The following is a 51,753-nucleotide window of genomic DNA, read 5'->3' as shown; positions in this document are numbered from 1 at the left end:
AAAAGCCACCATCTCTTTCGATTGCAACAATGCAACTTGTTCTATAGGAAACAGTACCTTCACTGGATTTGTTCGGCTTGGCGAAGACTGCGAGGTAGTTATCGCGGACAAGGTAACTACTGCCGGACATTGCTACATTTCTACTGCGGAGGGTTCCAAGGTGCACATCGGGGAAGACTCAATGATTGCCAAGGGTGTGGAGCTTAGATCTGATGATGCCCATGCTTTTTTTGATGTGAATACAGACAATAGACTGAACCCATGCCAAAACATAACAATCGGTGAGCACGTATGGATAGGTGCCTTCTCATCACTTCTTGGCGGGGCTGATGTTGGACAAGGAAGTATTATTGGATATCGTAGTTTATTAAAAAACAAGATATCCAATAACGTCCTCGCGGTTGGGCATCCAGCAAGAGTAATAAAAAAGGATATTGCATGGGAGAGGCCCCATCTTACTCAGAGCCCCCCATTTTATAAGCCGGAGGTCTTAAAAAAATCTAAATACTGGAATAGGACTAAGTCTGGAGTTGTAGCCTCACGAGAATCTTTAGAGCCTGTCGAGTTCATTGGATTTCTTAGTAGACTGAAAGCCTCTCTCACCATCATGATTTCAGGTAGGACAAAATTTAAATAGCACGCCCTTTTAGGGCGTTTTTTATTTCGCCACCCATCCTGCCGATGAAGTTCCGCTCTCCTTGACATACAAAGTAGTTAATGCGCCACCATCCTGCCGGGTGTATATAGAGCCTACAGGAGCCCCAACTGCATTTGCGCTTGATGATGGAAGTCCGGTATCGCCGAATATAATAACCGAGCTATTTCCTGTGCCTTGGTTGTTATGGGTAGCTGCGGTACCGAATGACTGGTTGCCAGAGAATAGTATGTTAACGCAGGTGCTGGTTGCGGCAATTCCCACCCCAGGCTTGTTAGCTGCCCCGCCATCTCTGACCTGATTATTGCTTACATTGACATTTGCTGCTGCTGCGTCGACGCGTATTCCGTTGTGCGTGGTATCTGCACTAGATGCGCCAATTATTATATTATTCGATACATTTACATTTTTGCATGCGGCATTTACATGCACCCCGTTCAAAGAAATATTCCTTAATAGATTACCAGCAATAATGATGTCATATGTAAGTCCGGTGCTAATGAATAATGTAGCATCTGTTTCTGCTATCCAGATTCCGCTACTAGTACCATCATTGTACTGATTGTTAGATACTACGGTCTTGTTAACGAATCGACCGGCAAAAAATCCGTTACCTCCCGATGCTACATTACCAGTTACGGTAAGGCCGGAGCACCAGCGTGCATCTATTGCAGCAGAAAGATCTTCTGTCATTACCATTGTGTTGTTTGACACAACAATATCTTCGTGAAAAGCATCTGATGCGTCCGTATAAGGGTATGTAGGGGCAGCTAAAAGAACTGGGCTCCTTACTCCGTCAAAATTATTTCCTATAATCCGACCCCTTCTTGACCCCTGAGGTTTAACTGAGTTTGGAAATGGAGTCACATGAATGCCACGCGCAGTTCCACCTATAAATGTACAACCAGAAATAAGATAATCATTCCAGTTAAAAACCCTGACACCTGCAAAAAGCATGTTTTCAAATCTTGAATTGATGATCTTAATATTCTTATCTTGATTTCCATATGCATTTGCGTGGTTACCAACTCCAGCCCCCCAGGAACCAAAACCGGATACTGGGTTGCTAGGGTTGGGTCCAAAGTAACAGTTGTCTACTGTTACATTTATGTTTGGCAGGTAACTACCCGTTGAGTCGAATCCTGGGTCTAATTGTATTGCTTCTGAATATGTGCGATCCACAAGAGGCTTGAATCCTAAAAACTTACAATCCCGCACAACCACATCACGGCAATCCGCAAGGTCAATAGCGTGGAAGTCAACCACATCTAAGAACGTTGTCCTTTGGAACGTAATTCCTCGAGCGCTCGTTACCGCAAAAATGTCGAATGATTCGGTAGGATAGGTTTGACCTCCTCCATCAATCGTGCCGCCAAATACGCCAATGTTGTTAGCAGACGATGGATTAACTCTGAAAAACACTCCGCCGCTGTAGTTTTTCTTTAGGACAACTCCCTCTCCTAAATTAATTTTCACATTAGAAAGTAGAGTTAACTCTGAACTAAATAGATAGGTTCCAGATACGGTTACGTTTAGCGAACCACCTCCTTTAGATGAAAGGTGGTTAATTAGTGATTGCATCGCTAGCTGTGTATCTGTGCCGTCTGGGTCGCCACCCTTTATATGAGCTAGGTTAACTTCAAGAGAATTAAAAGCATGCTGGGTCATTTCTTTGGCATGTTCTATAGGCTGCTTGACAGCTACTAGTGCATCACCTTGCCCATCAGAATAGCTAGAAAGTCTTTGTTGGAACTGATCCGGGTCGTATTTAAGAATGTTTGGAAAATAGAATTGCTGAACCCCGATGAAATCATAAATAGCCATGCTGTGACCTTCAATGGTCACAAATTTTGATACCTGCCCTAGATAAACAGGATACCCCCCCGCGTTAATCAATATAGGCTGATTAACTGGTACGTGAGATCCATCCTCATTCTCTAAATAAACCTGAATCCTGTTTGTAGGTATTGTTGGGTCTGTGTCAATCTTACCAATATAAATCTTCCCGTTCGCGGCAGCTTTGAATGACCGAGCCAGCGTGAACAACTGAGATGGCATGGAAACAACAACGTTCGGAATAATGTCGGCCATTCTTAAACTCCAGGTATGGGTTAACCCCACAAGGCATGGCTTGTGGTGCTATTATTTAGGCAATAAAAAATACCCGCAGAGGCGGGTTGTTAATTAACGAGGTGGCTTATGTTTTTTCTGCAATGCTTGGCAATAGCTTTTGTTATCTGGATGTTCGCCGATTCTTTTTACGATGCATGGCGTCAGGGTAAGAATAAACGTTAATCTTTTGCACCCTGAGCTGTTGCCGTGAGCGCTCTGTTTACAACCTCAAGGTTTTTCTCAAATGCAGATGAACCTTTAGGCGTGTTGGCTAGTCGCAGCATCGCCGTTCTTACTGGCTGGCTTTCGTATGCCCTCGCCAATCCGCCGTATCCAGCAAAAGCCGTGGTTGCTACGCCGCCAGTACCGAGAATGTCAGCCGCAGCCGCTGTTGGAGCACCAAACTGAAGGAGTTCTTGCCCGGTTGGTGTTACTGCTCCAGCTCTCGCAGCACGGCGTGTTGAATCAAGGTAGTTTGTCAGACCCTTCAGGTATTGCTGGTCGGCACCCTTAAACAAAATCCCCGTCTGTGATCCGAGTCGATTAACCTCATTGAGGAATTTATCCGGGCTACCACCTGACTTTTCGTAAGCCTTCCCGATCACCGCCGTTCTCGCAGCTGAACGACCCTTACTATCAAGGGAAGCGTAGAGTTGGCGAACCTCACTTGGCTTTTTGCTGAACAGCAGGTTATTAACCACCTCTGGCGTTAAATCACCCTTCTGCAATACGTTCTTCAGTCTGGTGTTGTTAACCATCTGAGCTTCGTTTGCATATGCAGCGTTGGCTTGTCGATATCTGTTCGCTGTGGCTGCGCCGAGATTTGTTGAAACGGCATTGTCTAAATCACCTGTCAGCGCGGAATACACCCTATTCACTGATGCTTCAGACCTTGTAGGCCACACCACTCGCTCTCCCTTAACGTCTTGCCTAAACTGCGTACGCAGACTGCGAAGCTGATTAAAGTCTGCTGCTCCCGCCAATTCATCTCGGTAGGCCTGCAACTTAGAAATGGTTTGCGTGTCGGCTACCTTTCCTAGCTTGGAAAGGTTAGCAATCTCAGTATCCAGCGTAGTTAAAGCCGTTGTTGGCGTTACAGCGCCGACGGAAGACATTTGATTCTGGATATCTGAGAGCCTATTCCCTGCAGCCTGTTTGACCTTATTGGTCTGACGGCGGAGGCTTTGCACGATCTCATCTGGCTGAACATCACCAAACTTCTCGGCATAATCCTGAACCAGTTGGCTTCGAGCATTCTGCTGAGCACGGCGAGGGGCACCGGTTCCGGTGATTGGTATCTTTTCACCAAGAGCCTGCGCAGAGCGGCCAGCAAATGTGCCAGGTGGAACTACGTCAGAAGTCATTAGCGGCAAGTCGTTGGCTTCTGCGAATTCTGTTGCCGCTTTGGCTTCTGGGGACAGAGTGCCTTTCGCCGCACGATATCCGGCGCCCACCGCATTAGTTAATCCACGAGTCACACCACTCAACGCTGCAGATGTCGCTAAATCGGTAGCCAACTTCTCAGGGTCATTACTGTTGCTGTTTTCGGCCAGAACGCCGACCGCATTCTCTGCCGCAAGATTGGCTAATCTAGCCCCACCGGATGCCGCCCTTCCTGCTGGGTTGATTAAGTAAGGCAGCGCATTGGCAGCCACCCGACCAGCAGTGGTCTGTGGCTGCATTTGCTCAGGAAGTTGGAATCGAGATGCCGGGGTATACGTACCATCCCCCATGCCTAGCTTATTACCAAGCCACGCACCGGCGCTAACGACGGCATCCCCTACTTCAGGAATGATATTCGCGGTGTTTACTGCGGCCTGAGCAATTGATTTCCCAGCCTCAGTTACTCCTTGAGCCATCTGACCTATAACCCCTTCATCATTGACCAGAGATTTATCTGCCCCATCAAACTGGTCGAAAAAGTTAGAGTCTTGCTGTGGCTGCGTTACGGCCTGACCTTCGTCAAACTGGTCAAAGAAATTAGCCATTAGTTACCCCTCAAGGCAAGTAGCCATATTTAGACCTGAACTGCTCAGCAAGAGCTGGATTTCCCTGCAGCGCCTGAACAGCTGCTGCCGGAGCCCGTTGTTGTGCTGGCTGAGACTGCTGAGAAACCTGCGGCCGCGGTGGGTCTTGATAGTTATACTGTTTCTTGACTGTATTGAGTTTGCTATCAAGGGTGTCTTTAATTTTGGCTGCCGATGATCTAAATGCGGCCTCGCTCATTTTCGGGCTCAATGCCCCTACCGCATCAGATAGTTTCTTACCCTCTGCATCTGACAGGGCACCCATTCCTTTTAATGAAGCAACCATTGGCAGGAAGGTTTGAGCTTTAAAGGTGTCGAGTTGAGCCTCAAAGTTTGCCGCATCACTTCCTGGTATCGTGGGGATAGCTGACCGAATACCAACTGCTTTCGTTAATCCTGGGCTTTTAGTGATTGTGTCTAGAGAATCCAGCGCAGTAGTGAAAGTATCGACAGCTCCCTGAGCCGTGGCTTGTTTATCTGCTTTCGCTTGTGTTGCTGTGGCTCTAGCCGCTTCTTGCCTGAGGCGTAAATCCTGAAGTTTTACCTCATTTGTCTCGCGCGAAATCTGACGATCCAAGTTTTTATCGAGCAACTCAGAGCGTTTAATCTCCCGGTCGAGAGCTGAGTTCTGCGCGCTTATATTCTGCCCTCTCAGGGTGATATCTTGCCCTCTGGCCGTCAGACCTTCATTGGCCTGATTGCTTCGCACAGTTTCTGCTAATTTGTTCTGGTCGTTACGAACATCGAACTGCTTATCTACCGGCAGCGTGGATAGCATCGAGGCATTAAGTAGTCCGCCGAATTGCTGGGGATCACTCTGGAACATTTGCATTGCTTGCTCTGGCTGAACCCCAATACTGCTAAGTGCCGGAGCCCCGCTCTGGATGGCTGCTTGCACTTGCTGCGGATCACCACTTGAATATGCAACCTGAATGCGTCCAAGAGCTTTATTCACAAAGGCTGCATGAGTTGCGTCTTGAATCCCGATCTCCTGCTGAATATTCTGGGCGAACTCAGGAAACTGTTTGCGAAGAGCGGGCAACTGGTCTGGCGTTGCGGTACTGATGGCATCGTAGAATTGCGACTTTCGCTGATTCTCAATCTGCGCCTGCTGATTCTGCATTTGCTGACTGGCTACCTGTTGCTGACCTAGTCGGTTCTGAGTCTCCATTAGAGCCTCACGGCGGAAATCAGGAACCATGCTTTCGTAATAGTTAATAGGAGCGCCAAGCCCCTGCAATCCACCTTGCTGAGCCATTAGAATGAACCTCCGCCCATCATGCCGCCGAACATGCTAGTGAATGAGTTAGCATCTTGTGCCGCACCATTCGCCATGCTGCTGTTTGCACTCGCCGCCACCTGATATGGTAGAGCAGCCTTGCCAGCCATAATCTGACCCTTCTGCTGGTACATGCCCGCCATAGTGTTGCCTTGGTTCAACGCCCAGTTGCCCAAGGCATTAGCAGATTCGGCACCCATACCTGATAAGCCCATCAACTGTGAGTACATGTTCTGCTGTTGATTAGTCATGTCAGTCAGGTAGTTCTGCCCAAGGGTTGGGGCAATCGTCGCCAGTCCATTGCTGGTTGCAGTTGAGCCAAGACCGCCAGTGGCCTCTGCACCCGCCAATTGCTGATATCGCGCCTGATTTGCTTGCTGCTGATATTCCTGAGAGTTGAAATAGTTAGTCAGTAGCTGATTTCGGTCGATTGGCTGTCCTGCAATACCTTGAAGTCCTGCAAGGCCGGACTGTCCCGCATCCTGATAGGGAGAAAGCCAACTGGTGGCACTCTCATACCCTTGCCGCTGCTGGTTCATCGCCTTATCTTGGTAATTCTGCTGTTGCTTAGCCGCCTTGCGAGCGCCGATGCCGCCGATGATGCTACTTACCGCTGCACCAGAACCACTAATTGCTCCGCCCATGAAATTCTCCTGGCTCTCGCCACATAATAAAAAAGGAGCCGTAGCTCCCGTCTTTAGTCATCAGTTTTTGCGTGGTTCTGTTACGAAACCCCATCCTGTGCGCAAAGTTGCACACTGCAGGCCGGTCAGGAAGGATGACGAGACGAAGCTTTAGGTGACCTATCTCACCCAGCAGTTCCGATCCTGCTTCCCTGCAATGCTTTCTGTGTTCTTTGTCCATGGCAATGTGGACATCAACGAATCCATCCTGTTGAACCAAAGCAAATACGCCCGAGTCATTCCATTTTACGTACTCAGCTCCGGGGTCTTCCCATGATTCCACGCCCCACAGGCGCATTAATTCCTGCCCGGTGAGAGCATCAATTTGTGTGAGCATGGGAATCCTTAGTTCATGAGGCCGTGAGTTCTCAGTAAGTCTTCGAGAGCTTTGTTTCTTTGCCTTACCTGTACAAGTCCGGCTGCAATCGCTTGAATCTCGGCTTGTGTATAGGCTGCGCTAACCGTATATGCTTGGTTGGCATTGAATGCTCCGAGCAATGCAGTGCCGGTCGCAGCAGTCCAGCCAGTTTGACGAGTGCCCACCACCTGCAGTCCGGCAACCTTGTAGGAGACACTGACGTTAGAAGAGCCAGTTACCTGCAACTTGTCTGTTGTTGGTGTGCCAACTGAGCCGATAAGGAGTGAACCACCGGCAGCCTGCACATTTTGGTCTGTGCTTACTGCACTGGATATTGAGTTGGTTTGAAGAGTGTCGATATCACCTTCAGCTGCTGTAAGGCGTACACCTTGAGCGGCCACATCGGTCTGAAGCGTGTCAACTTCCCCCTCTAATGTGGTGATTCTGCTCTCGTGATCAACCAGTTCAGCTTCTGCAGCGGTGATTCGCTCTTCGTGATCAACCAGTGTCGCCTCCGCCGCTGTAATACGCTCCTCGTGGTTGATGAGCGTTGCTTCGGCGGTGTCGAGTCTATCTTCGTGATCGGCCAGAACCACGTCCTGCTCTTCGTTCTTCACCTGGGCATCGTATGCGCCGCTGCCGGCTTCATTGGCCTTGTTAGTAACCGCACCAAAGTCAGTGCCTTGCTGGATGACGTACAACTGATAAGGCTGTGAGAATCCTGCGGGGAGTAACGTGGCGTCAATTCGCGTCGCCTGAACAACTACTGGTTCATTGAGGTCAGGATTAGCCATTATTCGACCCTCACTGAACAGTCAGACAGTGTCACCGGCGAGCTGGTGATGATGCGCACCTTGAATCCAATGTTCTTCCTAATGCGACCTATGCGCCGCCACAGCACGCGCTTGTCGTAAGCGAATGGAGCATTGGCACTAATCATCTGCTCCCTTCCGTAGTTGATGCCGTCAGCAGTAGCGGAGATGAACAGTCGTTCTGCAAACTGCGACACTCCGGTTGAGGCTTCAAGTTCGAAGTCAAACACCCTTCCGTTATTGGCCTTGAACATTGGCGTGTAGAGTAGGTGCTCTTGCTGAGCATCGTATTGAGAAGAGATATCGAACTTCAGATAGCCGGTTACTGGCTGGCCTTTGTCGGCCAAGGTTATCTGATTTCCCTCATACATGAAGTCGATGCCTCGATAGACATCATCACCCAGGCCGGTTTTAAGGATCGCCCATTGGGCGCCGTTCTGTGCCGCCGCTGCGTCATAGCAAAGCACGTGATTTGGCAGGTGGATGATGAGCAACTCGTGAGAGTCGAACCGGGTGCTTTCCATTACCGCCGTCGCCAACTCGGATGAAGAGTAGCCGCGCAGAATCTTCTCTATCGTAGCAGTCGCAATGCCTGATACTTGGCCTTGGCTGATTACGTAGATTGATGGCGCGCCGGTAGCCTGGTGAGAAATGAAAGCGAACGTATCAGCGAAGGCTGTTTTGCAGTATGTCCCGGCAATCCCTTTGCTGACCATCAGAGAGGGTTGAGCAACGTACAATGCAGCACCAACAGACGTCGCGCCGGTGAGGGAGAAATACTCAATCGTCGAGGTTCCGAAGCACACCACGAAGTCACGCCATACATCCACGGCCTGAATTCCGTCTGGCTGAGACTCTGCGCGATAGAATGGGCTGTACTGATCTGGGTGTGACTCGTCTGACAGGTCAGTAATGCCGAACGTATCTGTGCCATCTTTTACCCAAACATAACGCCCGCGCGCCCGACAGATGTCGCGAACCACGCCGATATCATACTGCGCATAATCGACCGCAACCTCTGGCACAACCTGCACTGCTTTAAACAGGCTGATGTCTACCTTGTCGGCATCCGTCGCGCCGGTTGGCAGGTTTGGGTTGAAGGTGTATTCGATGGTTATCTTGCTGCCTTTTGCCTTGCTGCCCTTCACTATTAGCGCGGTAATGTATGGCGTATCGGTAGCTGGCTTGGCCTGTGACAGCTGAAGCCCCCACTGAACCTCTGCAATGATGAATGGTGAGCCCAGAACGCCGCTGGCTGTCTTTGGCGTGATAGTCAGCGTGATACTGCCGTCCAAATCCGCTGCGACAAACGAGATGAAGTCAGTGTTGCCAGTAGCGTGCGACCACTCTTTTACGGTGCGCGTGTAGCCTTCCTGAGTGATGATCTGCTCAGGCCAGTTAGCCAGCGTTTTCACTGTGCCGTCATACCGATAAAGCGTCATTGCACCGGATGCTGCCACGGCTTGGCTTGTGTAGCTGCATGCCATGCTCACCCTGCCGCTTCCTGACACGTCACCCACCTGAGAGTTAGCCTTGTAGAGCTTGCCTCCCAGAACGCGATACACAGCGTTTTGCGCTGTGTTGAAATCAGCGCCGCGTGATACTCCGGCAACGTCATATTGTTTCTGGATGCCAGGGTAAGAGCGAAGATAACCAGATGCGTTGAGCACTTCTTTCGGCGTTGCCAGCATATTCACCGGCAGCAGGTCTACATAGTCGGCGTTGCGGAAGTCTTTGCCGAGGCCTTTACTCAGCGGGAGTTGTGTCGTCGGCATTGTCTTCATCCCTACGATGGAAGTAGTTAAAGCAGTTCAGCGTAAGAAGTCGGTTGCCAGAGCCAATTGGCATGCGGTCTGGGTAACCGGCCTTGCACTTGGCCTTTTTCGCTTTAGAAGCAGCACTGGATTTGACGAGCATCTCTTTGCCGTATCTGGCTGTCATCACTACTTTTGAAGAGGCTTCAACTGCGTAATCTGGAGCAATGCGAGTGGCAAGATTGTGGAATACCGCGCTGATGTATCCAGTTTTCAGGCCGTGATCATCACCGGGGTCAGCAGCAACATCATCAGCTGAGAATAGATACCCGACATCAATACCTTTCCCATCCTCGTACCATTCAGCCATCATCATTTCGAGGTCGTTTACTGCATCTTCGGTTGATTGCGGCTCTACATCAGTCAGCGTTGCGTTGGATGCAATACCGAGTTTTCGTAAGGCCGCATTAACCAAATCACCCTTCGTTGTTAGATTCATTGGTTTCTGCCTTTTTCGGCTTCGGACCCGGTTTCTTTTTCTGCTCTGGCTCTGGCTCTGGCTCTGGCTCTGGCTCTGGCTCTGGCAGAGATTCCAACAAATCATCGGGATGTGCAAACCACCCAGCATCGAGATATTCCTGCAACTCATCTTCCTGGATAATTTCCCAGTCGTATGCAATGCCCTTCCAAACTTTGTTGGAACCGTGCTTATAAATCATCTGTGTCATGTTCTTCTCCAAAAAAAGAAAGGGGCTTTCGCCCCTATTGATTACTGATGATTAAGCCTGGTCAGCAAGACCTACGCCGATTGACTCAGGGCGCGTTGCGTTGACCCCGTACCAAACCGCGATACGGCACAGGCCAGACAGCGTGCTGATGTCACCCTGTGTGGCGAAGATACCGTTCAGGCCAACTTCGGGGATGGAGAACGCCTTGGTCTTCATGCCTGAGAACAACTCGTGGTTAGCCGGGATAGGCTGGCTCACGATACGGATTGCGTCATCAGCCCAGAACACGTTGGTACGCGCCGTGACTTTGTTTAGCAGATTTACCGCCATGGTATTTGCCAGCGAGGTGTTGACGTTGGCGTACGCACGCTGCTCAGGAGAGAGCGCGGTGTCATCCAGTGCGATTGGCTTAGGAGTGATTTCGACATGAGTGCCATCAATGACACGAACAACAGAGAATGTCGCATCATTGGTCAGCACGTTCTTAGCCATCTGAGACAAGAACTTAACGCCGGTGAAGCTGATTTTATCTCCACGCTTCAGACCGGTAGTAGCTGACAGAGTTACTGTCGCCAGGCGGTTGTCGACGTTGCGTTTGTTACCATCAGCATCCAAATCCCACGCTACAGGCTGGAATTTCTGAGCACCGTTTACTGTCAGTCCGGTAGCGGTGGAGGCTGGCAGCACTGGAAGCTTTGGAGAGCGCAGAACATCATCAAAGCCTGCAACTTGGCGTTGAATTGTGCCGTTTTTGTACGCGTCTTCAGGGATGCGACCGAACATGTCTCGGTTGATCAGGTCATGGCCGGCAGCCTTGTAGTCCTTCGGGTTGAAGAAGTAAGACAGACCGGAGTCACGGTTCAGTTCGCGGGAGAACATGATTTCTTCAGCGTCTGCTACGAAGTCCCATCCGGAACCTGCAGTAGTACCGATAGGGTCATTACTGGTGACAACCAGTGAACCCATCTCGGCAGCCAGATTGGCGACTTTAACTTCACAGTTGCTTGCCAGTTTTTTGGCAGCTGCGTTGATTCGACGGCGGTATGATGTTTCATCACGCAGGTCATCGGCGCGCAGTTGGAAGAAGTCGTTGTCTGGTTCGCCGAGGCTAACCGGTACGTTCAATTCCAGCAGGCCGGTTGACTTGCCAGTCAAATCCCAACCTTCCTGAGTTGGTGATTCCTGCTCTACAGGCATCCAGATGGTGTTGCTGGAGCGCTGCATTTGTGATGGCGGTGGAGTGTACTTACTGGCCTTTTGAGCCATAGGGGTGAGACTGGTAATGGTTTCGATAACTTCATCGATAGCCAGAGTTACCATTTGACCTTCGTTAAGAGCCATTAGCGGATTCCTTTAAGCTGATTTTTAATCTTGCGGTAAAGCTCGACGTCACCCTTGCTTGATGCTTCGTCCATTTTTTTCTGGAGAGATGCGATATTTGCTGCCGTGACAGAACCTTGAATAGGCTCGTCTACGGCGGGTGCGCCGGAGAGTTGTTTACCGCGGGGTTTGAGAGTTAAACGTTCTGATAACCGAGTTAGTTCAATCAGCGCTTGCTGCCCGTTCATTGCCAGAATCTGGCGTGTTTTCTCTGGGTTGGAGCCCAGGTGATAAGCGAGCGCTGCAGATTTTTCAGGGAATAGCATCATGATGTCGGCGGCCACCTGCGGTGGAACCAGATTCATGAACGCGTCTTCTTTTGCCTGATAGTCAGGGATATTGAGCTTCTCTGCTGCGTCGTAGTGTTTACGGGCTGCCTCGGCGTACTGCGTTGATTGCTGGGTGTACTCCTGAATCTTGCGACCCTGCTCGGCTACGCCATTACTACGAGCGTCCATCGCCTTCAGTTGCCAATCGCTGTTAGCGGCATTGAATGCGGCAAGTGCTTTTGATTGGTCATAGTCGTACTTAGCCAGGGCGTCATCTGACATGAAGTCATTCACATCAGGTTGCTTTGGTAAGTCAGGAGTAACCCGAAGGTTCTCCGGCAATTCACCACGTTTTACCGCCTCCATCTGCTGCTCAAGCTCGCGTTGACGCTTGCGTTCCAGACGTTGTGCTGCGAATTTCTTGTTCGTTGCCGGGTCTTGTCGTTCTTTGCTCTCATCGTCACTCAGGACAATATCGAAGCCATCATCTTGACCTGCGTTGTCGTTGGCATTACCGACATCTGAGCCATCTGCGGATGCCGCCGCATGATCGCCGGACAGGAGTTGTTCTTCAGTAGCCTGAATTTCGTTGGTGTCTGACATGTTTATCTCTCTCTTATTGAGGAATCTCGGCTACTCCGCCGGAGGGTTGATTGGCTTGCTGCATGAGCTTGGTTAAGTCCATGCGTGTTGAATGGAATTGTTCTTGCCCCTTAAGGACAAGCTCAGCGTCAGCTCGGGCTGCGTCGCCCTGCTTATTCTGGAATTCTCCGAGCAATTTAAGCGCGGACATTACATCTTGTTTCTTGGTGCTATCTGCTGATGCGAGGATCTCCACCACTTTGGCGGCTGCAACCTGCGCATCGGTCTGAGCTTTGAATGCGTCCACCTGGATTCTGGTTTGTTCATTCTGAGCTTTCTGGATTTCTGCCTGACCTTGCATCAGGACGCCCTGTGCCTGAACCATTTCCGGGCTCGGCTCTTGTCCTTGTTGCTGCGCTTCCTGAACCATCTGAATCTCTTCAGGAGTTTCAGGTTTCTTGAGCCCCATCGTGACCAGTTGCTTATTGGCATACTCGCGCATGAGCTCAACACCCTTGCCGTCAAGCAGAGTGAAGTACTGAAGCATGAGCATCTGGAACTCTGGGGTACCTTGAGGAACCTTACTGAGCAATTCGAGAATCTCTGCTCGGTTCTGGCTCTTCATTGACTGGAAGGATGGACCTACATCTGTGTACGTCTCATAGCGACCACGCACATCGTTCAGCACGACTGCCTCACCCGTCTGGTAGTCGATGACCTGAGACATGAGCTCAACGTCTTTATCGGTACCGTCTGGAAGGGTGATCATGACCTTGCGTGGAACGTCGTAGATATCGTTCACCATTGAGGCGTAAATCTCACCGTCACGACGCATTGCTGTAGCCAGGTTGTCCTGAAACACATATGTCGATAGGTCGGCGCGCATGTTCAACTGGTTAACAGTGTCGAATGCAACCTGACCATTGGCGGCATCCGAATCAACGCCGAGTTGCGATACTTCTTTCACAGCGTTTGTCGCTGCTTCCAGCATGTAGGCGTTGGCTTGTGGTACCTCCGGGTTGTCCATGTACGTCATGGGACCGATAGGCAGGTCATTGCCGTTCTCATCCTTCATGTTCTGAAGGTAATACGGGTAATCATCATCGCCGCCGTACATGAACTCATAGCCTGCGATTTGCTCAGGGAAGTAAACGGGTTTCTTCTTCGGAGTGCGGGCTACGATGTCGGCGTTGAAGCTCATGATCATGTTGCGCAGACGCTGACCGTCTTTAGTCAGGCGCACAACGCCCTCATAGACTTCTTTGTCACCTGCAAATCCCCACTCGCCATATGCTGGAACGATGGGTAGATGCTCACCGGCGATGAGTTCACGAGACTTCAGGATTGATGAGAAGGTGAGGATCGTCTTGTATACACGGCAGCGCTTAACTTTGCGCTCGCCGACCTTCACCATCCCAGACTCTGCCAACTCATCAATCACATCAGCAATATCACGCTTGAAGTAACTAACTGGCTCGCCGCCGAGTTGGTCTTGGTAGATGAATACTGTTTCTTTCTTCTCCTCTACCTCGTAATACTCACCGACATAAACGACATCGTTGCTTATCCATGGGAATAACCAGCTGGTGCCAGGCGTTTGGAAGCTGGGCAACTCGTCAGCATCTAATCCGTACTGCTCGGCAAAGTCTTTCCACCCAGACAGGCTGAGCGGCTGAATGACAGTGACATGCTTAGCGTCACTCTTATCCATCTGCTTACTGTTGCTGTCCCAGATTACGTGAGAGGAAGCCTCATGTATTGGAACGCGACGAATCACCTGGTTGTTGCTGGTCGGGTCTTGGTCTTCATGCTCAGTGACAAGGCGCCACGCACCGTAGCCAGCTTCTATCTGCTCACGCACTGCGATGTTCACAGCAATCTTGGCAGAGTTGTGACGCATGTCAGTGCGGTACATGCCCATCAGCGTATCTGCTGCATCTGGTTCTGCGCCGTCTTTAGGCCGGTAGAGAACATCAATCGGGTTCTGTCGCATCTCTGCAACGAGCTTACGAACAACTGGGCGAACCACATCGAACTGGCCGCGATACTGAAGGGTTGTGTATTGGTTTAACCAGTCATCCCACTGCGATATCCGACTAAAGAACAGGTCGTTGGTCGCTTCGGTTCTGGCTTCATCGCTCGACATCCAATCCCGATCAAAGATGGTCAGGATTGCCTGTAGCTTGTCATTGTCGTCAGCCATTATCTACCTCGTGGAATTGGCTTGATTGGAGCCGGCATTTTCTTCTCTTTGATGTTTCCAATGTCGCCATAACGTTTGGCAAAGCGGCGCATCATGTAGGCATAGCGTGTTGCATCGAGCAGGTCATCGCGGGTTTTAACAATGCGACCGCGATCATCTCGGTGGTAGAAATTGAATTCTTCGAACCAGTCACGCAGCCCACTGAAGACCTTGAATCGTCCGGTACTCATCAGGTCATGCAACTCAAACAGGCCGGGCTCAACTGAACGTGAGCCATCAGGCCACTGAGCTGCATCTGGTAGCATCTGGAACCCTGCTGCGTGGTAATACTCCCTCTGCTGCAGGCCGCTTCCCTTCTCTGTCTGAAGCCCATCCTGAGGCCATGCGGTTGGCACCTTGTTCGCCCATGACTTAGTGGCACCCCACGCTTCCGCTGGTGATGTCTTGCTGGCCTTCCATGCCTTGGTTACGTAGAAGGTTTCGCTGTCTAAGTCGATTGCTAATTGAACTCGGCTCTGTGGGTGATCCCACCCAAAGTCCATGCCGTCGATGACCATGTAATGCTTCGGTATCGGGAAGGGGTCACAGGTGATCACATCTTCGCTGAAATCGAATATGCGGCCTTGTCCCAGCATTGGAATACCCTTTGTTCGCATGTCGCGCTGATGCGCTGGATAGGATTCGAGAAGGTTCTTCTTGGTTTCTTCAGTGAGGTGAGGTGCATCATCCCAACCTACGTTCATGCAGAACTGAGATGCTGCCGGATCATCAAGAAGCTTTATGACTAACTCAGTGCGTCCGTTCTCCGGCGTGAAGGTAAGAATCCCTCTGCCGCCATTTCTCCGGTCACCTGTTGCGGTACGTGTTAGAACCTGCGGATAAATCGTCTGGTCTTCTGGCTCTTCATCGATATGAAACCAGTCGATATCATCACCCATCAGTGCGTGTTGCCCCTGAGTGTATGACCAGAACTGAACCTTGCTTAGCTCACCGCTGCTGTGCTTCACGTAGGCTGAACGAATGGCGTTTGGCGTGCCAGTCATTGGCTCGGTGGACACGATGCGTTCTGCAGGTATCAAGCCACCAACAAACTCACCGTTAACCTTCTTTCCTATGATGGCGGCCTGAAGTAGGTCACGACACTTCTCACCGGAGTAACCAAGACACCACATCAGCGGGGCATGGTCGAAGCGATGACCTTTCCAGTCTTCTGGATACTCGCCTAGCAGGTGAATGGCGTCGATGTAAGTTGCCGTGTCAGTCTTGCCTACTCGGTTGGCAGCGATTAATGCGCACTGTGAGTATTCGGCGGTGGCAGCGATGAATTTCTTCTGCCAGGCATAACGTGTGTCGTAATAGGTTCGGTAGCGGTAAACAGTCTTGCGGCGCTTCTTCTCTTCAAGCAACCTCAGCAACTCAATCTTCTGCTCCCGACTGAGATTCTGCATGGGTTAGCTCCATAATCTTTCGCTGCAATTCGTCATCGGTCATGTCGGTAATCGTGATGCGCTGGTCATGCTGAACGCGATCACCATAACGACGTGTTGCAACCTTCGATGCGTACCATTTCCGTGCATCTACCTGCAGTCGAGCCTTTGCAACTGCTGATGCTTCTTCAGTCGCAGAGTCGGCATACATGATGATGTCTTCAGCCATAACTTCGGCTTGAATCTCCCGCGCGCGCACGTATTGTTCGTGGAACTCTTCGTGTCTATGAAGCCATGCAAGCACTGTTGCAATGTGGGGAACATCATCACGTTTACATATCGCCCTGAGACTTTCGCCTTCCATAAGCAAGTTGCAAATTCTCTCTGCTAGCTCAGGCGTGTAATCAGAGGGGCGACCGCCTTTGTTTTTAGCTGCCATCTCTCTTTCCTCGTTTAACTCATTATCCAGCCCACTCAGTGAATAGGCTGTGTAATTGGTTATGGTCTCGGGTGCAGAGATCGGTGAATCACCTCTACCGTTTTACCTTCAAGGGTAGTGATGAAAGCATCTGCGCTTGGAGGAATTTCCCATGCGAATCTTTCATCTTCCCCAGTTACGATGGCAATCGCCGAGCCTGAGCAGGTCATGGCTGTTTGGTCATAGCGTTGAATCTTGAATTTGCAGCCAATCGAATTTACTTCAGTGAAGTTCCCATCGACTATTTTTAATGCGTACATGCTTAGTTCCTTATGCTTAGTGGTTAGTTAAATCTATGCCGTGATACCAGCTGCTTTAACTGCTGCCAGTAATGCGTTGTATTTAGCCGCCAGTGTGGCGAAGTCATTCTTAATCGCAGTTACTGTGGCATCCACTGATGCTTTGGTTGGCAAAGTTGCCGTGTCTGCACTCGTTGCTGCGGCCACTACAGCCGGGATAGCTGCTACCGTGTTGCCGCCTGATGTGCCGCCAGAGGAATCAGTCAGAGCAACGATTGCTGTCTGCAGCAGAACGCCACCGCGCTCAGTTGCGGTTGGAACTTTGTTACCAGCCATTGCAGTGGTTGCTGATGTGCCGATGATTGGTGCAAATGTGGAAGGCTTGCCTGTTACTGAGGTCCATGCAATCGGTGTGCTCGTCGCTGTGTATTGAGCTTCGAATGCGGTCTTGCTCATGTAGAGCAACTCACCGTATTGGCTTTGGAAGATGTAACCACCGACAACAGGCTTAAATGTGGACATGAACAGGGCGGACAGGTATTGAGTTTGATATGGACCATCAAACGTTGCTTCTGCCGAACCATCTACAGCCTGGTTAAGGGTTTTGATTGGCAGGCCAAGCACGAATACGCCGCTCGCATCTGAATACGTCGGCCATGGTTGATTAATCATTGGTGTCTCCTTCGAGTAATGAATAGTCGAGAGACTGATTAGCCTCACGTGGATAGTTTTTAACGCATCGCTTCAATAGCCCTGATAGCACCGAGCTGATAGTTGCAGGTGCCTATGGTGTCGAGCATGGTGAAGTTGAGCTGAACGCTGTCGCCGAATGTCATCTGTTTGCTGATGTATGGGACAGGAACGTCACTTGTCAGATTTGCTGGAATCGCTGTAGTCGGCGTCTTTACCGATTCGTATTCGATTTGCTTGTTCGAGCAACCGGCTAATAACAGAGTCAGGGACAAGCTCAACGCTGCACTTATTGTTCTTGAGCGCATCCTTCACCTCTTCTTGGAGCTTGTTGTTTTTCATCTCAGCTGCTGCGCGGCGGCGGGCTTCGGTTGATGCAATCGCGTTAGCCTGCCCAATCTTCTCTGTGAGATTGCCGAGCGTGTTAGCCAGGTCGTCGTTCTTGCTGTTTACTCGTCGGTATTCCGCGCGAAGTTCGTTGTTATCCGAAGTGAGTTTTTTGTTCTCACTATTCAGACTCCAGAGGAAAGTAACGATGATTGCAGCGAAGATGATGGGGATGAGGTTTTTGATTAACGTTAGGTTCATGTCAGGCCGCCTTCGACAATGTGCCGCCTTGCTTTTGGTATTGAGCAATCAGCTCGACTGCTTTGTGTTCACGCTGGCCGTACCCCGCACCCGGCAGTGACGCCCAGATGTTTCTGCACTTAGCGATTGCCGAGGCTATGTTCCCTAATTCGATATCTGGCAGCGCTTTTCTTTCTCGGATCAACTGGATTGCCCACATGTCTTGAGATGCAGGACCGAAATCCTTGAGTCCTAGTTGCGCCTTGTAGTGTGCCCAGTCTTTCAACATAAACTGGTAACGACCCGAGGCATTGGAAGTCAGGCCTTTTGAGTTAATCACTTTTGATTTCCGCCCATTGTTGAACGGATGATCTGAGTAATCTGTGAAAACTTCCGGTTTCTTGTCTATCCCGGTCACGATCACGTCATAACCATTGTTCTTTGTCGCCGGACTGGTACTCGTACCCTCTGACCATGCAAGCATGTCCAGAAAGGCTTTCAGGTTTTTACTGATTGGCATTTTCTTCTCCGGCCTTGTTCAGGAATCTCTTTTCAAGTGCCTTGATGAGGGATGAGCCTGACCAACCAGCCATGCCACAAACGCCGCCAGTTATTTCCTGCGGCCATCCGTAGTGAATGGCGATCATAATCATGATGAGTCCGGCAAAGATTGAGACGATGATTTGCAGGCAGAAGGTTCGCCAGCTGAACATCTCCCCGCTGAGCACTTTGAATGAGTAACTAGCTATTCCACCCATAAGCGTCATGCCGAAAGCGATCAGGATTGACCAGATGTTCGGGTCGCTTTTGTAGGGCATTTTCATGTTCTCCACCTCCAACATTGCGTTGGCTGTGTGTAGTCGCAGGATTTGAGGCCAAAATAAAAGGCCAGAAACGCAAAAAGCCCCAACCGGTGAGGGTCAGGGCTTTGAAATTGGGCAGGCTGCTCACCTAAGACATACAAGTGGCACCTTACCTACAAATGATGGCTCATTGGATCAATGAAGTCAACACGTTCTATGCAACTTTCTTCAACTTAGCTACTGATTTGCGGGAGATGAAAGCATTGTATAGTGGTTGGTAGATCATCCAGAGTGATGCAGTGAGAATTTCATCCACTTCCCGTCTGCATGTGACCAGTGAAGGCTTCTTAATTTTATCACCACCCCGCCCGGACATTTTGCGGGGAATTGCAGACTTGTGATAGTACGATGCAATTGCTCGCTTAGATGAGTTGTGAGAGTAATAGCTGAGAAGAATACCCATCGCCTTTATGTCAATGCGGAGGACGGAATCTACGACCTGAGAAATCAACATTCCGTCATCATCATTGCACATCGGGCGATCTGGATAAGACTGAGGTTCCACGGTTGCCATGTACTGAGCTATCACGCTGCTCATGCGCTTTTCCAGTCTCCCTGAATAAACCCATGAGCCCCATAATTCCAACCAGGCATTGAGCCAGTCGTGCTGCTCTTTGGTTAAGCCCATCTCTCTGACGTTCATACCTTCACCTTATTGGTATCTGACCTGTTGATGATTTCGCGGCACTGCTCACGAATACGATTTAGCTTTTTCTCGATCAGCTTTTCTTCTTCTGCTAGCCGGTCGAGTTCGAATCTTTCGTATTGGGTCATGCTGCCTCCCATGACTTAAGGCCTGTGGCGGACGCGAGCCAGCCTGACCACTTATTTTTCGCATCGATGTCTTCGTATTCGACTACCCCATCCTTACCTCTCCATCCGTACAGGAACCCCCAACCAAGGCATGTATCTTCAACTACCCATTTTTCGAATTTCTTCTGCTCTTGAAGTACCTTTTCAAGATTTGTCATGCTGATTGCCTCCGTCCTGTACCGAAGCAGTCAGTGCATTGCCTGCGCTCGGCTACGCATGTGTTAGATGTGCTGCTGTACATCGGATAGAACGCTACAGTGCCGATGCCGTGACAGGCTGGACACTTTTTGGTATCGAACATCTCGCGGGCTAAGTGCTGATAGCCGCCATGAATAACGTCCTCTAAGGTGATCATGCTGCCTCCGATAGTTTCTTGAGTGCTTTACGCTTAACTTTGTACTCATCCCTGATTCGCTCGAAATCTTCACGCCGGTACCGCTGGGGTTCGTGTGCGCCCATAAGCAACTGATAGGCATGCTCGCCAATCTTTGCTCTGATTGCTGGGGTGTAGTTTTCGATGTTTCCGGACAGGTGGTTGTTGCAAGGTGCGCACTGGCGATGGCAGTTATCTTCGTTGAACCTCAACTCTGGGTTAGCGCCTACGGTTCGGTAATGCCCGGCATGGTACTGCCCATCATGGAAGCGGCCGCAGCTGATGCATGGGAGGTCTGCGTCTCGTTCTCTGATGAAGGCGTTGAATTCTGTCTGGGCTTGTTTTGCGAAGTAACTGAGGGGTTTTACTGCGAGCTTTCTAATCTTGAGGCTTCGTCTCTCCTGCTGGGTTGTTTCCTTTCGCTGTCGTTCCTGTTGCTGTATGCGCTTCTGTCGGGCTTCGTTTGCTAACTTGGTGATTAGCTCTTCCTTGTGTTCTTCACTGCACCACCAGTCATACAGAGTAGCTGGTTTGAACTTATCACCGCAGACCTTGCATTTACGGCTTTTTGGTGGCTTCATCCACTCCCCCTTTGATTTGCACAATGGTCAGCAGGTGTCCGAACACCGCTCCGGTGTCGATGTAGTTCTGATTCCACGCCTTGGCTGGTGTTCTGGTCGGTGTATGACCGAAGAAGAACTGGTCAGCCCCTGAAATGTCCCCGCCGTTGCCGTCAACAATGTCGTTGAATCGGTCGCGGTTCCACACAAGGCCTTGCGGGTCTACCAGTTTGCCGAACTCGTACTCATTCGCCGGATAATCAGCATGGGCAATAACCGTTTTCTTTCCGTCGATATCGACTTCAATGACGAGAGGAAGCGTTGAGGCAAACCGAATCAGGCCACGCGCAAGGATTTGCTGGTCTGGGTCTAGCTGCCAATACCAGTTACCGCCATTGTGGAACCACAGACCGCCATCGCTGGCACCGGTCATAGTTTCGATAGCCATCTGCTCATGATTGCCCTTCACAGCCTTAAACCATGGCTCACGCATTAATTCCAGGCACTCAATATTCTGGACGCCGCGGTCAATCAGGTCGCCTACTGAAATCAGCAGGTCTTTATATTGGTCGAAGCCTACTTCAATCAGTTGCGTCATTAGGCGGTTGTAGCAGCCGTGCAAGTCGCCCACCACGAAGATATTGCGATACTTTCTGCCATCTATCCGCTCATAAAATCCGTTACGCTCACTCATCACTCTCACCCCTCAGATGCTCAGAAACCTCGACGCCGCCCATTTCGAAGAAGCTTTCGCAATCCCCGCATACATGCGTCTCGCACTCTGCCAATGCCATGCCGCAAGCAGCGCAACATGAAGCCGGTGAATCGCTTCCAGTAGTCATAGTTTTTAACTCCATCCAGAACGTAGCTGTAATCAAGCTCGCAGTGGTCACATGAAAGGCCGTAGTAAGTTTGATCAGCGTGGGTCAGGGGTGCGTGGCAGCGGCAACAGCGTGGTTGGTTATCAGGCGACTGTGTTGTCATTTCTTCCGCCTTCAATCCGGTCGTAGTACTCGATAATTTGCAGAGCAACAGCTGCTATCTGAACCGCCTCTCCTCGTGCTGTACCGGCATGACTTCCTCCGAAATCATCGTGAAGAATTGCCTGCGCCAACTCGCCAACTTCTTCAGTAAGAATGGTCTGCCAAACGTATGGATGTTGGTCGCGGTCAAGCCCCCACTTCGAATCCTGCTTATCCATCTCGGAGATTACTGATGCGAGCGCCGACCGCGTTTCGTGAATGGATCTGATAACTGATAATTTGGTCATGATTTATCTCCACATAGGGTTCTGCCACGTCCGACTGGATCGTGGTTCTACTCTGTATTCGGGTAACAAAGCAGAGACATACCAGCCTGTGTAATCGGCAGATAATTGCTTTGAGGTCTGGATGTTTCGGAGGGTGTATTGCTTGATGAGGTCGTTGGCTTGCTGGGTGGACATGAGTTCATGCTGGAACCAAGATTTAGCCATCGCATTTCTCCGCGTCTTTCATCATGAGATAGACAATCATTGCGGCGCGTAGTGGTGATTCATTCACATGCTGCAAAAACTCATGATTACCTGAACGCTCTGCAATCCATAGTCCGGTAGGGAAAACCTCAGCCTCACTTTCGTCAATAAATTCATAGTCCGGTTCGATGGTGATTAGATTTCCATAAATAATCGGCCATGCGTCAGCGGGGTAGTTGCAGGGGTTGAAACGCTTTTCCTCTTCAGAATCCCAAACATAATCTTGGAAGTAGAGATAACGCCCGGCAAGGCTCTCGGCTACCTGCTGGTTAATCAGATGGTCACTCATCGCTGAATAATCTTTCATGCCACTCTCCTTTGCTTTTTGGCCGTCTTGACCATCAGGCAGCCATTAACAATGATGTGACCGGTCGCGTTATTGTCTCTGGCATACTTCATGACAGTGGAGCGGTTAACATCGAGCTGGCGAGCTACCTCTGCCTGATTTCCGCGACTAGCCACCAGTAGTTCTGGAATTGTCTGTGTGGTTATCATGCTGCCCTCTTCATCTCGCCGAATTCGCTGATGAGTGCTGCTGAAATCCGCTTGGCGATATCATCAAACCCTGTTGCGTCCTGTGGTTCCTTGGTGATGCCGCTTTCAATCAGCAAATCGAAGGTTCTCTCGAACATTGGCTTGGTGATGCTGTCAGGGAGTCTGAAATTAAACGCCTGCCCCGCGGTTCTTTTTTCAGAAACCAATTCACCAATAGCTATGAGCCTTATAATTCGATTCATTGACTGCGTGCTGCTCAGGCCGGTTTTAATCGCCCTTTCTCGGAATGCGGTGCAAATCCATGTGGCATATTGGTGAGACCAGTCATCAGTTGAGCCGAGGCCAATTTGATTGCCAAAGTAGTGATAGGTCGCCGTGTGGGGAAGGCGTTCAGCGGTAGTGATAAATATTTTATTCAGTAATTCTTGGTCGGTGATTTTCATTACGCCACCTGCTTAAGTTTGTTTGATTCACCCCAGCGATTTGCCCACTCGATTGCGAGCCTGGATTCTTCGCTGAACCTGACACCCTGCTCCGCCCCGAATGCGTTAATCAGCTCTATCAGGTTGCTGAGTTCGCCGACTGTCATCTTGCTGGTTGACTGCCCGAGAACGACAAAGCCATCACCGGCCAGATTTGGCACCACATCCTGCTTAGTTAGCGCGGCGGTGAAAATATGCTTCCACTGCTCTGTGGTGAGCTTGCGACCGTGCCAGTTAACCTGTTCGCTGATATCAGACAAAGTTGCCCACAAACGTGCATTTTGCTCCAGTGAGCGGGTGCGCTCTTGGATAGTCACGATGAATGGTTTGTCAGGATTAAGCGGAGTGTTGCGGAGGTGGTTTATTGCGTTACTGAGGATTTGTTCGTTGCGTAATTGGTAGATTTGTTTGGTCATGATTTCCACCTGTGCTCTGCTGTTTCAGGGATTGGAAAATGTCCAACTGGTGAGGCTTCGCACCTGAGACACCAACGGCACCAGTACTCTTGTCCGGGGCGAAATTTTTCTGCCTCTTTCCGCTCTCCGCACCGGTAGCATGATTCCATTTTCTGCATCACTCACTCTCCGGTTTATTTATCGTGCCCGTTGCGACAGTGACTACACCAGCAGCCGAACGAAGCGCTGAACAATGCAGGCTTCCCGCATTTTGGGCATTTGGCTGTAATGCTCATAGTTCACTCTCCGGTTTAGGGGCGGCGATTTTCCCGCTGCAATATGGGCAGAATTTGATTTGGTTATCCTCAAGTCCTCCATCGGTGAATTGCCATTCGTTACCGCAGCTGGTGGAGTAGACCGCATCTTCATCTGGATTCCACTGGCAACCATCCTGCTCTGTATGGGCTGGCTGTGGGGTGGTGTAGAGAAGTGCGCCTGCTGGAAGTCCAACATTAATCATGCGAATTGCTGGTCCGAGCGCTGCACAGATTCCAATGTTGGCTGGCTGATAAACTTGAGCCACCGGCTTGGCCTGCTTTGCTGCTAGGGCTATGCGGGCGAGTGCTGCTGATTCCTGCGCCGTGGCACCATTTTTTATGCTGGATGTAGTGCTTAAATATTTAAGCCTTTCTTCGCTGAACTGCTCTAAATCGTTATTCATGGCTTAACCTCTTCCAGAACAGTGAATTCTTTAAGGTCTTTAAAGTGGTAGTAAGTGAGGTCACCGTGTAAAAGGAAAGCACCTGAGCCGTTTTCATCCATCACGACCGAGTTTGCAAGCACGCTATCAATTTCTTCTGACGTGCCGTCTTTGTAGATAAATTTCACTTTCATTCCGTCTTCCCCTTAATTCTGATTCTGTTGGAGGTGATGGCCTCGATACATTCATCCAGAGCATCGTCGTACCCCTCTGCTTCTGGCGTAGTGCCATTGCAATGCTCAGGAAACTCAATTTCGATTGCCTCGCGGGATGCTTTCCAAATGATGAATGCTGTAGCTGGGGTGACCTTTAACTTCCCCGATAGGAATTCTTGGTTTTCATCCCACCACTTCTCAAATGCTGCCTTAGTGTCCATCACTCACCTCCCCGCCATGACTTGTTGTCAGTCGGTTTCTTTGTGTTTTCCGCGTAACGCTTTGCAGCGTCGGCCTGATCGATATTGACGAAGTGACCATTCTTCCAGCCCATGTAAAACGTCTTTGGCTTGCCTGACCGGTATTTACCCACGATGATTTCAGCGATGCCTTTCATGTCGCTTCGCTCGTCGTAAGCTTCATCTCGGTAAGGGAAGATAATCACGTCTGCGTCCTGCTCAATGGAGCTGGAGTCCTTCAGGTCGCCCAATCCCGGGCGCTTATCAAGACGTGACTCAACGCCGCGGTTAAGCTGAGATAGAAGGATTACGGGAACCTTATTGCGAAGGCAGAACTGTTTGAGCTTGCTGGTGATGTCACCGATGGCGATGTCGTTACGCTCTGCCTTCGATTTCTTCATCAGGCCGAGGTAGTCAATCGTCAGGAAGCTAAGGCCGCCGTCCATGTTCATGCGTTCTGCGTGGGCGATGATTTCGTCAACCGTGAATGACCCGTCGATAACGTAGTTGTTCTCGTCCATCAGGGTGCCGGTAGCCGCTGTCAGTCTGGTGTATTGCTCATCCAGCATGTTCAGTGGGTTACGCAGAGATCCAACCGACAGGCCAGCGCGGTCAGCAACGTGGCGTTCGACCACCTGCATATCAGACATTTCCATCGACACCAACAGTCCTTTCCCCTTCTGTCGGCCAATTGAGTTACCGATGTTGATTGCCAACTCTGTCTTACCCATGCCCGGTCGACCGGCTACGATGATCAGGTCTGTTCGGTCGAATCCGCCATACTCATCATCCATCGCATCAATGCCAGTTTTCAGGTACATGCCAGACTCAGCGCCTTTCATGCGTTTCTCCAGCACTTCCATGTAGTCGTCCAGCATGTCACCAATTCGCCGCGGCAAACGGTCGTTGGTTTCAAACTGAAGCTTGGAAAGCATCCCAGATACTTCTGCCAGACGTTCACCCAAATCATGCGTTGATGCGCCCCGGAGTAGCTCAGCTGCTTTGAGCAGTTCAGCCTCACCCTGTCGCAGCATCCAGCACTGACGAACACGCTTAGCCCATGCCTTGATGTTTGCAGCGGAACGGCAACGGGTAGCCACTTCAAGAACGAAGTCTTTCGTCTCGGCAGGAACGCTGCTTTGCACGGTGAACATGTCTGTCGGCTCGGCTTTGCTCAGCAGAGCGACGATGACGGTGTACATGCGGCGCAGGTGGAAGTTTTCAAAGGCTTCAGCAGGAAGTTTCCCGGCGATGTCTCGGCAGTCGATGTGGTCGCCTTTCACGATCATCGAACCTACGAGTAACTCCTCGAATTCATAACTTTCCATGTCAACCCTCCGAATTCAGGATTTCATCAATCTTGTCTTGGCGAAGCGCGGTAGCAATACCGAATACTTTTCCATCAGGATTGTTGCCCATAGCCCACGCAGTTGGCTGATAACCAAATTCGATGTATCCGTTGAACAGAGTATCCATGTCGGTTGGCTTTCTGCCGTTTTGAGTGCAATTTCTCAAATGGGCTTCGTAGAGATATTTAAGGGATTTCTCGGTAGTGGCAGAGACGCCGTTAATCTTCGGCAGGCCGTGCTTCTCGGCTTTGCAGTTCCATGTGGTTTTGAACCGCTCCCTGTCGAACTCAAGGGAGGATTTTTTCTTCGACTTGGAATGGGTTTTCTTCTCAGCCACTTCATCACTCCCCTCTGGGGATTTAGGGGTAGTTTCTTTTTTCTTTTGATAAGTTTCTTTTGTGTTTAGCTGAGTTGGCGAATGGTCATTAGCTACTTCGGCTAATGTTTTATTAGCTGACTTGGCTAATGTTTCGCTGACTTGGCTAATGTTGAAATTCCAGTCAGAAACTACCTTGTTAATTCCAATCTGACTGCCAGAAGTAATGATGACGTTCATCGCAATCATCTCATTCTTAGCGGTACACACGTGCGTGTGGTGAATGCCGGTCATCCCTGCTATCTGAGTGTTTGTGATCCGGTCTGTCTTCTTGCCGAACCCGTATGTTTTGCGCATAACGGCTAACGCAACCTTGAGCTGTCGAGCCGTTAAATCAGCGCTCATAACCGCTTCTAAGAGTTCGTTAGCTATGCGTGTGTAACCATCATCGGTATCCGCCACGCGCCGCTCCATGACATCTGTAGATGTCGGTACTAGCTGTAAATGTCTAGCTGCGTTGCCCATTCTTCACCCCTGCTTTAGCCAGTCTGAAACAACCAATAAACCGTTCAGCGAACGGCTTGTTTGTGGCGGCTGCCATCACGATTGGATCGGGTGAGTCTGGATAACGCCGCTCCTCTTCTTGCTTGAGTTTTCTGCTCTTTTGCATATAATGACTCCTGTGAATATGAACAGTTATTTGCAACTACGCCTCGAAGTGTTCCAAGCACCCCGGGGCGTTTTCTTTTGTGAGTAATCGCGCTACTGACTTAGCCAGCTTCGACAATTCCTCGTCCTCTACTCCCCATTCCAGAACTGCCAGGAGCATTCCCATCTTGGGGATCATCGTTTCTTTCCATCTGGTGATTTGTGACTCGTTAACGCCTACAGCTTTTGCTACTGCTCGCTGACCACGAATAGCTATGCCATTCATAATCTTGCTTGTGATTTCATTCGCTTTATTGCGAGTGCTTGCAATGTCCATGCGTGATACTTCCGTTGTTGGTTGTGTGTTTACGTGTGCATACCGTGGGGTATGCCACAGTTATTAATTACGATTAGTTCCCCAGAACGTAGGGGATTAGTAATTGGGCGCTTTTCAGCGCAGAGGTGTTAAGGAGCGGGTGTTTCTATGCTGCTTTTGGTGGGAAAACGTCGTCTAAAATTACTTTCGCACCAAAGGCATTTAAGGCATTAACAAGTTGGCGGCACATGTTTAGGTCTGGGTGTCGTCGACCGGCTTCGTAATGGCCGATTGCTCCCTGTGTGCAGCCAACCTTTTCTGCCAGAACTGTTTGAGAGACTTCTAGCTTCTCTCTGATCTCGCGTAGGTTGCTCATATGTCACTCCGTATTGTTTACAACACTGATAATACATAATGTACTGAACCCTTGCAAGCTATCAGTACAGAATGTCAGTTGTCGATATAATACGTATCGTAATAATGAGAATATGAAAAAGACATGGCAGGAATTGGCTAAGGCCAAAATGACACAACTGAACATTTCACAAGAAAGACTCGGTGAAATGGTCGGAAAAACGCAGGGTGCTATTGGGCATTGGCTCAATGGCAGGAGAGAACCTAGCGTTGAAGATATAGCAGCAATTATGAAAGCGCTTCATATGGACGCGATGACCCTGACATCCGACGGTCAAGCCTTCATCCCTTCACCTGGTGATGAAATGGAATACGCTGGTAAAATTAGGCACGGGTTAGTACCAGTTCGCGGAGAAGCGATATTAGGGATAGATGGAATGGTAGACATGGTCGAGGATCACTCGGGCTGGTTAAAGATTTATAGTGATGACCCTGACGCATATGGGCTAAAAGTTAAGGGAGATAGCATGTGGCCGCGGATTAAGTCCGGAGAATACGTCCTGATAGAACCTAACTCGCCAGTAGCAGCTGGTGACGAGGTTTTTGTAAGGACGCACGAAGGCCATAACATGATCAAGATGATAGGCTTCAAGCGTGATGGAGTTTATCAGTTTGTCAGCATTAATCAGGATCACCGCCCATTCACAATAGAAGCCACGGATGTAGACCACGTTCGTTTCGTAGCGGGGATACTGAAAGCATCGCGCTATATCGATAATGATGATATCGAAGATTTAAGACACTAATCATACCGAAGAAAGCTACAGCCCAGAGAAATCTGGGCTTTTTTTTTGCCCAAAATTCATCAACTTCAATTCATTCTGTATTGCCACCATAAATAATAAGTACAAATTGTATTGACGATGATTAATACATATTGTACTGTTATTCCATCGAAACGAAACGACCCGCTTCGAATGCTCTTTAAGAAGACTGCGCTGAAAAGCGCGCCAAACTCGGAACAGTGAGTTTTGGGATGGTGAATGGCTGGAGCTAAGGACAGGTAATGCTGCCGGACTGAGAAGGCCATCGAGAGCGCTGCAATTGAAATAGGTGCAGCCACCATCACCAAAACTTTCTAACAGGAGGAATGCACATGGCTCATCAAGGTTATGACAATGCTCGCCAACGTCGTGATGACAAACGCAAAGCACTCACAGCAGCATACAACGCAGCTCACGGCATTACCGGCGATGAGCCTAAGCCATGCAAGCCTGTGTTATCTCTCAAGGCTAAGAAGCCTGTAGGACGCGTAAACAAGGCTATCAACCCTATCGATTTGACAGAGTTAGTAGAACGCCGGGAAAAAGTAGAAACAATCGCCCAGCAGCTGATGAAGTTGAAGTATCCGAAACGTGGAACGGTTGTTGAGTTCGAAGAAGGTTCCGCATGTATTCCTGATGTTGCAATCTTCGCCGCCGGTCATCGCAGCGATAAATACGAGCATCCATATCACGTTATTAAGGGGTGAGAGATGAAAGCAGAACAAGCAAAAGCGCGGAAGATTGGCTATATGCGTAGCGCGCGTCTTTGCAAAAAGATGAATTGCTCACTTCGTCGTAAAGACGTTTTACGGGCAATGCATTATCGCAATTTGGAGCGCGAGTTAAGCGCATCACCGCTGGCCTCCTGTCAGCAACAGTAACTGCACTATGAGGTGAGAGATGGAAGTCGAATTTGAAATTTCAGCGGTTCATTCAGCAATCAGAAATTCTTTTGTTGGTTGCTCTGACTACAACCAAAGGGATGTGGTTGGCATGTGCATTGTCGAGTTTCTGACAGCGCTCAACTTCACGGACGAAGAGATTGTAGCTGCCCTGCTTGCTGCCGATGGTAGTGATGCAGAGACGGACGATTACATTGACGAGATGGTGTCACGCATCAGCTAACCCCCACTCAGCATCACATAACTAACTGAGACTACCGATATGAGCGATACATACCAAGCAACATATGACGCAGTGAGAAGCAGAATTGGCGGCGGAAATCTTTCCTAGGCGCTGGAATCAGCCATTAGAAACGAAAATTTAGGCGGATACGCTCAGAACGCATTTGATGGGATCGCCCAAACATTTGCTGATTACAACATGCCGTCAGTGATGTTTAAGCCGCAACTGACTCGAGATGGAGATGCTTGGCTTGCCATTTATGGCGACCTTCCTACGGGAGTGGTTGGAAGTGGCAATTCACCTGCCGAAGCGATGGCCGCTTTTGATAAGGCGTGGTTTGAAAAAGTAGAAACAAACCCTTCATAACACCCTACCGGAGTCATCCCCATGAAGCTGTTCAACACTTTAACCGGTGAGCACCTTGACGTTTCGAGGGTGGCTAACGGTTACGAATACGTAATTAAAAATGAAGCAGAACGTTCATCTGTTCGAATGAACCATGAGCAGTATGAGAAGTTCTTGCGTAAGGCTGAAATTAAGGTTGAGGAGGAAGTATGAGTGATAAAAAACTTAAAGAATTCGAAGAGGCGGCCAAGCCACTAATCAAGTGGCTTGCAGAAAATGAGCACCCTCACCACACGGCAATAGTAAGCAGCACACATGCCGAACTATTGGAATCCAAAATGGGATTCCCTACCGAAGAATTCATTAAGGACTAACAGATGAATAGTGACTATCTGCTGACTGTATATCCCACCACGGAGGCCAACTGGCCTAACGAGAACGTGCGTACTGAAGGTTTGCTTCTGCGTGACTATTTCGCTGCAAAGGCTCCGCCTGTTCCTGAAGATTTTTCATGGGCGCCAAAGGAGACGGATAGCTATCAAAGACTCGTTCGTTGGAGTTATTTCTACGCCGACGCCATGCTTGCGGCCCGCAACAAGTAGCCCCTTCCTGCTGCGCATTCACTGAGTGCGCATCGTGATAAGCGCCCCTTATCAACCTTCATGCTGTGTAGCTATTCGACCTCTAATTCAGAGTCCATTTTTTTTAGGATTAACTATGTCAAAAACACAACTCAAACTTCTCGAAATCATTAAGTCACTCGGCGAGGTCACTAAAGATGAGGTGCTGGCTCGCGGTATCCCCCTCAGCGCTCTTGATGCCTTAGTTGCAAAGGGGTTCGTTTATAAGCCAGAAAGGTTAAGTGAATCATTTAAGCCAACATCAGCCGCCTAACCGCGGCTTTTTTAATGGATGCAAAAGCCAGTTCAAGAGCTGGCTTCTTCATCTAAACATCAATTACAGGAGTTGCCATGAGTGAGTCTACTGAACTGGTTATCGTCGAGCCTAAGAATGCGCTCACGGTATTTACTGCACCCGATGAGATAGAAGCCATCCTGCTGAAGGTTGAGCAAGAGGTCGGTTCGTTTGTGCCTGATGTATCGACTAAGAAAGGTCGCGACGCTATCGGCTCTCTGGGCTTGAAGATCGCCAAAACCAAAACATATCTCGACGGCCTCGGTAAAGACCTTGTCGACGAGTACAAAGAAATCCCCAAGAAAATTGATGCCAACCGAAAAACGGTTCGCGACCGGCTGGATGCTCTCAAAGCCAAAACGCTAAAACCTCGCGAAGAGTGGGAGGCGGAACAGGAAAGCATTCGCCTGGCTAAGTTGGCAGAAGCAGATCACGAAATCGCCCTGCTCATGAACGAGAAGTTCGACCGTGACGCAGCCGACGCCAAAGCAGAAGCAGAGCGCATCCAGAAAGAACACGAAGAACACATTGCCAAGGAAGCGGCAGAGAAAGTTCGACTCGATGCAGAAGCAACTGCGCAGCGTGAACGTGAAGCGGCATTGCAGCGTGAGGCCGATCTGAAAGCTCAGGCGGCGCTGGCTGAAGCCAACCGCATTGCAGCAGAGAAGAAAGCAGAGCAAGACCGAATTGATGCAGCAAACAAAGCTGAGTCCGACCGGTTAGCAGCGGCACAGCAAGCAGAGCGCGAGAAGCAGGAAGCTATCGCAGCTGAACAACTCAAAGCCAAGCAGGAAGCCGACCGAATCCAGCGCGAAGCCAAACAGAAAGAAGATGCTCGTCTGGCAGAAGAGAAGCGTATCGCTGACGAAGCTGCTGCACGAGCTGCTGACGTAGCCCATCGCAAAACCATTGGCACTGACATCGTTAATGACCTACTCGCTAACGCCAAAATTGACAGAGTTCAGGCCATTCAAATCCTTACAGCCCTGAAAGACGGCAACATCCGCCACACCAAAATTCATTACTAATTAAACCGGAGTATCCCATGCATACCTTTTATGTCATCGGGTGGCCTTGCGTGGGCTGCTCTGAATCACTGCTCGACCGTATCTGCCGCAATGCCAAGAACGCCGCAAAGCGCTTAATCGAAATCCTAAATCAGCCGGGGCACCCATGAAATTTCAAATCATAGGCACCCTGCTGCACATCCTTATTGACGGCAGCGAACAGTCATTCCCGAATAACCCGCTCGGCTACAAGTTGATGGCTCGGGCGTTCTGTAAGAGTAAGGGGCTCGTATGAATATCACTTTTGAATGCGCCGACGTGAAGGTTTCAGGAGGCACTATGGGGCGTGGCGTGAAGCTTGAGGTTGAAGGCGCTGAATTGCACTACGCGCTCCCTGACAAAGTGATGCTCGCCCTCATGGATGAGGCAAACATTCGCGAGTTCATGGAGTCGCGCGGGTATCTGGTGTTGATGAAGCAGGAGGACGCAGCATGACTCAGGAAGAGAGATTTAACGCAGCACTTGATAGCGCATCAGTCTGGGAGCGACTGATTACTGACGAGCGATTCACGGATGAACTGGCACAGATTGAGGCTAATGCAGATCACCGCACCACCCTGCAAATGAACAGGATTCAGGAGGCACAGAATGACGGCTGTTTATAAAGCAATCGCTGGAGTGGCAAAGGACTTGTCGGAAGTGGGCATATCAAAGGACAGCCGGAACCAGCAGCAGGGATTCCAGTTCCGCGGCATTGATGCGGTCTACAACGCCCTCTCCCCAGCACTGGTGAAGAATGGGTTGGTGATACTGCCGCGCATCACGGAACGGACAGTGTCAGAGCGCATCGCGCAAAAAGGTGGAGTTCTGTTCTATGTCGTCGTGAAGGCTGAGTTTGATTTCGTCGCTACTGAGGATGGAAGTTTGCACACGGTGATCACCTTTGGCGAGGCCATGGATAGCGGAGACAAGGCCACTAACAAAGCCATGTCCATCGCCTACAAGTACGCGGCATTTCAGGCCTTCTGCATCCCAACGGAAGAGACGGCTCAGGATGCTGACGCTGAAGTTCACCACCCGGCACCACAGGCTAGCAAGCCTCAAATGACGCCGCAGGATGCTCTAAATAAATTCACCGACGCAGCAAACGGAATGCCGCTGGAAGAGCTTGAGAAAGCTTACGCATGGACATCAACAAAGCTTGCAAGCAATAAGGCCTTGCTCGCCAAAGCCACCGATATCTACCAAATCCGAAAAACTGAACTGGAGTTACCCGCTTAATGCACAGCATAACCGTAAGACTAAATAAGGCTGCAAGAGAGTTTTCAGCCGGTGACAGCATAGGATTTCAAATACGCGCCGGAGTTCAGCATTACGACCGTCAGTCGAAGCAGAAGGAATGGACTAACTACAGTGCGGTGATATTCGCCAAGGCAGGCGCTCAGGCTGACTTCTACCGCAGCGTTCTGGTTGAAGGTGGAGTCGTTGAGGTGTCAGGTGAAAACATCAAGGTAGATGTGTACGAAGGGCAAAACGGACAGTCCATCACCCTGGAACTTCTCAATGCACGGATCGGATTTGCGCAATCAGGACAGCAGCAGGGAAAGCCGCAGCAGCAAAACTCAGGAAAGCCTTCGAATCAGCAAAGCAATCAGCAGGAATGGGATGAAACCCCGCCTTTCTGATGTGACCGCATAACCACCTCACTCCGCAGGTAAATCACATGATGCAAGACACCCTCAAGGTCAGTGATGACCTGACGGATTCCGCACGCCAGTACCGAGCCAATATCTTGGACGTAGTCAGCGCAATGGAATGCGCACTAGCTGGCAAGCCACATCCGAGAATAAATACTCTTACGCCCGAGCAGCGGCATCTGAAGATGATCGGCGCCCACACATCGACCAAGCCACCAACTCGCGAGCAGTGGGAAATGGCGAGAGAAATGCGCAAACAAGACACCACTTTCAACGGTAGCTTTGGCGATTACCGCGGCTATGGTCAGGGTCGCAACATGGGCGACTAGCCCTATTTCAAGGAACAGATTATGTCTATCAAGACTTATGAGATTCATAACAGCTATTTGCAGGATGCGCCGGACGGCACCGGAATCACCAGGATGGTGAGCGAGGCGGATTATCTATCCCAGCTTCAACAAACAGATGCCCTGCAAACCTCTCTGAACAACATCATCAACGCTTTCGGCATCTCTGGTGAAGGCGCACACAGCAAGCTGGTCATTGAGTATGTGCATGGGCTGGTGGCTGAGAGCGGAGCGATGAAGGATATCAACGCTTGGTGCCGAACTGATGCATTCCAGAATATGTATCGCGAATTCAAAATTGCTGAGGCGGCAGGATGCGATGTCATTGATTGTATGCACGATGCAATGCTGACAGCCATTATGCACGCACCCGCCACTCCCAAAACCGATGCATTCACCGCAGAACTCCGCGCGCAGGGCGTAGGGGAATTTGCGGCTGATATGTGGAAGCGAGGCAATGAACTGGTAGCCGAAGGTGGGCAGAAACGCCTGGTTGTTCAGGTGCGACTCGCTGCAAAACTGGCTGACACCTACGCCGCCAATCTGCGCACTGGGAGGAAGGGGTGAAAGCAACCATAGACATCAACCGAACCGGCGTTGAAGAGAATGAGCGCATAGAAATACGCCTTACTTTCGCTACTGGGAAATCTATTACCGCCGAGATGACAGTTGAGCAGTTCGCGCTCGCAATAACTGGGATGTCGAACAACCCATGCGAGATTCGCACCAGAAACACTGAAATAGTTTTGCTGAATCGGAAATTGAAGGAGCAACCTCATGACTGATGATTTCGAACGCAAACCAGATGGTGGCCTTACTGCATGGATTGAGACATTCGAAGCTATGTCAGAAGGAAATCCAGACGACACCGAACTGCTTATGCTGCTTATCGAACTCCGAGCTCGAAGAAATAAGGAGCAACCTCATGACTGATACAACCATGACCCATGAAATGAAACGCCGCATGGCTAAAGAAATGACCACCATCCTCATAAACCTAAATGCACCGACTGAGATTCTGTTTGCCATCGGATCCTTTGGCGATACACAGGATGATGAAGATGTAATCCAGGCTCTTGAGCAATACAACGAAAAAGGAACTTACGTGCATGAGCTTGTATCACCTGCCTTTAAATGGGAGCCAAAGAGATGACCGATACAACAGATATCAAGGCGCTGCGTGAGGCGTGTGAAATTTTGAATGATCGCGGCTACATAACGGAATCTGGCGAAATATGCTCCCGCAATCTTGCGGTAGCCGTAAGGATGATTATCGAACAATCGGTTGGCTATGCAGAACAGCTCGAAGCAGAACGCCAGCGGGCTGATGTGGCGCAAACTCTGTTGATGCCAGATGTCTTGCATGAAAATACCAAAGCCTTGGTAATCGGTTTCGCTAATGCAATGGCTGCGAAGCTGTATAAGTCAGAGCAGAAATATGGATGGTCTGATGAGTGGATGCAGGACGATTGGCAGGACAAGTGCCTGACTGATTTTAACCATCATATCAGCAAAGGCGATCCGCTGGATGTCGCTAACTACTGCGCATTTATGCACTACCACGGATGGTCTACAGCGCTGAAAGGCGAGCAGGTGCCGGTTGCTTTAAGCGTCTGGTACGGCTCAATGCCTGAGTCGAACGGAAAGGAAAACTGGACGGCTATCTTGCATCGTAAGGGAGTTTGCATCTCAGAAGGCATCACCTTTGACCGCTCCGAATATCCTGAACGAGTTCGTTATGCCGCTGATTGCATGAGCTACCTTATCGGCGAGATACAGGATGAACCGGACATTCTTGCCTACGATGCAGGTAAGCGTAGTGATTATGTTTACCCAGTCACCGCCCCGCAAAAGCCTGTCGTGTTGCCTGAAGCGTTTTATCCTGATGGTGATATAGATTGCGAATTAGTGATTAATCTGTCTGACGCTATCGCAGCAATCGAGGCCGCAGGCGGCAAGGTGGCTGAATGAAAACCGGAACGTTACAAGACTTAACCGCCCTGACGCCTGAGCAAGAAAAGGCGTTCAAGCGTGTGCAGCGTGCGCATAAGGATTTTATCAAGGCTGGTGGGCGCTACTACGTCGTTCTGGACAGGGTAGCCGCGTACAACGGGCGTAATTTTGACAACGTGGACGGTGACGAAGGTAATGCCAATGACCCGCTGCTCTGCGCGAATGACTTATCACTGCCTGATTTCTCGCACACCAGTCTGTCAGGGTTCGCAGATGATACCCACTACTTTGTGCCTGCTGTCGGTGTCGAAGTTATTGCCGGGTCTGACGCCGACGACGGTTACAGCGGCTGGGAGATGGATGAGGAAGCTGGCGGCATCGTGAAGGATGGTGAGTGATATGGCACCGCACTGGCTTCAGCAGAGGTTCCAGTACTGGAAATACTGGAGCGGGTTTGAACAGGCCTACTACAAAATCAAGATTGAAGTAACCAACCAGAATAGCCAGCAATAGCTGGTTTTTTTACGCCTACAACATGAGGTATCCCCCGATGATCACAGTCAAATTACCCCGCGCACACTTCTACGCGGGTAGAGTAGACACGTCTGAACTTGAGGCAGTGTTACGACATGGATTGTGGAGCATGACAGGAGTCGAGCCAGCTCAGGTGAGCGTTTCATTACATGAAGGCACACAGATTCTTGCTTCTGGCTGTGAAGTCGGGGCTGTTACCAAAATACTTAAAATTGGAGAACATTATGAAAATTGAAATCGACAATAAATGGGTGATTACCAGTGATAAGTATCAGTTCATTTTGCAGGAAAAAGGCATCGCCAAGTCGGGCAAAAATGAGGGCGAGGAAGTTCTCAAGAACGCCACATTCCATACTCAGATGGGCTCATTGATCCGCTCTCTCATCATGAAAGAAGTACGTGAGGCCGACATTGCATCTCTTCAGGAAATGGACTCCAAAATAGACCGTGTCTGCATGGAGATATCCAAGACATTTACTCACCTGACAGCGGAAAGTTTGGCTTCAGAGGATGCGTGATGAAAATCCTCATCAAGGGTGACACCGAGCCAGCCCATATAGCGGCCGCATACTCGGCAATAGAAGAACACAAGAAGAAGTATGGCACCGGCAATAAGTCCCACCCCTTCACCTACAGCATCAGATACCGCGGCAAGCACTATCAAATCGAAGTCACCAACACCAACAAACATCACATGGCTCACGTCATCACAGGGCATCGACAGCTAACGAAAGTTCACTATGGAGAGGCAGCATGAAATACGAGATTACGAAGGGAAGTGAGAAGGATTTCGATGGTATTGGGAATGAAGATGTCGTACGAGTATACGACACCGGACAGACTAAGTTTTATGCTGTTGCTGAAGAAATAAGAGCTATCCCTTCCGACTGGTTCATCATCGCCGAGCGCCAACCAATCTCCGAGCCGGTTTGGGATGGCGAAGGGCTGCCGCCGGTTGGGTGCGAGTGTGAATTCACATCTTACGCTGCAGGCGACGTGTGGCACGCGGGTGTTGTCAGATATTTGTCTGAACATACTATCGTTATAGAATTCACTGACATGCTTAATGGGAAAGCAGAAAGCATTTCTCACCCACGAACAATGAAGTTTCGCCCCCTGCGTTCACCTGAAGATGTGGCAAGGGATGAGTTTGGTGCAGCGGTGGCAGGCGTCAGAATGAGTGAACTTTACGACGCCATCGCAGCAGGAAAAATTCCCGGTGTAAAACTGGAGTAGCCCATGACGCCAGAAGAGGCCGACAACGCAGTCAGAAGCATCGCAAAGAAACTCCTCACCGAACTCCGCAGTAAAAACAACCACCACACTCTCCGTCAGTTGCTCGATAAATACGCCAACCAAGCTAAGCCACTATGCCCATCAGGTCATGAAGTGTGGCTGTGGCTTTGCGTTTGGGTTCATCGGGTGGCTGAGGGTAAATAGCAGAGGTAAGCATGGACAATGTTATTCACATGAGCCCGAGCAAATGGGTCTCGGAAGATTTGCTAATGTCTCTAACCGGCATGACTAAGCACATGATCCAACACGCAAGACGAAGTTCATGGATGGAAGGTCGTGAGTACCGTCACGTTGCCCCCGACCTCAATCCCAAGCAAAACAGCCCAATAATGTATAACCGGCAGGAGATCGATAATTGGGTTGAGAGACAGCGGCCGGCGATCCGCAGGAAGATTTCTGCTTAAATGCCCTCTCCTATCAACAAATGAGGAAATGAGGATGGCTGATTATCCTACTGGGGTAGAGAACCACTGTGGATTGTTGCGCGTGTGGTTCATCTATCAGGGGCAAAGAGTTAGGGAAAACCTTGGTGTACCAGACACAGCAAAGAATAGACGCATGGCCGGCGAGCTAAGAGAGTCAGTTCGTTATGCCATAAAGATTGGCAACTTCAATTATGCTGCACAATTCCCTGGCTCAAAGAATCTGCATAAATTTGGGGTAGCTCAGCAATACGTGACGGTGAGTCAGCTTGCTGATAAATGGCTGGCACTGAAGGCGATGGAGATAACTAAAAATGCGATTAACAGGTACAGGTCTTACATAAAGATATGTTCTGAGATCATCGGTGAAGACAGGCTCGTTTTGTCTATAACAAATGAAATGGTTCTTGGTCTGAGAAGGGAGTTGCTGACGGGTTTTCAGATATCTGGAATTCACCAGAAGACGAGGCAGTTAAAGAAAGGGAGATCGGTAAGGACGGTAAACGTCTATATGTCATGCTTTGCGGGGATGATGGAATTTGCTGTAGCAAATGGATACGTAGAGCGCTCGCCATTGAAGGGGATCACTCCACTGAAGAAGAGTAAGTCTGAGCCAGACCCTCTAACCAGAGATGAGTATTCGCGCCTGATAGAAGTTGCACCGTCACTTCAGGTGAAGAACATCTGGCGTCTCGCAGTCAATACCGGGATGAGGCATGGAGAGATATGTGCGCTTGCATGGGAGGATATTGATCTGCAGGAATGGACAATAACCATCACTCGCAATATGGCTGTTGTTAACCACTTTACGCCTCCGAAAACGGAAAGTGGGAATCGGACAATTAAGCTGACGAATGCGGCTATTGAAGCATTGAAGGAGCAGATGGCACTGACAAGGATGGGCAAGCAAATTACGGTAGATGTTTACCTTCGAGAGTTCGGCAGAATTCGTAAAGATGATTGCACCTTCGTGTTCTCCCCTCGCCTATCCGCTCGTAACGGAATGGGCGGGGACTGGTACTCGCCTGGTGTATTTAGTGGGACGTGGAATTTCGCATTGAAGAAAGCCGGCATACGCCACAGGAAAGCGTATGAAACTCGTCACACATTCGCATGCTGGGCACTAAGTGCAGGAGCTAATCCAAACTTTGTTGCAAACCAAATGGGACATACTTCATCACAGATGGTTTACAGCGTTTACGGGAAATGGATGAGCGAAAACAACAACAATCAAATGGAGATTTTAAACGCAGGATTTACGGGTGATGCCCCGTATATGCCCCGCGCAGTATCACAGTGATGAAATTCTTCATTCACTTCATGTAGTTACTTCGCCCAGCTTGGCTTATTCAGGATGTGATCCTGCCAGTCTTCCACGTCATCTTCGCGTACAGCGATATAACGCACGGAGATCTGCGCAGTGTGCATCGCGGATTTAGAGGCTTTGTTCAGCAGCGGGTGCCACGGAAACAGCGGTTTACCTTCGCCAATCAGACGGTAGGCGCAGGTCGGCGGCAACCAGTCGAAGGTGGTCAGGTTTTCGCGGGTCAGTTTGATGCAGTCTTCTTCAAGCGTAAAACGACGCTCATAGTTGCGGCACTGACAGGATTTGATGTTCAGCTGATTACAGGCGACGTTGGTGAAATAGATTTCATCCGTGTCTTCATCTATCAGCTTGTGTAAACAGCATTGCCCGCAACCGTCGCACAATGCTTCCCATTCTTCGTTAGTCATTTCAGGCAGCGTCTTTTGCTGCCAAAAAGCGGGTTCAGTCATAGTGTGCATCCGGTAGAAGTAAAATGAGGGTGCTTATATAGACGCTTTGCGCCGCAGATGCAAGCAAAGCCGCCGGAAACGCACTCCGGCGCAGAGGAAAATTATCTCAGATCACGCGGGTGGTGACGTCCTTACCGTTCAGTGTAGCGCAGATTTCATCCCCCGCTTTTAACGGGCCAACGCCATGCGGCGTACCGGTCAAAATAATGTCACCGGCGCGCAGGGTGAAGAAACGGCTCATGTAGGCGATCAGCGGCAGGACAGGCGTCAGCATATCGCGCGTGTTCCCCTCCTGACGCAGCTCGCCGTTAATCAGCAGGCGCAACTCCGCCTGTTGGGCATCACCAAACTCACTCACCGGAATAAAACCGCTCATCGGGCAGGAACCATCGAAACCTTTGGCCTTTTCCCACGGCTGACCGGCGGCTTTGAACTGGCTCTGCAAATCGCGCAGCGTCAGATCAAGCGCCAGGCCGTATCCGGCAATGGCGTTTGCGACCCTGTCTGGCGTCGCCTGTTTCAATGGCGTGCCGATAAGCACCGCCAGTTCAACTTCGTGATGTACCGAACCCAGACCCGGGGGCAGCGCGATGGGCTGGCGGATATCGCACAGCGCCGTTTCCGGTTTGATAAACACCACCGGCTCCGCAGACACCTGACTGCCCATCTCTTTAATATGATCGGCGTAGTTATTGCCGACACACACCACCTTGTTTACCGGAAAATCCAGTAATGCGCCCTGCCAGTCTCTGTGTTGGTACATAACGTGACTCCTTGTTAAAAAGCCTTAGCCGCTGAACGGATTATGCGGCGCAGGTGCCAGTGGTGCGGACGGCGCTGAAGGCGCAGGTGCCAGCTCGCCGGAGGCTAGCGGTGCCTGTGTCTGCCCGCCCATAATGCCGTCAGCCATCATGCCGATGCTCAGTGCAAAATAGGTTGAGCGGTTCCAGTGCATGATAGTGCGGAAATTATCGTAAACCAGGAACGCGCGGCCCTGCACATCATCCGGCGTAATCACCCATGCACGTGTGGCGGTGGAAGCCAGCGGGCTGCCGTCTGCCTGCGTAATGCCCTGCTGCTGCCAGTAGCTGGCCGGATGCATCTGGTTGTTTTTCAGACCCGCCAGGCTGGCATCAAAATTAGCCGGAAGTTTGACTTCCTGACCCCATCCCTGATTATTCTTCCAGCCTTCTTTTGATAAGTAGTTCGCAGTAGAAGCAAAGACGTCGTCGGTATTTTTCCAGATATCGATTTTGCCGTCGCCATTGCCGTCAGCGCCGTAGTTCAGATAAGAACTTGGCATGAACTGCGACTGCCCCATCGCGCCTGCCCAGGAGCCTTTCATCATGTCGCTGGTGGCGTGACCGGAGTCGACGATTTTAAGCGCCGACATAAACTCTTTGGTGAAGAAGGCTTCGCGGCGCCCCTCAAAGGCCAGCGTCGCCAGCGCAGAGAACACATCCTCTTTACCCTGGATCTTCCCGAAGCTGCTTTCCATTCCCCAGAGCGCCACAATGTACTGAGGCTGCACGCCGTAGCGCGCGCTTGCCTGTTTCAGTGCTGGCAGGTTGTTCTGATACTGCTCCTGTGCGGCTTTGATTTTCCACTCAGGCAGAACGCGGGTCAGGTAATCGTCGAGGGTAATTTTCTTTTCCAGCTGATTACGGTCGGAATTGATGACGCGATCCACGAAATGGATATTAGCGAAGGTGCTGTCGAGGGTTTGCTGGCTGATACCTTGCGCCAGTGCCTGGGCTTTCAGTTGTTCGACGTAAGCCGGAAATTCTGCCGGATCCCTTCCCTGTTCTGCCAGTGAGGTTTTGGCAGGGGCGGCTGGCGGCGTTGATGCGGGTGCCTGAGCGGCAGCCGCTGGCTGTGTGGCGGGTTGCCCGGAGGTGGCTTTCTGCGCTGCGCAACCGCTAAGGATAATCAGGGGCGTTAATACTGCCAGTGCCGACAATTTCATCAAACTCTTCCTTTTGACATTCTAAAAATGATTCATCGCTGTAAGCTTTAGATACTACAACGATGAATGCAAGTTATGAGGTCCGAAAGTTCGGGAAATGCCGAAACTAATGTCAGGAAAGGATTATTTATTGCTGTCGCTGAGGTGCATGTTCAATAAACTTTCAACCGGCGGTGGCACTTGCAAATAATAACCTTGTTCTTCGAGTGCCTGACGGACTTTGGCAATATCCGCCGTGGCCAATTTTTCGCGGTTCGCCAGATTGAGCATCATTGAGAACTGTGGCACGCCAAAACCTTTAAGTAATTCTTCAGGCACGCGAGAGAAATCGTCTTTTTTTTCGACATACAGATAAGTCTGGTCGCGTTTAGTACTTCTATAGATCACACAAAACATTTTTTTAACTCTATTTAATTGAAACGGCGGCTTGCGGAGATATAACTGTAACTATACCATGCTTAATGTACATCGGAATATCGCCCCCCGAGTGGTATTCCGGGGATTTAGAGTTGCTGAGACTGAGTCAGGATAGATGTCACAATCGCCAATAGAACTAAAAGGCAGCAGTTTTACCTTATCGGTTGTTCATTTACATAGTTCACAACCTGAGGTTATTTACCAGGCATTACAGGAAAAAGTGGAGCAAGCTCCGGCCTTTTTGAAAAATGCCCCTGTTGTTATCAACGTTGCATCACTCAGTGGTGACGCAAACTGGAAAGACATTCAACAGGCTGTCGCTTCTGCAGGCTTTCGCGTTGTTGGCATCAGTGGTTGCAAAGACGAAAAGCAAAAACGCGCACTTTCCCGCACCGGTTTACCGCTGCTGAGTGAAGGCCGTGCACAGCGTATCGCCGCCGAGCCGCCCGTCCCTGTCGTACCCGATAATGCCCCGGCTAAAACCCGCATTGTCAGTACGCCGGTCAGATCCGGCCAACAGATTTATGCCCGTAACAGCGACCTCATTGTGACGAGCAGCGTCAGCGCAGGTGCGGAACTGATTGCCGATGGCAATATCCACATCTACGGCATGATGCGAGGAAGAGCACTGGCAGGTGCCGCAGGGGATGCAAATTGTCAGATTTTTTGCACACTGCTGGGCGCTGAGCTGGTTTCTATCGCAGGGCAGTACTGGTTGAGTGATCAAATCCCGGCCGACTATCTCGGTCAGGCCGCGCGCCTCAGCCTGATAAATAACGTGTTAACCATACAACCTTTAAACTAAGCCCTTTTGACAAGGAATCCATTCATGGCACGCATCATAGTTGTTACATCGGGTAAAGGGGGCGTTGGCAAGACCACTTCAAGCGCGGCCATCGCTACCGGTTTAGCTCAAAAAGGCAAGAAGACTGTTGTTATCGATTTCGATATTGGTTTGCGTAACCTGGATCTGATCATGGGCTGTGAACGCCGCGTGGTGTATGACTTCGTTAACGTTATCCAGGGCGATGCCACGCTGAATCAGGCGCTGATTAAAGATAAGCGCACCGATAACCTGTTCATTCTTCCGGCTTCTCAAACGCGTGATAAAGACGCGCTGACGCACGAAGGCGTCGAAAAAATCCTCAATGATTTAAACGAAATGCAATTTGACTTCGTGGTGTGCGATTCCCCTGCGGGCATCGAAACCGGCGCGCTGATGGCGCTGTATTTTGCCGATGAAGCGATCATCACCACCAACCCTGAAGTCTCTTCCGTTCGTGACTCAGACCGCATTTTGGGCATTTTATCGTCTAAATCCCGTCGTGCGGAGAAAGGCTTAGAGCCTATCAAAGAACATCTGCTTCTCACTCGTTATAACCCGGGTCGCGTAAGCCGTGGCGATATGCTGAGCATGGAAGACGTGCTGGAAATTCTGCGTATTCCACTGTTGGGTGTGATCCCTGAAGACCAGTCAGTGCTGCGCGCGTCCAACCAGGGCGAGCCGGTGATTCTGGATCAGGAATCCGATGCAGGCAAAGCGTACGATGACACCGTCAGCCGTTTGCTTGGTGAAGAACGTGCGTTCCGTTTTATTGAGGAAGAGAAGAAGAGTTTCCTGAAACGCCTTTTTGGGGGATAAACCATGGCCTTGTTAGATTTCTTTCTGTCCCGTAAAAAGCCGACAGCCAATATAGCCAAGGAACGGCTACAGATCATCGTAGCAGAGCGACGCAGGGGGGACAGCGAACCCTCCTATTTGCCTGATCTGAAACGTGATATTTTGGCGGTGATCTGTAAATACATTAAGATCGATCCGGAGATGTTGCAGGTTCAGTTTGAGCAAAAAGGGGATGATATTTCAGTGCTTGAGCTGAACGTCACCTTGCCTGAATCGGAAGAAACGCCTAAATGACAGCAGTTGAGTTGCAGGTTATGACGGTGTATTTACCAGGTTAATGTCCCCCTGCTCGCTCAGGGGGTTACCTGAACATGACGTTATTCGTTAAACACTGTATAACCACCCACTGTTTAAATAAACACGCTTTCCATTTTACCCTGCTTTATTTCTGTTTTCTGCCGATCTTCTATTAAGACTCATCCCATTTAGCCTGGCTGATATTCCCTTTACTGTGGCTTAATGCCCCTATTCTAAGTTGCACTTCCCTGTCCATTATTCCGGCGTTTGCGGAAATAAAATGCACAAATAAAAAAAGGACGAAATTAATTCCGCCCTTTTTATTCATCAACTGAATTTAATTACCCTTGCGGGAATGATGACTCAGTAATCTTTCAGTATTTCCGCCAGCCTTTCACCTAACAGTTTACCGCGCCAGCCGCTGATTAATTCAGGCTGGGATTCTTTGGTTTTTAACTGCCAGTGGCTGCTCAGTAATTGATTTATCTGACGACGCGACGCCAGAAGTTCAACACTCAGTCCGCTCTCTTCGCTGACGGTCTGGATAAGCGCTTTAATGTCTTTGAAGACTTTGCGATAGCCCGACTGGTCAATCAGGTTCTGGATCGGCGCAGGCAATTCAGACTCATCCAGCGCATTCGACTCTTCCACCAGCGCCAGCAGCGTACGCCCGTGATAGCGGATTTCCGGGCCGCTCAGGCCCAGGGACTCAAGCTCACCCAGTGAACCGGGTTGGTAGCGCGCGACCTGCCACAGATTCTCCTCACGTACCACGAAGTTAACCGCCAGGTCACGCTGACGGGCCTGGTTAAGACGCCATGCCGCCAGCAGTTTCAGACAACCCAACTGACGCGGGCGCAGCTGGAAGGCATTGGTGATCTCCAGATATGCCAGTTCCGGTTGCAGCACCTCTTTACGTCGGCGGCACAGTGCCAGACATTCATCCAGCGCGGCATCCATCCACCCGGCTTCTTCTGTTTCTTTCATCAACTGGTCAGCAAGCGGTAATAAATACCACACGTCAGCGGCAGCGTAGACGCACTGTTTTTCGCTCAGCGGACGGGCGATCCAGTCTGTACGCGATTCACTTTTATCCAGCTCAACGCCGGTCGTTTCCGCTACCAGACGTGCAAAACCGCAGGACAACGGACGCCCGCTGAAGGCCGCCAGGATTTGCGTATCAATCAGAGGTGTCGGCATTACGCCAAAGGCGTTGAGAAACACTTCCAGATCTTCGCTGCCGGCGTGCAGGAATTTCACGACATCAGGATTGGTCAGCAGATCGATAAAAGGCTGCCAGGCCGTGATCGGTAACGGGTCGATCAGCGTCAGCTTCTCGCCGTCGAATAACTGGATCAGACCCAGTTGCGGATAATAGGTGCGGGTGCGGACAAATTCGGTATCCAGCGCAATTTTACTGTGCGCTTTCGCCTGGAGGCAAACTTGCTCCAGCGCGTCATTGGTGGTAATTAACTGATAATTCAAATCTTATTTCTCTTAATCATAACTGCGTTATAACGTGACAACGCCGGACATCGCCGGCGTTTGGAGTCTGACCATCACTGAGTGGCATGCTAACCGTTATGCGGCGTCCTGTTTGGGGTCGGCTTTCGGTTTAGTCTGTTCATCACGAAGCTCGCGTCGGAGAATTTTTCCGACATTAGACTTCGGTAATTCATCGCGAAACTCAACTATCTTCGGTACTTTGTAACCGGTTAATAACCGGCGGCAATGCGCCAGGAGTTCTTCGCTGGTCAGTGACGGGTCTTTCTTCACCACGCAAATTTTGACGATTTCACCGGACGCGTCATTGGGTACGCCAATAGCAGCGACCTCCAGAACCTTGTCGTGTTGTGAAACCACCTCTTCAATTTCGTTAGGGTAGACATTGAAACCTGAAACCAGAATCATGTCTTTTTTACGATCGACAATCCTGATAAAACCCTGCTCGTCCACTGTAACGATATCGCCCGTCGATAACCAGCCATCTTTTAGCACCTCATCGGTGGCAGAAGGCCGTTGCCAGTAACCGAGCATCACCTGCGGGCCACGAACCAGCAACTCACCCGGCTCTCCGGCTGCGACGTCCTGACCGTTGTCATCGACCAGACGTATTTCCGTGGAGGGCACCGGTATACCGATGCTGCCGCTGTAGTGCTTCAGATCGTACGGATTTCCCGCCACCAGTGGCGAACATTCGGTCAGACCGTAGCCTTCCAGCAGATGCTTGCCGGTGAGTTTTTCCCATTTATCCGCCACAGATTTCTGCACAGACATTCCGCCGCCCACAGAAAGGCGCAGCGTCGAGAAATCCAGCTCGCGGAAATCTTCGTTATTCAGCATCGCATTAAATAACGTATTCACGCCACTGATGGCGGTAAACGGATATTTCGCCAGCTCTTTCACCATTCCCGGCACATCGCGCGGGTTGGTGATCAGCAAGCTGCGCCCGCCCATTTCGAGGAAAAGCAGGCAGTTTACGGTCAGTGCGAAGATGTGGTAAAGCGGCAGCGCCGTCACCACCAGCTCCTGGCCGGGACGCAACAGAGGCGCATAAGCCGCTTTCGCCTGCTCCAGATTTGCCTGCATATTTCGGTGTGTCAGCATCGCGCCTTTGGCCACGCCCGTGGTACCGCCGGTGTATTGCAGAAACGCCAGATCGTCATTAATCACATCGGGTTTGATGTATTGCAGACGGCGTCCGCGTTGCAATGCTGTGCGGAAAGAGATCGCGTTCGGCAGATGGTATTTCGGCACCAGGCGTTTGATATATTTAACGACGAAGTTCACCAGCGTGCCTTTGGCCGCAGAAAGCTGATCGCCCATACGGGTGAGGATCACATGCTTCACCTGCGTTTTGTACACCACTTTTTCAAGCGTATGAGCAAAGTTGGAGACAATGACAATCGCACTTGCGCCGCTGTCATTGAGCTGATGTTCCAGCTCGCGCGGGGTATAAAGCGGATTCACGTTAACCACCACCATGCCCGCGCGCAACACCCCAAACAGGGCAATCGGGTATTGCAGCAGATTCGGCATCATCAGCGCCACGCGGTCACCCTTTTGCAAACCCAGCTCATTTTGCAGGTAGGCAGCGAAGGCCCGGCTGCGCTCTTCGAGTTTTCGAAAAGTCATCACCTCGCCCATGTTGATGAATGCCGGACTGTCGGCATAACGCAACGTGGCGTTCTCAAACATCTCGACCAGCGAGCTGTAGCGATCGGGGTCGATGTTCTCAGGAACATCTGCCGGATAACGTTTTAGCCAGACCTTTTCCAAGGTATTACTCCTGAATCTGTTGCCATCTCAATGCGACGAGTTTTATCACGTCTTTAACAATATTTTAACTCAGCTTACCAGTTGCGTTTCAAACAATGTCGAGGTTGAGAGGCATATCACTATTTCCACGCCGTCCGTGGCTAAAAAAGAAAAAGGCGGCAATTAAGCCGCCTTAACAACGATCTTGTCTGAGTGTTATGTCTGCGGCGGAGGCCTGCGCCGCAGTGTTTTATTCAGTAACGACACTCTCGACCCGTGCAGGTGTCGTGTCATACCATCCCGGCCCGAAGCCCGGCCCAAACCCTCGCCCCCAGGAATCATAAGGACCGCCATAGCCCCAGCCCCACGGGCCGATAGGTTGCGGAGGCATGACCACCTGTTGCTGGATCCGCCAGCGTTTATAGCTGTTGACGTTCACGGTCACAAAATCATAGGACGATTCGCCAATCTTGCCCTTTTCAACGCCGGTGATAGGCCCGACAACGGTCACCAGCTGATTGCGATAATCCACAGGATCAACGAATCCGTTGATGTACGCCAGAATACGCCCGCGTGAGGCCGCGCCTAAGATCGGTCGCGCGCCGTCATCCAGCGGAACAGTGGCAATTTCGAGACGAGTTTTGTTTTGCAAATTGGTCACAGCGACCACTTTGCCGCCAAAACGCGACTCCTGACCGACGTACAGGCTCGGTGCGCCCTGCACCGCCTGTAAATTCATCTGCGGCGTTGCGGTGGTGCCGCGAATATCGTCCGGCACCGTGACACATCCTGACAACACCAGAACGCTCAGTGCGACGGCACTCAACGCCCATTTTTTACTTTTTCCCGCTGAGAACTGCTGAACTTTGGACCACTTACGCATTGCGATGACTCCTGTGCATACTCTCAACTATGACCACTCTTTCAGATGCAAGTTGCCTGTACTTACCGGCCCGGCAGCTTTTTCCACGTCACTTCATTACGCAGATAAGTCGGTTCAGCGTCTTCCGGTTTGACGCGAACGCCTTTTTCCCAGAGCTGGAGCGCCAGCGGCAACATATCTTCCGCCTGGGGCAGTAACATTTTGCCATCAAATAATTCTGTTGCCGGGGATTCACCAAGCAAATGCGGATAGGTTTCCCAGCCAGTACCGACGGTAGCAAAACGCCCGGAGAGTTCCCCGGCGCGGGCCAGAAGTTGTTCCGGCTTGATCACTTTTTCGCTGCTTTCGCCTTCCCAGATACCCTGAGCATTGCGGGTAAACTCCCCCCAGTACACTTCGCCCATGCGGGCATCAATGGCGGCCAGCACCCGCTGCGCACCGGTCTGGCGGCAGGCACCCTGCGCCATGGTTTGTAAGGTCGATACCGGCAGTAACGGCAGTTCTGCGCCAAAGGACAACCCCTGCGCGACGCCAATGCCGATACGCACGCCGGTAAAACTGCCCGGCCCGCGGCCAAAGGCCAGCGCGTCCAGCTGATTGAGGGTCAGCCCTGCTTCGGCGAGGATCTGCTGCACCATCGGCAGAATGCGCTGCGTATGTTCACGGGCGCAAAGTTCAAAATGGGCGAGCGTTTCGCCCTGATTGTATAGCGCAACCGAACAGGCTTCAGTCGCCGTATCAATTGCTAAAATTCGTGTGGACATGCCAAACCTCAGGCGGGGAATTGAATGAGTTAAACCCTTTTTTGCGGGCAGGATCCTAGCATAAACAGCGGGCTATTTCTGCTCTTCAGCGTTTTGCAGAAAGCGGATCGCTTGCGCCAGATCACGGGTACGCGGTGCCGGGGGAAGACTGTTGAGGAAAACTTCGCCATAGGGCCGCATCACCAGCCGGTTATCACAAATCACCATCACGCCGCGATCGTCGGTATCACGGATTAAACGCCCTACCCCCTGCTTAAGGGTGATCACCGCATCCGGTAATTGTACTTCATTGAACGGATCGCCGCCGCGCAGCCGGCAATCCTCAATTCGCGCTTTGAGCAACGGATCGTCCGGCGAGGTGAAGGGTAATTTGTCGATAATCACGCATGACAGCGCATCGCCGCGCACATCCACGCCTTCCCAGAAACTGCTGGTGGCAACCAGCAATGCATTGCCCGCTTCCACAAACTGCGCCAGCAGCTGGCCTTTGCTGGTTTCACCCTGCAATAAAACCGGCAGCGTCAGCGTTGCGCGGAACTCTTCCGCCAGTTCGCGCATCATCTGGTTAGAAGTACACAGAAAGAAACAGCGGCCTTTGTTGGCTTCAATCAGCGGGCGCAACATGCGCGCCAGCTGTTTTGAAATGCCGCGCACATTGGTTTCCGGCAGGAAACGCGGAACGCACAGCATGGCCTGTGTGGCGTAATCAAAGGGGCTTGGCAGCAGCAAGGTTTCTGCGTCATCCAGCCCCAGGCGGTCAGTAAAGTGATGCAGCTGATCGTTGACCGACAGCGTCGCCGAGGTGAAAATCCACGCCCCTGGTTTTTCTTTCATCATGTCGCTGAATTTGTCAGTCACCGACAGCGGCGTAAGCGCCAGCACGAAATTACGTGAGTTGCATTCGTACCAGTAGCTGTAGCCGGGAATGGAGACGTCTTTCAGACGTTTGAGGCGATTGCGGTACAGCGTGGCGCGTTCGAAGGCGGCATCCAGCAAGGCGGAGCGCCCCAGTGACAGTTTGACCACGTCGTAACAGAGTTCAAGCGCGTCATCGAGCAGTAACAGCGCGCGCTGGATCGCCGTCTGGCTGAGCACGTCGCGCAGGTTGCCGCGAAAACCCGGCTCGCCGAGCGCAAGCCGGAAATCCATCGTACTCTGGCTAAGGCGGTCGGCGCTTTTTTGTAACTGGACGGAATCTCGGACTTCGGTGCGGTAAGCGATGTTGATGTCTTTCGCCATATCCAGCAACTGGCGGCTGGTCAGTTGCTGGCCGAAATACTGGCTGGCAATATCAGGGATCTGATGTGCTTCATCGAAAATCATCACATCGGCCTGAGGTATAAGCTCGCCAAATCCGCTCTCTTTCACCACCATATCCGCCATAAACAGATGATGGTTAACCACGACCACATCAGCATCCATCGCTTTACGGCGGGCTTTAACCACGAAACACTCTTTGTATAACGGGCAGTCGCTGCCGAGGCAATTGTCGTTGGTGCTGGTCACCAGCGGCCAGACAAAACTGTCTTCCGGCACCACGTTACAGGTGCTGATATCGCCCTCTTCCGTGCTGCTTGACCAGTGACGCAGATGCGCCAGTTCGCTGAGTGCCTGGCTGGCAAGATCGCCACCCGCCAGCGATTGCTGTTCGAGACGTTCCAGACACAAATAGTTTGAGCGGCCTTTCAGCAGCGCCAGACGGCCTTTGAATTTCAGCGCGCTGGCAACCCGTGGCAGATCGCGGGAATAGAGCTGATCCTGCAAGTTTTTGGAACCGGTGGAGATAATGACTTTTTTGCCCGAGCGCAGCGCCGGAGCAAGATAGGCGTAAGTTTTGCCGGTACCGGTTCCGGCTTCCACCACCAGCCCCTGCTTTTCGCTGATGGCTTTGCTGACAGCCTGCGCCATCAGACGCTGAGGTTCACGAGGTTTAAAACCTTCAATTTTCTGCGCCAAAGCGCCGTCTGTTGCAAAATCGTCTGTCACGCTGTCTCTCTACCTGTACGGATCAGCAGTGATTATGCCAATCCCTTGCCCTGACTACCACCGCCATCTGCCAATCCAACGCATTCAACCTTTGTGATACCCTTAACGCCATCAATGAAAAGTGACTAACAGGAGCACACAACGTATGACCATCGAACGGATCCGGCCTGAGCCACGCATGTCCGATGTGGTAATCCACAACGACACGATTTATTACACCGCAGTGCCGGAAAATCTGGAGGCAAATGCCAAAGATCAGACCGCTGAAACGCTGGCGATCATTGACGCCGTGCTGACGGAAGCCGGTTCAGACAAAAGCAAAATCCTCGATGCCACGCTTTTTCTGGTTCACAAAGAAGATTTCCCGGCCATGAACGAAGCCTGGGATGCGTGGGTATCGCCGGGCAATGCGCCGGTACGCTGCACGGTTCAGGCGAACCTGATGA

79 protein-coding genes and 2 pseudogenes (2 of these 81 running past the window's edge) are annotated in these 51,753 nt (G+C 50.7%); 32 read left to right on the top strand and 49 right to left on the bottom strand.

Going from position 1 to position 51,753, the window contains the following annotated elements:
- Positions 1-637 carry the 3' portion of an acyltransferase gene (locus J1779_RS08075; RefSeq protein ID WP_217203510.1) on the top strand. 137 nt of this gene lie to the left of the window's left edge, so the window shows 637 of its 774 coding nt (coding positions 138-774); the start codon falls outside the window, past its left edge; the stop codon is at positions 635-637.
- A gap of 21 nt (positions 638-658) precedes the next feature.
- On the opposite strand, the gene J1779_RS08070 is transcribed toward J1779_RS08075, so the two are convergent.
- The 40 genes and pseudogenes from J1779_RS08070 to J1779_RS07890 all read right to left on the bottom strand — a co-directional run bounded on the left by J1779_RS08070 (position 659) and on the right by J1779_RS07890 (position 27,896).
- Positions 659-2,746: a phage tailspike protein gene (locus J1779_RS08070; protein WP_217203509.1), complete on the bottom strand. Its 2,088-nt coding sequence runs from the start codon at positions 2,744-2,746 to the stop codon at positions 659-661.
- Between the two features lie 200 nt (positions 2,747-2,946).
- Positions 2,947-4,755: a lytic transglycosylase domain-containing protein gene (locus J1779_RS08065; RefSeq protein ID WP_217203507.1), complete on the bottom strand. Its 1,809-nt coding sequence runs from the start codon at positions 4,753-4,755 to the stop codon at positions 2,947-2,949.
- Positions 4,756-4,765: 10 nt separating this feature from the next.
- The gene (locus J1779_RS08060; RefSeq protein WP_217203505.1) at positions 4,766-6,052 is read right to left on the bottom strand and encodes a phage DNA ejection protein; all 1,287 of its coding nucleotides are present in this window, start codon (positions 6,050-6,052) and stop codon (positions 4,766-4,768) included.
- Positions 6,052-6,717, bottom strand: coding sequence for a DNA transfer protein (locus J1779_RS08055; protein WP_217203503.1), 666 nt, complete (start codon positions 6,715-6,717; stop codon positions 6,052-6,054). Before J1779_RS08055 ends, J1779_RS08060 begins: the two co-directional genes overlap by 1 nt.
- Complete coding sequence (locus tag J1779_RS08050; protein ID WP_217203501.1) at positions 6,701-7,093, bottom strand: hypothetical protein; 393 nt, start codon at positions 7,091-7,093, stop codon at positions 6,701-6,703. Before J1779_RS08050 ends, J1779_RS08055 begins: the two co-directional genes overlap by 17 nt.
- A gap of 8 nt (positions 7,094-7,101) precedes the next feature.
- Positions 7,102-7,908, bottom strand: coding sequence for a phage tail protein (locus tag J1779_RS08045; RefSeq protein ID WP_217203499.1), 807 nt, complete (start codon positions 7,906-7,908; stop codon positions 7,102-7,104).
- A pseudogene (locus tag J1779_RS08040) lies at positions 7,908-8,930 on the bottom strand (packaged DNA stabilization protein); the annotation flags it as partial. The pseudogene J1779_RS08040 and the gene J1779_RS08045, both read right to left, overlap by 1 nt.
- A gap of 354 nt (positions 8,931-9,284) precedes the next feature.
- Positions 9,285-9,701: pseudogene (locus J1779_RS25525) on the bottom strand (packaged DNA stabilization protein); the annotation flags it as partial.
- Complete coding sequence (locus tag J1779_RS08035) at positions 9,673-10,179, bottom strand: packaged DNA stabilization gp4 family protein (RefSeq protein ID WP_217203497.1); 507 nt, start codon at positions 10,177-10,179, stop codon at positions 9,673-9,675. The pseudogene J1779_RS25525 and the gene J1779_RS08035, both read right to left, overlap by 29 nt.
- Positions 10,157-10,408: a hypothetical protein gene (locus J1779_RS08030; protein WP_217203495.1), complete on the bottom strand. Its 252-nt coding sequence runs from the start codon at positions 10,406-10,408 to the stop codon at positions 10,157-10,159. The genes J1779_RS08035 and J1779_RS08030 overlap by 23 nt, the downstream gene beginning before the upstream one ends.
- A gap of 51 nt (positions 10,409-10,459) precedes the next feature.
- The gene (locus J1779_RS08025; RefSeq protein ID WP_217203493.1) at positions 10,460-11,749 is read right to left on the bottom strand and encodes a P22 phage major capsid protein family protein; all 1,290 of its coding nucleotides are present in this window, start codon (positions 11,747-11,749) and stop codon (positions 10,460-10,462) included.
- Positions 11,749-12,660, bottom strand: a complete 912-nt coding sequence (locus tag J1779_RS08020; RefSeq protein ID WP_217203492.1) for a scaffolding protein — start codon at positions 12,658-12,660, stop codon at positions 11,749-11,751. The genes J1779_RS08025 and J1779_RS08020 overlap by 1 nt, the downstream gene beginning before the upstream one ends.
- Before the next feature lie 13 nt (positions 12,661-12,673).
- A complete protein-coding gene (locus J1779_RS08015; protein WP_217203490.1) occupies positions 12,674-14,842 on the bottom strand; it encodes a portal protein in 2,169 nt (722 codons plus the stop codon).
- Positions 14,842-16,290: a phage terminase large subunit family protein gene (locus tag J1779_RS08010; protein WP_217203488.1), complete on the bottom strand. Its 1,449-nt coding sequence runs from the start codon at positions 16,288-16,290 to the stop codon at positions 14,842-14,844. The genes J1779_RS08015 and J1779_RS08010 overlap by 1 nt, the downstream gene beginning before the upstream one ends.
- Positions 16,259-16,708 (bottom strand): terminase small subunit-like protein, encoded by a 450-nt coding sequence (locus J1779_RS08005; protein ID WP_217203486.1) that lies wholly within the window; start codon positions 16,706-16,708, stop codon positions 16,259-16,261. The genes J1779_RS08010 and J1779_RS08005 overlap by 32 nt, the downstream gene beginning before the upstream one ends.
- A 59-nt stretch (positions 16,709-16,767) precedes the next feature.
- Positions 16,768-17,007, bottom strand: a complete 240-nt coding sequence (locus J1779_RS08000) for a hypothetical protein (RefSeq protein WP_217203484.1) — start codon at positions 17,005-17,007, stop codon at positions 16,768-16,770.
- Between the two features lie 33 nt (positions 17,008-17,040).
- Positions 17,041-17,658 carry a hypothetical protein gene (locus tag J1779_RS07995; protein WP_217203482.1) on the bottom strand — a complete coding sequence of 206 codons (618 nt, stop codon included), beginning with the start codon at positions 17,656-17,658 and terminating at the stop codon, positions 17,041-17,043.
- A gap of 59 nt (positions 17,659-17,717) precedes the next feature.
- Complete coding sequence (gene lysC, locus J1779_RS25775) at positions 17,718-17,951, bottom strand: Rz1-like lysis system protein LysC (RefSeq protein ID WP_420804204.1); 234 nt, start codon at positions 17,949-17,951, stop codon at positions 17,718-17,720.
- Positions 17,851-18,264: a DUF2570 domain-containing protein gene (locus J1779_RS07990; RefSeq protein ID WP_217203480.1), complete on the bottom strand. Its 414-nt coding sequence runs from the start codon at positions 18,262-18,264 to the stop codon at positions 17,851-17,853. Before J1779_RS07990 ends, lysC begins: the two co-directional genes overlap by 101 nt.
- Before the next feature lies 1 nt (position 18,265).
- Positions 18,266-18,763: a glycoside hydrolase family 24 protein gene (locus J1779_RS07985; protein WP_217203478.1), complete on the bottom strand. Its 498-nt coding sequence runs from the start codon at positions 18,761-18,763 to the stop codon at positions 18,266-18,268.
- Complete coding sequence (locus J1779_RS07980) at positions 18,750-19,067, bottom strand: phage holin family protein (protein WP_217203476.1); 318 nt, start codon at positions 19,065-19,067, stop codon at positions 18,750-18,752. The genes J1779_RS07985 and J1779_RS07980 overlap by 14 nt, the downstream gene beginning before the upstream one ends.
- Positions 19,068-19,260: 193 nt before the next feature.
- Positions 19,261-19,749 (bottom strand): antiterminator Q family protein, encoded by a 489-nt coding sequence (locus J1779_RS07975; protein WP_217203474.1) that lies wholly within the window; start codon positions 19,747-19,749, stop codon positions 19,261-19,263.
- Positions 19,746-19,880: a hypothetical protein gene (locus J1779_RS25625; protein WP_274388798.1), complete on the bottom strand. Its 135-nt coding sequence runs from the start codon at positions 19,878-19,880 to the stop codon at positions 19,746-19,748. Before J1779_RS25625 ends, J1779_RS07975 begins: the two co-directional genes overlap by 4 nt.
- Positions 19,877-20,077, bottom strand: coding sequence for a hypothetical protein (locus J1779_RS07970; RefSeq protein WP_217203471.1), 201 nt, complete (start codon positions 20,075-20,077; stop codon positions 19,877-19,879). Before J1779_RS07970 ends, J1779_RS25625 begins: the two co-directional genes overlap by 4 nt.
- Before the next feature lie 193 nt (positions 20,078-20,270).
- Positions 20,271-20,873 (bottom strand): recombination protein NinG, encoded by a 603-nt coding sequence (locus J1779_RS07965; protein ID WP_217203469.1) that lies wholly within the window; start codon positions 20,871-20,873, stop codon positions 20,271-20,273.
- On the bottom strand, positions 20,851-21,546 hold the full coding sequence (locus tag J1779_RS07960) for a metallophosphoesterase (RefSeq protein WP_217203468.1): 696 nt from the start codon (positions 21,544-21,546) through the stop codon (positions 20,851-20,853). Before J1779_RS07960 ends, J1779_RS07965 begins: the two co-directional genes overlap by 23 nt.
- A gap of 270 nt (positions 21,547-21,816) precedes the next feature.
- Positions 21,817-22,122, bottom strand: coding sequence for a MazG-like family protein (locus tag J1779_RS07955; protein ID WP_217203466.1), 306 nt, complete (start codon positions 22,120-22,122; stop codon positions 21,817-21,819).
- 196 nt (positions 22,123-22,318) lie between these two features.
- A complete protein-coding gene (locus J1779_RS07950; protein WP_217203464.1) occupies positions 22,319-22,672 on the bottom strand; it encodes a phage protein NinX family protein in 354 nt (117 codons plus the stop codon).
- Positions 22,669-22,860, bottom strand: a complete 192-nt coding sequence (locus tag J1779_RS07945; protein WP_217203463.1) for a phage NinH family protein — start codon at positions 22,858-22,860, stop codon at positions 22,669-22,671. Before J1779_RS07945 ends, J1779_RS07950 begins: the two co-directional genes overlap by 4 nt.
- Positions 22,857-23,303: a hypothetical protein gene (locus tag J1779_RS07940; RefSeq protein WP_217203461.1), complete on the bottom strand. Its 447-nt coding sequence runs from the start codon at positions 23,301-23,303 to the stop codon at positions 22,857-22,859. The genes J1779_RS07945 and J1779_RS07940 overlap by 4 nt, the downstream gene beginning before the upstream one ends.
- Entirely contained in the window at positions 23,303-23,758 is a 456-nt protein-coding gene (locus J1779_RS07935) for a recombination protein NinB (RefSeq protein ID WP_217203459.1), read from the bottom strand. Before J1779_RS07935 ends, J1779_RS07940 begins: the two co-directional genes overlap by 1 nt.
- Positions 23,755-23,907 carry a protein NinD gene (ninD, locus tag J1779_RS07930; RefSeq protein WP_217203536.1) on the bottom strand — a complete coding sequence of 51 codons (153 nt, stop codon included), beginning with the start codon at positions 23,905-23,907 and terminating at the stop codon, positions 23,755-23,757. Before ninD ends, J1779_RS07935 begins: the two co-directional genes overlap by 4 nt.
- 122 nt (positions 23,908-24,029) lie before the next feature.
- On the bottom strand, positions 24,030-24,458 hold the full coding sequence (locus J1779_RS07925) for a hypothetical protein (RefSeq protein ID WP_217203457.1): 429 nt from the start codon (positions 24,456-24,458) through the stop codon (positions 24,030-24,032).
- Positions 24,455-24,631: a hypothetical protein gene (locus J1779_RS07920; protein ID WP_217203455.1), complete on the bottom strand. Its 177-nt coding sequence runs from the start codon at positions 24,629-24,631 to the stop codon at positions 24,455-24,457. The genes J1779_RS07925 and J1779_RS07920 overlap by 4 nt, the downstream gene beginning before the upstream one ends.
- The gene (locus J1779_RS07915) at positions 24,628-24,873 is read right to left on the bottom strand and encodes a phiTE_015 family protein (RefSeq protein ID WP_217203453.1); all 246 of its coding nucleotides are present in this window, start codon (positions 24,871-24,873) and stop codon (positions 24,628-24,630) included. The genes J1779_RS07920 and J1779_RS07915 overlap by 4 nt, the downstream gene beginning before the upstream one ends.
- Positions 24,873-26,219 (bottom strand): replicative DNA helicase, encoded by a 1,347-nt coding sequence (locus tag J1779_RS07910; RefSeq protein ID WP_217203451.1) that lies wholly within the window; start codon positions 26,217-26,219, stop codon positions 24,873-24,875. Before J1779_RS07910 ends, J1779_RS07915 begins: the two co-directional genes overlap by 1 nt.
- Position 26,220: 1 nt before the next feature.
- Positions 26,221-27,081 carry a replication protein gene (locus J1779_RS07905; RefSeq protein ID WP_238485098.1) on the bottom strand — a complete coding sequence of 287 codons (861 nt, stop codon included), beginning with the start codon at positions 27,079-27,081 and terminating at the stop codon, positions 26,221-26,223.
- Positions 27,065-27,226 (bottom strand): hypothetical protein, encoded by a 162-nt coding sequence (locus J1779_RS07900; RefSeq protein ID WP_198555805.1) that lies wholly within the window; start codon positions 27,224-27,226, stop codon positions 27,065-27,067. Before J1779_RS07900 ends, J1779_RS07905 begins: the two co-directional genes overlap by 17 nt.
- A 36-nt stretch (positions 27,227-27,262) precedes the next feature.
- Complete coding sequence (locus tag J1779_RS07895; protein ID WP_217203449.1) at positions 27,263-27,541, bottom strand: CII family transcriptional regulator; 279 nt, start codon at positions 27,539-27,541, stop codon at positions 27,263-27,265.
- A 145-nt stretch (positions 27,542-27,686) separates the two neighbouring features.
- A complete protein-coding gene (locus tag J1779_RS07890; protein WP_217203447.1) occupies positions 27,687-27,896 on the bottom strand; it encodes a helix-turn-helix transcriptional regulator in 210 nt (69 codons plus the stop codon).
- 112 nt (positions 27,897-28,008) lie between these two features.
- On the opposite strand from J1779_RS07890, the gene J1779_RS07885 reads away from it, so the two are divergent.
- The 27 genes from J1779_RS07885 (at position 28,009) to J1779_RS07755 (ending at position 39,639) form a co-directional block, all read left to right on the top strand.
- On the top strand, positions 28,009-28,680 hold the full coding sequence (locus J1779_RS07885) for a LexA family transcriptional regulator (RefSeq protein WP_217203445.1): 672 nt from the start codon (positions 28,009-28,011) through the stop codon (positions 28,678-28,680).
- Positions 28,681-29,030: 350 nt separating this feature from the next.
- Entirely contained in the window at positions 29,031-29,405 is a 375-nt protein-coding gene (locus J1779_RS07880; RefSeq protein WP_217203443.1) for a transcriptional antitermination N peptide, read from the top strand.
- A gap of 3 nt (positions 29,406-29,408) precedes the next feature.
- Positions 29,409-29,579, top strand: coding sequence for a hypothetical protein (locus J1779_RS07875; RefSeq protein ID WP_217203441.1), 171 nt, complete (start codon positions 29,409-29,411; stop codon positions 29,577-29,579).
- 19 nt (positions 29,580-29,598) lie between these two features.
- The gene (locus tag J1779_RS07870; RefSeq protein ID WP_217203439.1) at positions 29,599-29,823 is read left to right on the top strand and encodes a hypothetical protein; all 225 of its coding nucleotides are present in this window, start codon (positions 29,599-29,601) and stop codon (positions 29,821-29,823) included.
- Positions 29,824-30,033: 210 nt separating this feature from the next.
- Positions 30,034-30,189, top strand: coding sequence for a hypothetical protein (locus J1779_RS07865; protein WP_217203437.1), 156 nt, complete (start codon positions 30,034-30,036; stop codon positions 30,187-30,189).
- A gap of 21 nt (positions 30,190-30,210) precedes the next feature.
- Complete coding sequence (locus J1779_RS07860; protein WP_217203434.1) at positions 30,211-30,381, top strand: hypothetical protein; 171 nt, start codon at positions 30,211-30,213, stop codon at positions 30,379-30,381.
- Positions 30,378-30,542, top strand: a complete 165-nt coding sequence (locus J1779_RS07855; RefSeq protein ID WP_217203432.1) for a hypothetical protein — start codon at positions 30,378-30,380, stop codon at positions 30,540-30,542. The genes J1779_RS07860 and J1779_RS07855 overlap by 4 nt, the downstream gene beginning before the upstream one ends.
- Before the next feature lie 3 nt (positions 30,543-30,545).
- Positions 30,546-30,770 carry a hypothetical protein gene (locus J1779_RS07850; protein ID WP_217203430.1) on the top strand — a complete coding sequence of 75 codons (225 nt, stop codon included), beginning with the start codon at positions 30,546-30,548 and terminating at the stop codon, positions 30,768-30,770.
- Positions 30,771-30,885: 115 nt separating this feature from the next.
- The gene (locus J1779_RS07845) at positions 30,886-31,062 is read left to right on the top strand and encodes a hypothetical protein (RefSeq protein ID WP_217203428.1); all 177 of its coding nucleotides are present in this window, start codon (positions 30,886-30,888) and stop codon (positions 31,060-31,062) included.
- A 77-nt stretch (positions 31,063-31,139) separates the two neighbouring features.
- Positions 31,140-32,111 carry a cell envelope biogenesis protein TolA gene (locus J1779_RS07840; protein WP_217203426.1) on the top strand — a complete coding sequence of 324 codons (972 nt, stop codon included), beginning with the start codon at positions 31,140-31,142 and terminating at the stop codon, positions 32,109-32,111.
- A gap of 17 nt (positions 32,112-32,128) precedes the next feature.
- Positions 32,129-32,260: a protease FtsH-inhibitory lysogeny factor CIII gene (locus J1779_RS07835; protein ID WP_217203424.1), complete on the top strand. Its 132-nt coding sequence runs from the start codon at positions 32,129-32,131 to the stop codon at positions 32,258-32,260.
- Positions 32,261-32,381: 121 nt separating this feature from the next.
- On the top strand, positions 32,382-32,585 hold the full coding sequence (locus J1779_RS07830) for a hypothetical protein (RefSeq protein ID WP_217203422.1): 204 nt from the start codon (positions 32,382-32,384) through the stop codon (positions 32,583-32,585).
- On the top strand, positions 32,582-32,755 hold the full coding sequence (locus J1779_RS07825) for a hypothetical protein (protein ID WP_217203420.1): 174 nt from the start codon (positions 32,582-32,584) through the stop codon (positions 32,753-32,755). The genes J1779_RS07830 and J1779_RS07825 overlap by 4 nt, the downstream gene beginning before the upstream one ends.
- The gene (locus tag J1779_RS07820; protein ID WP_217203418.1) at positions 32,739-33,371 is read left to right on the top strand and encodes an ERF family protein; all 633 of its coding nucleotides are present in this window, start codon (positions 32,739-32,741) and stop codon (positions 33,369-33,371) included. Before J1779_RS07825 ends, J1779_RS07820 begins: the two co-directional genes overlap by 17 nt.
- Positions 33,371-33,775 carry a hypothetical protein gene (locus J1779_RS07815; RefSeq protein WP_217203416.1) on the top strand — a complete coding sequence of 135 codons (405 nt, stop codon included), beginning with the start codon at positions 33,371-33,373 and terminating at the stop codon, positions 33,773-33,775. The genes J1779_RS07820 and J1779_RS07815 overlap by 1 nt, the downstream gene beginning before the upstream one ends.
- A gap of 38 nt (positions 33,776-33,813) precedes the next feature.
- A complete protein-coding gene (locus J1779_RS07810; RefSeq protein WP_217203414.1) occupies positions 33,814-34,116 on the top strand; it encodes a hypothetical protein in 303 nt (100 codons plus the stop codon).
- Between the two features lie 21 nt (positions 34,117-34,137).
- Positions 34,138-34,701 (top strand): hypothetical protein, encoded by a 564-nt coding sequence (locus J1779_RS07805; protein ID WP_217203411.1) that lies wholly within the window; start codon positions 34,138-34,140, stop codon positions 34,699-34,701.
- Positions 34,702-34,911: 210 nt separating this feature from the next.
- Positions 34,912-35,067: a hypothetical protein gene (locus tag J1779_RS07800; protein WP_217203409.1), complete on the top strand. Its 156-nt coding sequence runs from the start codon at positions 34,912-34,914 to the stop codon at positions 35,065-35,067.
- A complete protein-coding gene (locus J1779_RS07795) occupies positions 35,060-35,287 on the top strand; it encodes a Rossmann-fold NAD(P)-binding domain-containing protein (RefSeq protein ID WP_217203407.1) in 228 nt (75 codons plus the stop codon). The genes J1779_RS07800 and J1779_RS07795 overlap by 8 nt, the downstream gene beginning before the upstream one ends.
- Positions 35,284-36,105 (top strand): hypothetical protein, encoded by an 822-nt coding sequence (locus tag J1779_RS07790; RefSeq protein WP_217203405.1) that lies wholly within the window; start codon positions 35,284-35,286, stop codon positions 36,103-36,105. Before J1779_RS07795 ends, J1779_RS07790 begins: the two co-directional genes overlap by 4 nt.
- Positions 36,102-36,485, top strand: a complete 384-nt coding sequence (locus tag J1779_RS07785) for a hypothetical protein (protein ID WP_217203403.1) — start codon at positions 36,102-36,104, stop codon at positions 36,483-36,485. The genes J1779_RS07790 and J1779_RS07785 overlap by 4 nt, the downstream gene beginning before the upstream one ends.
- A 360-nt stretch (positions 36,486-36,845) precedes the next feature.
- On the top strand, positions 36,846-37,139 hold the full coding sequence (locus tag J1779_RS07780; protein WP_217203401.1) for a DUF5405 family protein: 294 nt from the start codon (positions 36,846-36,848) through the stop codon (positions 37,137-37,139).
- Entirely contained in the window at positions 37,139-37,378 is a 240-nt protein-coding gene (locus J1779_RS07775) for a DUF4060 family protein (protein ID WP_217203399.1), read from the top strand. The genes J1779_RS07780 and J1779_RS07775 overlap by 1 nt, the downstream gene beginning before the upstream one ends.
- Entirely contained in the window at positions 37,375-37,857 is a 483-nt protein-coding gene (locus J1779_RS07770) for a hypothetical protein (RefSeq protein WP_217203398.1), read from the top strand. The genes J1779_RS07775 and J1779_RS07770 overlap by 4 nt, the downstream gene beginning before the upstream one ends.
- 3 nt (positions 37,858-37,860) lie before the next feature.
- Entirely contained in the window at positions 37,861-38,061 is a 201-nt protein-coding gene (locus J1779_RS07765; RefSeq protein WP_217203396.1) for a hypothetical protein, read from the top strand.
- Between the two features lie 11 nt (positions 38,062-38,072).
- A complete protein-coding gene (locus J1779_RS07760) occupies positions 38,073-38,321 on the top strand; it encodes an excisionase family protein (RefSeq protein WP_217203394.1) in 249 nt (82 codons plus the stop codon).
- A gap of 34 nt (positions 38,322-38,355) precedes the next feature.
- Positions 38,356-39,639, top strand: a complete 1,284-nt coding sequence (locus tag J1779_RS07755; RefSeq protein ID WP_217203393.1) for a site-specific integrase — start codon at positions 38,356-38,358, stop codon at positions 39,637-39,639.
- Positions 39,640-39,665: 26 nt separating this feature from the next.
- On the opposite strand, the gene J1779_RS07750 is transcribed toward J1779_RS07755, so the two are convergent.
- The 4 genes from J1779_RS07750 to J1779_RS07735 all read right to left on the bottom strand — a co-directional run bounded on the left by J1779_RS07750 (position 39,666) and on the right by J1779_RS07735 (position 42,477).
- Positions 39,666-40,115, bottom strand: coding sequence for a YcgN family cysteine cluster protein (locus tag J1779_RS07750; protein ID WP_056770089.1), 450 nt, complete (start codon positions 40,113-40,115; stop codon positions 39,666-39,668).
- Positions 40,116-40,221: 106 nt separating this feature from the next.
- A complete protein-coding gene (locus J1779_RS07745; protein WP_217203391.1) occupies positions 40,222-40,878 on the bottom strand; it encodes a fumarylacetoacetate hydrolase family protein in 657 nt (218 codons plus the stop codon).
- 24 nt (positions 40,879-40,902) lie between these two features.
- Positions 40,903-42,081 carry a lytic murein transglycosylase gene (locus tag J1779_RS07740; protein ID WP_217203389.1) on the bottom strand — a complete coding sequence of 393 codons (1,179 nt, stop codon included), beginning with the start codon at positions 42,079-42,081 and terminating at the stop codon, positions 40,903-40,905.
- A 123-nt stretch (positions 42,082-42,204) separates the two neighbouring features.
- Complete coding sequence (locus J1779_RS07735; RefSeq protein ID WP_056770075.1) at positions 42,205-42,477, bottom strand: YcgL domain-containing protein; 273 nt, start codon at positions 42,475-42,477, stop codon at positions 42,205-42,207.
- A gap of 136 nt (positions 42,478-42,613) precedes the next feature.
- On the opposite strand from J1779_RS07735, the gene minC reads away from it, so the two are divergent.
- From minC to minE, 3 genes are read left to right on the top strand one after another with little or no spacing between them, the layout of a single operon-like run.
- Positions 42,614-43,303, top strand: coding sequence for a septum site-determining protein MinC (gene minC, locus J1779_RS07730; protein WP_056770072.1), 690 nt, complete (start codon positions 42,614-42,616; stop codon positions 43,301-43,303).
- A 24-nt stretch (positions 43,304-43,327) separates the two neighbouring features.
- Positions 43,328-44,140 carry a septum site-determining protein MinD gene (gene minD, locus J1779_RS07725; RefSeq protein WP_056770068.1) on the top strand — a complete coding sequence of 271 codons (813 nt, stop codon included), beginning with the start codon at positions 43,328-43,330 and terminating at the stop codon, positions 44,138-44,140.
- 3 nt (positions 44,141-44,143) lie between these two features.
- On the top strand, positions 44,144-44,413 hold the full coding sequence (minE, locus tag J1779_RS07720) for a cell division topological specificity factor MinE (protein WP_056770062.1): 270 nt from the start codon (positions 44,144-44,146) through the stop codon (positions 44,411-44,413).
- Positions 44,414-44,779: 366 nt separating this feature from the next.
- On the opposite strand, the gene rnd is transcribed toward minE, so the two are convergent.
- The 5 genes from rnd to J1779_RS07695 form a co-directional block, all read right to left on the bottom strand.
- Complete coding sequence (gene rnd / locus J1779_RS07715; RefSeq protein ID WP_122095123.1) at positions 44,780-45,901, bottom strand: ribonuclease D; 1,122 nt, start codon at positions 45,899-45,901, stop codon at positions 44,780-44,782.
- Between the two features lie 96 nt (positions 45,902-45,997).
- Positions 45,998-47,695 carry a long-chain-fatty-acid--CoA ligase FadD gene (gene fadD, locus J1779_RS07710; RefSeq protein WP_217203387.1) on the bottom strand — a complete coding sequence of 566 codons (1,698 nt, stop codon included), beginning with the start codon at positions 47,693-47,695 and terminating at the stop codon, positions 45,998-46,000.
- 229 nt (positions 47,696-47,924) lie between these two features.
- Positions 47,925-48,557, bottom strand: a complete 633-nt coding sequence (locus J1779_RS07705) for a Slp family lipoprotein (protein WP_056770049.1) — start codon at positions 48,555-48,557, stop codon at positions 47,925-47,927.
- Positions 48,558-48,619: 62 nt separating this feature from the next.
- On the bottom strand, positions 48,620-49,321 hold the full coding sequence (tsaB, locus tag J1779_RS07700; RefSeq protein WP_122095119.1) for a tRNA (adenosine(37)-N6)-threonylcarbamoyltransferase complex dimerization subunit type 1 TsaB: 702 nt from the start codon (positions 49,319-49,321) through the stop codon (positions 48,620-48,622).
- A 72-nt stretch (positions 49,322-49,393) separates the two neighbouring features.
- Complete coding sequence (locus tag J1779_RS07695) at positions 49,394-51,307, bottom strand: DNA repair helicase YoaA (protein ID WP_056770039.1); 1,914 nt, start codon at positions 51,305-51,307, stop codon at positions 49,394-49,396.
- Positions 51,308-51,452: 145 nt separating this feature from the next.
- Between J1779_RS07695 and J1779_RS07690 the strand changes: the two genes are divergently transcribed.
- Positions 51,453-51,753: the 5' portion of a RidA family protein gene (locus J1779_RS07690; RefSeq protein WP_122095115.1), read on the top strand. It continues 44 nt past the right edge of the window; the window shows 301 of its 345 coding nt (coding positions 1-301); its start codon is at positions 51,453-51,455; its stop codon lies beyond the right edge, outside the window.

The organism is Rahnella rivi (assembly GCF_019049655.1).
GTDB classification, from domain to species: Bacteria; Pseudomonadota; Gammaproteobacteria; order Enterobacterales; family Enterobacteriaceae; genus Rahnella; species Rahnella rivi.
The sequence above is the reverse complement of the archived record's forward strand: the minus strand, read 5'-3'. Positions and strand labels throughout refer to the sequence as shown.

Excerpts from the sequence above, each read along its gene's own strand:
- J1779_RS07890 (WP_217203447.1), bottom strand. The coding sequence starts at position 27,896 with ATGAGCAACCTACGCGAGATCAGAGAGAAGCTAGAAGTCTCTCAAACA.
- J1779_RS07740 (WP_217203389.1), bottom strand. The coding sequence starts at position 42,081 with ATGAAATTGTCGGCACTGGCAGTATTAACGCCCCTGATTATCCTTAGC.
- J1779_RS07935 (WP_217203459.1), bottom strand. The coding sequence starts at position 23,758 with ATGACCAAACAAATCTACCAATTACGCAACGAACAAATCCTCAGTAAC.
- J1779_RS07980 (WP_217203476.1), bottom strand. The coding sequence starts at position 19,067 with ATGAAAATGCCCTACAAAAGCGACCCGAACATCTGGTCAATCCTGATC.
- J1779_RS07895 (WP_217203449.1), bottom strand. The coding sequence starts at position 27,541 with ATGGACATTGCAAGCACTCGCAATAAAGCGAATGAAATCACAAGCAAG.
- J1779_RS07960 (WP_217203468.1), bottom strand. The coding sequence starts at position 21,546 with ATGAGTGAGCGTAACGGATTTTATGAGCGGATAGATGGCAGAAAGTAT.
- J1779_RS07870 (WP_217203439.1), top strand. The coding sequence starts at position 29,599 with ATGGAAGTCGAATTTGAAATTTCAGCGGTTCATTCAGCAATCAGAAAT.
- J1779_RS07885 (WP_217203445.1), top strand. The coding sequence starts at position 28,009 with ATGAAAAAGACATGGCAGGAATTGGCTAAGGCCAAAATGACACAACTG.
- J1779_RS07705 (WP_056770049.1), bottom strand. The coding sequence starts at position 48,557 with ATGCGTAAGTGGTCCAAAGTTCAGCAGTTCTCAGCGGGAAAAAGTAAA.
- J1779_RS07875 (WP_217203441.1), top strand. The coding sequence starts at position 29,409 with ATGAAAGCAGAACAAGCAAAAGCGCGGAAGATTGGCTATATGCGTAGC.
- J1779_RS07825 (WP_217203420.1), top strand. The coding sequence starts at position 32,582 with ATGACTCAGGAAGAGAGATTTAACGCAGCACTTGATAGCGCATCAGTC.
- J1779_RS07840 (WP_217203426.1), top strand. The coding sequence starts at position 31,140 with ATGAGTGAGTCTACTGAACTGGTTATCGTCGAGCCTAAGAATGCGCTC.
- J1779_RS08020 (WP_217203492.1), bottom strand. The coding sequence starts at position 12,660 with ATGTCAGACACCAACGAAATTCAGGCTACTGAAGAACAACTCCTGTCC.
- J1779_RS07775 (WP_217203399.1), top strand. The coding sequence starts at position 37,139 with ATGAAAATCCTCATCAAGGGTGACACCGAGCCAGCCCATATAGCGGCC.
- J1779_RS07965 (WP_217203469.1), bottom strand. The coding sequence starts at position 20,873 with ATGAAGCCACCAAAAAGCCGTAAATGCAAGGTCTGCGGTGATAAGTTC.
- J1779_RS07835 (WP_217203424.1), top strand. The coding sequence starts at position 32,129 with ATGCATACCTTTTATGTCATCGGGTGGCCTTGCGTGGGCTGCTCTGAA.
- J1779_RS07985 (WP_217203478.1), bottom strand. The coding sequence starts at position 18,763 with ATGCCAATCAGTAAAAACCTGAAAGCCTTTCTGGACATGCTTGCATGG.
- J1779_RS07805 (WP_217203411.1), top strand. The coding sequence starts at position 34,138 with ATGTCTATCAAGACTTATGAGATTCATAACAGCTATTTGCAGGATGCG.
- J1779_RS07795 (WP_217203407.1), top strand. The coding sequence starts at position 35,060 with ATGACTGATACAACCATGACCCATGAAATGAAACGCCGCATGGCTAAA.
- J1779_RS07865 (WP_217203437.1), top strand. The coding sequence starts at position 30,034 with ATGTTTAAGCCGCAACTGACTCGAGATGGAGATGCTTGGCTTGCCATT.
- J1779_RS08010 (WP_217203488.1), bottom strand. The coding sequence starts at position 16,290 with ATGCAGAATCTCAGTCGGGAGCAGAAGATTGAGTTGCTGAGGTTGCTT.
- J1779_RS07975 (WP_217203474.1), bottom strand. The coding sequence starts at position 19,749 with ATGAACGTCAGAGAGATGGGCTTAACCAAAGAGCAGCACGACTGGCTC.
- J1779_RS07820 (WP_217203418.1), top strand. The coding sequence starts at position 32,739 with ATGACGGCTGTTTATAAAGCAATCGCTGGAGTGGCAAAGGACTTGTCG.
- J1779_RS07955 (WP_217203466.1), bottom strand. The coding sequence starts at position 22,122 with ATGACCAAATTATCAGTTATCAGATCCATTCACGAAACGCGGTCGGCG.
- J1779_RS07800 (WP_217203409.1), top strand. The coding sequence starts at position 34,912 with ATGACTGATGATTTCGAACGCAAACCAGATGGTGGCCTTACTGCATGG.
- J1779_RS08060 (WP_217203505.1), bottom strand. The coding sequence starts at position 6,052 with ATGGCTCAGCAAGGTGGATTGCAGGGGCTTGGCGCTCCTATTAACTAT.
- J1779_RS07900 (WP_198555805.1), bottom strand. The coding sequence starts at position 27,226 with ATGCAAAAGAGCAGAAAACTCAAGCAAGAAGAGGAGCGGCGTTATCCA.
- J1779_RS07845 (WP_217203428.1), top strand. The coding sequence starts at position 30,886 with ATGTCAAAAACACAACTCAAACTTCTCGAAATCATTAAGTCACTCGGC.
- J1779_RS07810 (WP_217203414.1), top strand. The coding sequence starts at position 33,814 with ATGATGCAAGACACCCTCAAGGTCAGTGATGACCTGACGGATTCCGCA.
- J1779_RS07915 (WP_217203453.1), bottom strand. The coding sequence starts at position 24,873 with ATGGACACTAAGGCAGCATTTGAGAAGTGGTGGGATGAAAACCAAGAA.
- J1779_RS07770 (WP_217203398.1), top strand. The coding sequence starts at position 37,375 with ATGAAATACGAGATTACGAAGGGAAGTGAGAAGGATTTCGATGGTATT.
- J1779_RS07745 (WP_217203391.1), bottom strand. The coding sequence starts at position 40,878 with ATGTACCAACACAGAGACTGGCAGGGCGCATTACTGGATTTTCCGGTA.
- J1779_RS08045 (WP_217203499.1), bottom strand. The coding sequence starts at position 7,908 with ATGGCTAATCCTGACCTCAATGAACCAGTAGTTGTTCAGGCGACGCGA.
- J1779_RS08055 (WP_217203503.1), bottom strand. The coding sequence starts at position 6,717 with ATGGGCGGAGCAATTAGTGGTTCTGGTGCAGCGGTAAGTAGCATCATC.
- tsaB (WP_122095119.1), bottom strand. The coding sequence starts at position 49,321 with ATGTCCACACGAATTTTAGCAATTGATACGGCGACTGAAGCCTGTTCG.
- J1779_RS07920 (WP_217203455.1), bottom strand. The coding sequence starts at position 24,631 with ATGAAAGTGAAATTTATCTACAAAGACGGCACGTCAGAAGAAATTGAT.
- ninD (WP_217203536.1), bottom strand. The coding sequence starts at position 23,907 with ATGGAATCATGCTACCGGTGCGGAGAGCGGAAAGAGGCAGAAAAATTT.
- J1779_RS07990 (WP_217203480.1), bottom strand. The coding sequence starts at position 18,264 with ATGAACCTAACGTTAATCAAAAACCTCATCCCCATCATCTTCGCTGCA.
- J1779_RS07905 (WP_238485098.1), bottom strand. The coding sequence starts at position 27,081 with ATGGGCAACGCAGCTAGACATTTACAGCTAGTACCGACATCTACAGAT.
- J1779_RS08025 (WP_217203493.1), bottom strand. The coding sequence starts at position 11,749 with ATGGCTCTTAACGAAGGTCAAATGGTAACTCTGGCTATCGATGAAGTT.
- J1779_RS07815 (WP_217203416.1), top strand. The coding sequence starts at position 33,371 with ATGCACAGCATAACCGTAAGACTAAATAAGGCTGCAAGAGAGTTTTCA.
- minD (WP_056770068.1), top strand. The coding sequence starts at position 43,328 with ATGGCACGCATCATAGTTGTTACATCGGGTAAAGGGGGCGTTGGCAAG.
- J1779_RS08000 (WP_217203484.1), bottom strand. The coding sequence starts at position 17,007 with ATGTACGCATTAAAAATAGTCGATGGGAACTTCACTGAAGTAAATTCG.
- J1779_RS08050 (WP_217203501.1), bottom strand. The coding sequence starts at position 7,093 with ATGCTCACACAAATTGATGCTCTCACCGGGCAGGAATTAATGCGCCTG.
- J1779_RS08030 (WP_217203495.1), bottom strand. The coding sequence starts at position 10,408 with ATGACACAGATGATTTATAAGCACGGTTCCAACAAAGTTTGGAAGGGC.
- J1779_RS08065 (WP_217203507.1), bottom strand. The coding sequence starts at position 4,755 with ATGGCTAATTTCTTTGACCAGTTTGACGAAGGTCAGGCCGTAACGCAG.
- J1779_RS07925 (WP_217203457.1), bottom strand. The coding sequence starts at position 24,458 with ATGAATAACGATTTAGAGCAGTTCAGCGAAGAAAGGCTTAAATATTTA.
- J1779_RS07755 (WP_217203393.1), top strand. The coding sequence starts at position 38,356 with ATGGCTGATTATCCTACTGGGGTAGAGAACCACTGTGGATTGTTGCGC.
- J1779_RS07830 (WP_217203422.1), top strand. The coding sequence starts at position 32,382 with ATGAATATCACTTTTGAATGCGCCGACGTGAAGGTTTCAGGAGGCACT.
- J1779_RS08005 (WP_217203486.1), bottom strand. The coding sequence starts at position 16,708 with ATGGCAGCTAAAAACAAAGGCGGTCGCCCCTCTGATTACACGCCTGAG.
- J1779_RS07940 (WP_217203461.1), bottom strand. The coding sequence starts at position 23,303 with ATGAAAATCACCGACCAAGAATTACTGAATAAAATATTTATCACTACC.
- J1779_RS25625 (WP_274388798.1), bottom strand. The coding sequence starts at position 19,880 with ATGACCCAATACGAAAGATTCGAACTCGACCGGCTAGCAGAAGAAGAA.
- J1779_RS08015 (WP_217203490.1), bottom strand. The coding sequence starts at position 14,842 with ATGGCTGACGACAATGACAAGCTACAGGCAATCCTGACCATCTTTGAT.
- J1779_RS07765 (WP_217203396.1), top strand. The coding sequence starts at position 37,861 with ATGACGCCAGAAGAGGCCGACAACGCAGTCAGAAGCATCGCAAAGAAA.
- J1779_RS07760 (WP_217203394.1), top strand. The coding sequence starts at position 38,073 with ATGGACAATGTTATTCACATGAGCCCGAGCAAATGGGTCTCGGAAGAT.
- J1779_RS07970 (WP_217203471.1), bottom strand. The coding sequence starts at position 20,077 with ATGACAAATCTTGAAAAGGTACTTCAAGAGCAGAAGAAATTCGAAAAA.
- J1779_RS07995 (WP_217203482.1), bottom strand. The coding sequence starts at position 17,658 with ATGATTAATCAACCATGGCCGACGTATTCAGATGCGAGCGGCGTATTC.
- J1779_RS08070 (WP_217203509.1), bottom strand. The coding sequence starts at position 2,746 with ATGGCCGACATTATTCCGAACGTTGTTGTTTCCATGCCATCTCAGTTG.
- J1779_RS07780 (WP_217203401.1), top strand. The coding sequence starts at position 36,846 with ATGAAAATTGAAATCGACAATAAATGGGTGATTACCAGTGATAAGTAT.
- J1779_RS07790 (WP_217203405.1), top strand. The coding sequence starts at position 35,284 with ATGACCGATACAACAGATATCAAGGCGCTGCGTGAGGCGTGTGAAATT.
- J1779_RS07750 (WP_056770089.1), bottom strand. The coding sequence starts at position 40,115 with ATGACTGAACCCGCTTTTTGGCAGCAAAAGACGCTGCCTGAAATGACT.
- J1779_RS07910 (WP_217203451.1), bottom strand. The coding sequence starts at position 26,219 with ATGGAAAGTTATGAATTCGAGGAGTTACTCGTAGGTTCGATGATCGTG.
- minE (WP_056770062.1), top strand. The coding sequence starts at position 44,144 with ATGGCCTTGTTAGATTTCTTTCTGTCCCGTAAAAAGCCGACAGCCAAT.
- J1779_RS07850 (WP_217203430.1), top strand. The coding sequence starts at position 30,546 with ATGAATAGTGACTATCTGCTGACTGTATATCCCACCACGGAGGCCAAC.
- J1779_RS08035 (WP_217203497.1), bottom strand. The coding sequence starts at position 10,179 with ATGAATCTAACAACGAAGGGTGATTTGGTTAATGCGGCCTTACGAAAA.
- J1779_RS07855 (WP_217203432.1), top strand. The coding sequence starts at position 30,378 with ATGAGTGATAAAAAACTTAAAGAATTCGAAGAGGCGGCCAAGCCACTA.
- J1779_RS07785 (WP_217203403.1), top strand. The coding sequence starts at position 36,102 with ATGAAAACCGGAACGTTACAAGACTTAACCGCCCTGACGCCTGAGCAA.
- J1779_RS07735 (WP_056770075.1), bottom strand. The coding sequence starts at position 42,477 with ATGTTTTGTGTGATCTATAGAAGTACTAAACGCGACCAGACTTATCTG.
- minC (WP_056770072.1), top strand. The coding sequence starts at position 42,614 with ATGTCACAATCGCCAATAGAACTAAAAGGCAGCAGTTTTACCTTATCG.
- J1779_RS07880 (WP_217203443.1), top strand. The coding sequence starts at position 29,031 with ATGGCTCATCAAGGTTATGACAATGCTCGCCAACGTCGTGATGACAAA.
- J1779_RS07950 (WP_217203464.1), bottom strand. The coding sequence starts at position 22,672 with ATGAAAGATTATTCAGCGATGAGTGACCATCTGATTAACCAGCAGGTA.
- J1779_RS07860 (WP_217203434.1), top strand. The coding sequence starts at position 30,211 with ATGAAGCTGTTCAACACTTTAACCGGTGAGCACCTTGACGTTTCGAGG.
- J1779_RS07945 (WP_217203463.1), bottom strand. The coding sequence starts at position 22,860 with ATGATAACCACACAGACAATTCCAGAACTACTGGTGGCTAGTCGCGGA.